The 56,120-nt window shown below is 58.2% G+C and carries 54 protein-coding genes and 1 tRNA gene (2 of these 55 cut by a window edge); 32 read left to right on the forward strand and 23 right to left on the reverse strand.

Going from position 1 to position 56,120, the window contains the following annotated elements:
• From glyS to glmM, 7 genes are all read left to right on the forward strand, one after another.
• A protein-coding gene (gene glyS / locus ACR0DY_RS13095; protein WP_480898419.1) for a glycine--tRNA ligase subunit beta crosses the window boundary here: on the forward strand, positions 1 to 1,608 show its 3' portion. 612 nt of this gene lie to the left of the window's left edge; 1,608 of the gene's 2,220 nt are visible here — the last part of the coding sequence; its start codon lies off the left edge, out of view; it ends in the stop codon at positions 1,606 to 1,608.
• Positions 1,609 to 1,697: 89 nt separating this feature from the next.
• A complete protein-coding gene (locus tag ACR0DY_RS13100) occupies positions 1,698 to 4,238 on the forward strand; it encodes a putative PEP-binding protein (RefSeq protein ID WP_480898422.1) in 2,541 nt (846 codons plus the stop codon).
• Positions 4,239 to 4,425: 187 nt separating this feature from the next.
• Positions 4,426 to 5,067, forward strand: coding sequence for a cell wall hydrolase (locus ACR0DY_RS13105; protein WP_480898424.1), 642 nt, complete (start codon positions 4,426 to 4,428; stop codon positions 5,065 to 5,067).
• Between the two features lie 73 nt (positions 5,068 to 5,140).
• Positions 5,141 to 6,514: a multicopper oxidase family protein gene (locus tag ACR0DY_RS13110; RefSeq protein ID WP_480898427.1), complete on the forward strand. Its 1,374-nt coding sequence runs from the start codon at positions 5,141 to 5,143 to the stop codon at positions 6,512 to 6,514.
• A 100-nt stretch (positions 6,515 to 6,614) separates the two neighbouring features.
• On the forward strand, positions 6,615 to 7,535 hold the full coding sequence (locus tag ACR0DY_RS13115; RefSeq protein ID WP_209504247.1) for a dihydroneopterin aldolase: 921 nt from the start codon (positions 6,615 to 6,617) through the stop codon (positions 7,533 to 7,535).
• Complete coding sequence (folP, locus tag ACR0DY_RS13120; protein ID WP_480898429.1) at positions 7,532 to 8,530, forward strand: dihydropteroate synthase; 999 nt, start codon at positions 7,532 to 7,534, stop codon at positions 8,528 to 8,530. The genes ACR0DY_RS13115 and folP overlap by 4 nt, the downstream gene beginning before the upstream one ends.
• A gap of 33 nt (positions 8,531 to 8,563) precedes the next feature.
• The gene (glmM, locus tag ACR0DY_RS13125; protein ID WP_480545667.1) at positions 8,564 to 9,907 is read left to right on the forward strand and encodes a phosphoglucosamine mutase; all 1,344 of its coding nucleotides are present in this window, start codon (positions 8,564 to 8,566) and stop codon (positions 9,905 to 9,907) included.
• Here glmM and ACR0DY_RS13130 read toward each other — a convergent pair.
• Positions 9,904 to 10,806 carry a DMT family transporter gene (locus ACR0DY_RS13130; RefSeq protein WP_480898431.1) on the reverse strand — a complete coding sequence of 301 codons (903 nt, stop codon included), beginning with the start codon at positions 10,804 to 10,806 and terminating at the stop codon, positions 9,904 to 9,906. The two genes, glmM and ACR0DY_RS13130, sit on opposite strands and share 4 nt — an antisense overlap.
• Before the next feature lie 90 nt (positions 10,807 to 10,896).
• Between ACR0DY_RS13130 and ACR0DY_RS13135 the strand changes: the two genes are divergently transcribed.
• Together ACR0DY_RS13135 and ACR0DY_RS13140 are read left to right on the forward strand one after the other, a co-directional pair.
• Positions 10,897 to 11,196 carry an ArsR/SmtB family transcription factor gene (locus tag ACR0DY_RS13135; RefSeq protein WP_480481415.1) on the forward strand — a complete coding sequence of 100 codons (300 nt, stop codon included), beginning with the start codon at positions 10,897 to 10,899 and terminating at the stop codon, positions 11,194 to 11,196.
• Positions 11,193 to 11,648 carry an SRPBCC domain-containing protein gene (locus ACR0DY_RS13140; RefSeq protein WP_480481413.1) on the forward strand — a complete coding sequence of 152 codons (456 nt, stop codon included), beginning with the start codon at positions 11,193 to 11,195 and terminating at the stop codon, positions 11,646 to 11,648. Before ACR0DY_RS13135 ends, ACR0DY_RS13140 begins: the two co-directional genes overlap by 4 nt.
• A gap of 46 nt (positions 11,649 to 11,694) precedes the next feature.
• Here the strand turns inward: ACR0DY_RS13140 and ilvC are convergent, their stop codons facing one another.
• Complete coding sequence (ilvC, locus tag ACR0DY_RS13145) at positions 11,695 to 12,717, reverse strand: ketol-acid reductoisomerase (RefSeq protein WP_209504241.1); 1,023 nt, start codon at positions 12,715 to 12,717, stop codon at positions 11,695 to 11,697.
• Between the two features lie 131 nt (positions 12,718 to 12,848).
• On the opposite strand from ilvC, the gene ACR0DY_RS13150 reads away from it, so the two are divergent.
• Together ACR0DY_RS13150 and ACR0DY_RS13155 are read left to right on the forward strand one after the other, a co-directional pair.
• On the forward strand, positions 12,849 to 13,304 hold the full coding sequence (locus ACR0DY_RS13150; protein ID WP_480476554.1) for an Lrp/AsnC family transcriptional regulator: 456 nt from the start codon (positions 12,849 to 12,851) through the stop codon (positions 13,302 to 13,304).
• The gene (locus tag ACR0DY_RS13155) at positions 13,301 to 13,759 is read left to right on the forward strand and encodes an Lrp/AsnC family transcriptional regulator (protein WP_209504239.1); all 459 of its coding nucleotides are present in this window, start codon (positions 13,301 to 13,303) and stop codon (positions 13,757 to 13,759) included. The genes ACR0DY_RS13150 and ACR0DY_RS13155 overlap by 4 nt, the downstream gene beginning before the upstream one ends.
• 6 nt (positions 13,760 to 13,765) lie before the next feature.
• Here the strand turns inward: ACR0DY_RS13155 and ACR0DY_RS13160 are convergent, their stop codons facing one another.
• Positions 13,766 to 14,467, reverse strand: a complete 702-nt coding sequence (locus ACR0DY_RS13160) for a GntR family transcriptional regulator (RefSeq protein ID WP_480898434.1) — start codon at positions 14,465 to 14,467, stop codon at positions 13,766 to 13,768.
• Between the two features lie 230 nt (positions 14,468 to 14,697).
• Here ACR0DY_RS13160 and ACR0DY_RS13165 point away from each other — a divergent pair, with 230 nt between their 5' ends.
• Complete coding sequence (locus tag ACR0DY_RS13165; RefSeq protein ID WP_480898454.1) at positions 14,698 to 15,825, forward strand: aminotransferase class V-fold PLP-dependent enzyme; 1,128 nt, start codon at positions 14,698 to 14,700, stop codon at positions 15,823 to 15,825.
• Between the two features lie 12 nt (positions 15,826 to 15,837).
• On the opposite strand, the gene ACR0DY_RS13170 is transcribed toward ACR0DY_RS13165, so the two are convergent.
• The 3 genes from ACR0DY_RS13170 to ACR0DY_RS13180 form a co-directional block, all read right to left on the reverse strand.
• Positions 15,838 to 17,034 (reverse strand): UbiH/UbiF family hydroxylase, encoded by a 1,197-nt coding sequence (locus ACR0DY_RS13170; protein WP_480898436.1) that lies wholly within the window; start codon positions 17,032 to 17,034, stop codon positions 15,838 to 15,840.
• 74 nt (positions 17,035 to 17,108) lie between these two features.
• Positions 17,109 to 17,357, reverse strand: a complete 249-nt coding sequence (locus tag ACR0DY_RS13175; RefSeq protein ID WP_209504235.1) for a hypothetical protein — start codon at positions 17,355 to 17,357, stop codon at positions 17,109 to 17,111.
• Between the two features lie 86 nt (positions 17,358 to 17,443).
• Positions 17,444 to 18,088, reverse strand: a complete 645-nt coding sequence (locus ACR0DY_RS13180) for a pyrimidine 5'-nucleotidase (RefSeq protein ID WP_480476564.1) — start codon at positions 18,086 to 18,088, stop codon at positions 17,444 to 17,446.
• A 100-nt stretch (positions 18,089 to 18,188) separates the two neighbouring features.
• On the opposite strand from ACR0DY_RS13180, the gene ACR0DY_RS13185 reads away from it, so the two are divergent.
• Positions 18,189 to 18,836 (forward strand): GntR family transcriptional regulator, encoded by a 648-nt coding sequence (locus ACR0DY_RS13185; RefSeq protein WP_480898439.1) that lies wholly within the window; start codon positions 18,189 to 18,191, stop codon positions 18,834 to 18,836.
• 3 nt (positions 18,837 to 18,839) lie between these two features.
• Here ACR0DY_RS13185 and ACR0DY_RS13190 read toward each other — a convergent pair whose 3' ends face one another.
• Together ACR0DY_RS13190 and carA are read right to left on the reverse strand one after the other, a co-directional pair.
• Positions 18,840 to 20,717, reverse strand: a complete 1,878-nt coding sequence (locus tag ACR0DY_RS13190; RefSeq protein WP_480545666.1) for a glycosyltransferase — start codon at positions 20,715 to 20,717, stop codon at positions 18,840 to 18,842.
• An 81-nt stretch (positions 20,718 to 20,798) separates the two neighbouring features.
• The gene (carA, locus tag ACR0DY_RS13195; protein WP_480537598.1) at positions 20,799 to 21,965 is read right to left on the reverse strand and encodes a glutamine-hydrolyzing carbamoyl-phosphate synthase small subunit; all 1,167 of its coding nucleotides are present in this window, start codon (positions 21,963 to 21,965) and stop codon (positions 20,799 to 20,801) included.
• Between the two features lie 183 nt (positions 21,966 to 22,148).
• Between carA and ACR0DY_RS13200 the strand changes: the two genes are divergently transcribed.
• On the forward strand, positions 22,149 to 22,634 hold the full coding sequence (locus ACR0DY_RS13200) for a GatB/YqeY domain-containing protein (RefSeq protein WP_209504231.1): 486 nt from the start codon (positions 22,149 to 22,151) through the stop codon (positions 22,632 to 22,634).
• A gap of 21 nt (positions 22,635 to 22,655) precedes the next feature.
• Here ACR0DY_RS13200 and ACR0DY_RS13205 read toward each other — a convergent pair whose 3' ends face one another.
• From ACR0DY_RS13205 to ACR0DY_RS13220, 4 genes are all read right to left on the reverse strand, one after another.
• The gene (locus ACR0DY_RS13205) at positions 22,656 to 23,147 is read right to left on the reverse strand and encodes a DUF2244 domain-containing protein (RefSeq protein WP_209504230.1); all 492 of its coding nucleotides are present in this window, start codon (positions 23,145 to 23,147) and stop codon (positions 22,656 to 22,658) included.
• A gap of 44 nt (positions 23,148 to 23,191) precedes the next feature.
• A complete protein-coding gene (locus ACR0DY_RS13210) occupies positions 23,192 to 23,791 on the reverse strand; it encodes a DsbA family protein (RefSeq protein WP_480537600.1) in 600 nt (199 codons plus the stop codon).
• A gap of 122 nt (positions 23,792 to 23,913) precedes the next feature.
• On the reverse strand, positions 23,914 to 25,572 hold the full coding sequence (gene ctaD, locus ACR0DY_RS13215) for a cytochrome c oxidase subunit I (RefSeq protein ID WP_267366169.1): 1,659 nt from the start codon (positions 25,570 to 25,572) through the stop codon (positions 23,914 to 23,916).
• A gap of 461 nt (positions 25,573 to 26,033) precedes the next feature.
• A complete protein-coding gene (locus tag ACR0DY_RS13220) occupies positions 26,034 to 27,272 on the reverse strand; it encodes a metal-dependent hydrolase family protein (protein WP_480481396.1) in 1,239 nt (412 codons plus the stop codon).
• A 553-nt stretch (positions 27,273 to 27,825) separates the two neighbouring features.
• Here ACR0DY_RS13220 and ACR0DY_RS13225 point away from each other — a divergent pair.
• Positions 27,826 to 28,248 carry an HIT family protein gene (locus tag ACR0DY_RS13225; protein ID WP_480481394.1) on the forward strand — a complete coding sequence of 141 codons (423 nt, stop codon included), beginning with the start codon at positions 27,826 to 27,828 and terminating at the stop codon, positions 28,246 to 28,248.
• A gap of 503 nt (positions 28,249 to 28,751) precedes the next feature.
• On the opposite strand, the gene lipB is transcribed toward ACR0DY_RS13225, so the two are convergent.
• The gene (gene lipB, locus ACR0DY_RS13230) at positions 28,752 to 29,408 is read right to left on the reverse strand and encodes a lipoyl(octanoyl) transferase LipB (RefSeq protein WP_480481392.1); all 657 of its coding nucleotides are present in this window, start codon (positions 29,406 to 29,408) and stop codon (positions 28,752 to 28,754) included.
• Between the two features lie 41 nt (positions 29,409 to 29,449).
• Positions 29,450 to 30,109, reverse strand: coding sequence for a DsbA family oxidoreductase (locus tag ACR0DY_RS13235; RefSeq protein WP_480545664.1), 660 nt, complete (start codon positions 30,107 to 30,109; stop codon positions 29,450 to 29,452).
• Between the two features lie 141 nt (positions 30,110 to 30,250).
• Here ACR0DY_RS13235 and ACR0DY_RS13240 point away from each other — a divergent pair.
• The 5 genes from ACR0DY_RS13240 to ACR0DY_RS13260 all read left to right on the forward strand — a co-directional run bounded on the left by ACR0DY_RS13240 (position 30,251) and on the right by ACR0DY_RS13260 (position 36,183).
• A tRNA-Leu gene (locus tag ACR0DY_RS13240) sits at positions 30,251 to 30,337 on the forward strand.
• A 190-nt stretch (positions 30,338 to 30,527) separates the two neighbouring features.
• A complete protein-coding gene (locus ACR0DY_RS13245; RefSeq protein ID WP_480898443.1) occupies positions 30,528 to 32,408 on the forward strand; it encodes a glycosyltransferase family 2 protein in 1,881 nt (626 codons plus the stop codon).
• Between the two features lie 94 nt (positions 32,409 to 32,502).
• Complete coding sequence (locus tag ACR0DY_RS13250) at positions 32,503 to 33,174, forward strand: class I SAM-dependent methyltransferase (protein WP_209595900.1); 672 nt, start codon at positions 32,503 to 32,505, stop codon at positions 33,172 to 33,174.
• Positions 33,175 to 33,193: 19 nt separating this feature from the next.
• The gene (locus ACR0DY_RS13255; protein ID WP_480485961.1) at positions 33,194 to 34,249 is read left to right on the forward strand and encodes a glycosyltransferase family 2 protein; all 1,056 of its coding nucleotides are present in this window, start codon (positions 33,194 to 33,196) and stop codon (positions 34,247 to 34,249) included.
• Between the two features lie 26 nt (positions 34,250 to 34,275).
• The gene (locus ACR0DY_RS13260; protein WP_209504221.1) at positions 34,276 to 36,183 is read left to right on the forward strand and encodes an ATP-grasp fold amidoligase family protein; all 1,908 of its coding nucleotides are present in this window, start codon (positions 34,276 to 34,278) and stop codon (positions 36,181 to 36,183) included.
• Between the two features lie 5 nt (positions 36,184 to 36,188).
• On the opposite strand, the gene ACR0DY_RS13265 is transcribed toward ACR0DY_RS13260, so the two are convergent.
• A complete protein-coding gene (locus ACR0DY_RS13265; RefSeq protein WP_209504220.1) occupies positions 36,189 to 36,491 on the reverse strand; it encodes a DUF6476 family protein in 303 nt (100 codons plus the stop codon).
• Here ACR0DY_RS13265 and ACR0DY_RS13270 point away from each other — a divergent pair.
• The 4 genes from ACR0DY_RS13270 (at position 36,490) to ACR0DY_RS13285 (ending at position 40,142) form a co-directional block, all read left to right on the forward strand.
• Entirely contained in the window at positions 36,490 to 37,524 is a 1,035-nt protein-coding gene (locus ACR0DY_RS13270) for an RluA family pseudouridine synthase (protein WP_480481383.1), read from the forward strand. The two genes, ACR0DY_RS13265 and ACR0DY_RS13270, sit on opposite strands and share 2 nt — an antisense overlap.
• 145 nt (positions 37,525 to 37,669) lie before the next feature.
• A complete protein-coding gene (rpoH, locus tag ACR0DY_RS13275; protein WP_267366971.1) occupies positions 37,670 to 38,566 on the forward strand; it encodes an RNA polymerase sigma factor RpoH in 897 nt (298 codons plus the stop codon).
• Between the two features lie 272 nt (positions 38,567 to 38,838).
• Positions 38,839 to 39,813, forward strand: a complete 975-nt coding sequence (locus tag ACR0DY_RS13280; protein ID WP_480481380.1) for a Gfo/Idh/MocA family protein — start codon at positions 38,839 to 38,841, stop codon at positions 39,811 to 39,813.
• 59 nt (positions 39,814 to 39,872) lie between these two features.
• Positions 39,873 to 40,142 (forward strand): DksA/TraR family C4-type zinc finger protein, encoded by a 270-nt coding sequence (locus tag ACR0DY_RS13285; RefSeq protein ID WP_480481378.1) that lies wholly within the window; start codon positions 39,873 to 39,875, stop codon positions 40,140 to 40,142.
• A gap of 39 nt (positions 40,143 to 40,181) precedes the next feature.
• Here the strand turns inward: ACR0DY_RS13285 and ACR0DY_RS13290 are convergent, their stop codons facing one another.
• From ACR0DY_RS13290 to ACR0DY_RS13305, 4 genes are all read right to left on the reverse strand, one after another.
• The gene (locus tag ACR0DY_RS13290) at positions 40,182 to 40,559 is read right to left on the reverse strand and encodes a hypothetical protein (RefSeq protein WP_480481376.1); all 378 of its coding nucleotides are present in this window, start codon (positions 40,557 to 40,559) and stop codon (positions 40,182 to 40,184) included.
• Positions 40,560 to 40,704: 145 nt separating this feature from the next.
• On the reverse strand, positions 40,705 to 42,525 hold the full coding sequence (locus ACR0DY_RS13295; protein WP_480545663.1) for a M3 family oligoendopeptidase: 1,821 nt from the start codon (positions 42,523 to 42,525) through the stop codon (positions 40,705 to 40,707).
• Positions 42,526 to 42,610: 85 nt separating this feature from the next.
• Positions 42,611 to 43,585, reverse strand: a complete 975-nt coding sequence (locus ACR0DY_RS13300; RefSeq protein ID WP_480537622.1) for an alpha/beta hydrolase — start codon at positions 43,583 to 43,585, stop codon at positions 42,611 to 42,613.
• The gene (locus ACR0DY_RS13305) at positions 43,585 to 43,875 is read right to left on the reverse strand and encodes an SCP2 sterol-binding domain-containing protein (RefSeq protein ID WP_209504212.1); all 291 of its coding nucleotides are present in this window, start codon (positions 43,873 to 43,875) and stop codon (positions 43,585 to 43,587) included. Before ACR0DY_RS13305 ends, ACR0DY_RS13300 begins: the two co-directional genes overlap by 1 nt.
• Before the next feature lie 69 nt (positions 43,876 to 43,944).
• Between ACR0DY_RS13305 and ACR0DY_RS13310 the strand changes: the two genes are divergently transcribed.
• From ACR0DY_RS13310 to ACR0DY_RS13335, 6 genes are all read left to right on the forward strand, one after another.
• The gene (locus tag ACR0DY_RS13310) at positions 43,945 to 44,514 is read left to right on the forward strand and encodes a tetratricopeptide repeat protein (RefSeq protein WP_480505551.1); all 570 of its coding nucleotides are present in this window, start codon (positions 43,945 to 43,947) and stop codon (positions 44,512 to 44,514) included.
• A 20-nt stretch (positions 44,515 to 44,534) separates the two neighbouring features.
• On the forward strand, positions 44,535 to 47,360 hold the full coding sequence (locus ACR0DY_RS13315; protein WP_480545662.1) for a helicase-related protein: 2,826 nt from the start codon (positions 44,535 to 44,537) through the stop codon (positions 47,358 to 47,360).
• A 6-nt stretch (positions 47,361 to 47,366) separates the two neighbouring features.
• A complete protein-coding gene (locus tag ACR0DY_RS13320; RefSeq protein ID WP_209504209.1) occupies positions 47,367 to 47,732 on the forward strand; it encodes an RNA-binding S4 domain-containing protein in 366 nt (121 codons plus the stop codon).
• A gap of 66 nt (positions 47,733 to 47,798) precedes the next feature.
• Positions 47,799 to 48,137 carry a ferredoxin FdxA gene (fdxA, locus tag ACR0DY_RS13325; RefSeq protein ID WP_170616129.1) on the forward strand — a complete coding sequence of 113 codons (339 nt, stop codon included), beginning with the start codon at positions 47,799 to 47,801 and terminating at the stop codon, positions 48,135 to 48,137.
• Positions 48,138 to 48,416: 279 nt separating this feature from the next.
• Entirely contained in the window at positions 48,417 to 48,926 is a 510-nt protein-coding gene (locus ACR0DY_RS13330) for a CarD family transcriptional regulator (protein WP_209504207.1), read from the forward strand.
• A gap of 117 nt (positions 48,927 to 49,043) precedes the next feature.
• The gene (locus ACR0DY_RS13335; protein WP_480485945.1) at positions 49,044 to 49,805 is read left to right on the forward strand and encodes a potassium channel family protein; all 762 of its coding nucleotides are present in this window, start codon (positions 49,044 to 49,046) and stop codon (positions 49,803 to 49,805) included.
• Here the strand turns inward: ACR0DY_RS13335 and cobS are convergent.
• Positions 49,802 to 50,614 (reverse strand): adenosylcobinamide-GDP ribazoletransferase, encoded by an 813-nt coding sequence (gene cobS / locus ACR0DY_RS13340; RefSeq protein WP_480485943.1) that lies wholly within the window; start codon positions 50,612 to 50,614, stop codon positions 49,802 to 49,804. The two genes, ACR0DY_RS13335 and cobS, sit on opposite strands and share 4 nt — an antisense overlap.
• Before the next feature lie 30 nt (positions 50,615 to 50,644).
• On the opposite strand from cobS, the gene cobT reads away from it, so the two are divergent.
• Positions 50,645 to 51,655 (forward strand): nicotinate-nucleotide--dimethylbenzimidazole phosphoribosyltransferase, encoded by a 1,011-nt coding sequence (cobT, locus tag ACR0DY_RS13345; RefSeq protein WP_480545661.1) that lies wholly within the window; start codon positions 50,645 to 50,647, stop codon positions 51,653 to 51,655.
• A gap of 30 nt (positions 51,656 to 51,685) precedes the next feature.
• On the opposite strand, the gene ACR0DY_RS13350 is transcribed toward cobT, so the two are convergent.
• Positions 51,686 to 53,566: a monovalent cation:proton antiporter-2 (CPA2) family protein gene (locus ACR0DY_RS13350; RefSeq protein ID WP_209595914.1), complete on the reverse strand. Its 1,881-nt coding sequence runs from the start codon at positions 53,564 to 53,566 to the stop codon at positions 51,686 to 51,688.
• A gap of 19 nt (positions 53,567 to 53,585) precedes the next feature.
• Positions 53,586 to 54,041, reverse strand: a complete 456-nt coding sequence (locus tag ACR0DY_RS13355; RefSeq protein WP_209504202.1) for an Lrp/AsnC family transcriptional regulator — start codon at positions 54,039 to 54,041, stop codon at positions 53,586 to 53,588.
• Between the two features lie 146 nt (positions 54,042 to 54,187).
• Between ACR0DY_RS13355 and hppD the strand changes: the two genes are divergently transcribed.
• Positions 54,188 to 55,285, forward strand: coding sequence for a 4-hydroxyphenylpyruvate dioxygenase (gene hppD, locus ACR0DY_RS13360; RefSeq protein ID WP_480505541.1), 1,098 nt, complete (start codon positions 54,188 to 54,190; stop codon positions 55,283 to 55,285).
• An 87-nt stretch (positions 55,286 to 55,372) separates the two neighbouring features.
• On the opposite strand, the gene ACR0DY_RS13365 is transcribed toward hppD, so the two are convergent.
• On the reverse strand, positions 55,373 to 56,120 hold the final stretch of the coding sequence (locus ACR0DY_RS13365; protein ID WP_480545660.1) for a hypothetical protein. 1,205 nt of this gene lie beyond the right edge of the window; the window shows 748 of its 1,953 coding nt (coding positions 1,206–1,953); its start codon lies beyond the right edge, outside the window — the gene reads right to left on this strand; its stop codon occupies positions 55,373 to 55,375.

Below are 56,120 nucleotides of genomic sequence, written 5' to 3' on the forward strand. Positions count from 1 at the left end.
AAGCGGGCTTTCGTGGTTCTTTCCCCCGAGGAACGCGCCCAGCACATCTGGAACGACGCCCAGAACATGGTCTTTGCCGCTGGTCTTGAGCTGGTCGAAGACAAGGGCCTGCTGGCCGAGGTCGCCGGGCTGGTCGAATGGCCGGTCGTTCTGATGGGGCGGATCGACGACGAATTCCTCGACCTGCCGCCCGAGGTGCTGCAAACCTCGATGAAAGAACACCAGAAGTTCTTCTCGGTCCGCAATCCCAAAACGGGCCGGATTGAACGGTTCGTCACTGTTGCGAACCGCGAAACCGCGGACAATGGCGCGACCATTCTAGCGGGCAATCAGAAAGTGCTCTCAGCCCGTCTTGCCGATGCCAAGTTCTTTTGGGAAAATGACCTGCGCATCGCCAAATCGGACATTGCACAATGGACCCGCGCGCTGGAAAACGTCACCTTCCACAACAAACTGGGAACGCAAGCCGACCGGATCGGTCGTATCGCCGCGCTGGCCCGCGAACTGGCGTCAGTAACCGGTGCCGATGCCGATCAGGCTGAAAAAGCCGCGCGCCTGGCCAAGGCCGACCTCAGCTCGGAAATGGTCTACGAATTCCCAGAACTTCAGGGCCTTATGGGGCGGTATTACATCGAAGCGGCAGGTGAAGATGCCGCCGTGGCCGCCGTCGCGCAAGAGCACTACTCGCCTTTGGGGCCGTCGGATGATGTCCCCACTGCTCCGCTGTCGGTGACCGTTGCATTGGCCGACAAGCTGGACACACTGACCGGGTTCTGGGCGATTGATGAAAAGCCTACTGGCTCGAAAGACCCGTTTGCCTTGCGCCGTGCGGCGCTGGGGGTTATCCGGTTGGTGCTCGACAATGACCTGCGTCTGCATCTGGATCAGTTTTTCGACAGACAGCTGCTGCGTGCTGAAAGCGCTGCAAACGAGGCGCTGGCGGCTGAAAATGTTGACGAACTGTTGGATGAAATCGCAGATCATGGCGTGTTTGGCGCAGCCTTCCAGACTGTCAAGGAAAGGCTGGGCGAAGTGTCGGGTGCCGATTTCCTGAGTCTTGAAAAGAAGATACCCGACGCATCCGACGATCTCCTCTCGTTCTTCCACGACCGCCTCAAGGTCTTCCTCCGCGACGAAGGCATCCGCCACGACGTCATCGATGCCTGTATCGCGATGGACGGCAATGATGACCTCAATCTGTTGGTGAAACGCGCCCGCGCGCTGAACGCGGTGATCGCGACCGAGGATGGCGAGAACCTCGTGCAGGGCTTCAAGCGCGCCAACAACATCCTGACCCAGGCCGAAGAAAAGGACGGGGTGGAATATTCCTACGGTGCGGATGTGAAATTCGCCGAAACCAACAGCGAAAAGGCATTGTTTGCCGCTTTGGATGCAGCACATGCGCAAATCGAACCCGCGCTGAAATCCGAAGATTTCCCCACGGCCATGGCCGCCATGGCCGGGCTGCGCGGGCCGGTGGACGCGTTCTTTGAGGATGTGCAGGTCAACACCGACAATGACATTGTTCGCCGCAACCGGCTGAACCTGCTCAGCCAGATCCGGCAGATCTGCTCCAGCGTGGCCGATCTGACCCGGATCGAAGGGTAAACGACCGGGCGCGCTGGCAGGCGCGCCCACAACGCACTTGCGTGAAGGGCGCAAGCGCCTATGCTGCAGACAAACCAAAAGGTGCTGCAGTGCAGAATAATCCGAATACAACGCTCATTACATCCGACGCGCCTGTCACCGCCCATACACATGGCGGGCGGGCCAAATGTCTGCAACGTCTGGTCCGGCTGGACCTGCCGGTGCCCCGAACCGTTGCGCTGTCATTTGATGCCGTTCACCAGATTGCAGAAGGGGCGATCCCGGATATTGCGGCGATCCTCGAACAGTTCGACCCGACCTCGTTGCTATGCGTCCGACCCAGTTCCGAAGACCCCGATTGGGGCGGCCCCGGCGCGGTTCTCAATATCGGAATGAACGACGCGCGCTATGTCGACCTGTCCGACACCATGGGAGCCGAGGCCGCCGCAGCTCTGTATCTGCGGTTCGTTCAAAGCTATGCGATCCACGTGGCACGGCTGGATGCGGATGTGTTCGATGACATCGAAGCTGATGGCCGCGAGGGGTTGCGCCACTCGCTGCGCGCCTACGAGGATGAAACCGACGAGGTCTTTCCGCAGGACAGGGGCGAACAGCTGATCGGCGTTCTGCGCTCGATGGCGCGTGCATGGGACGGGACGTCCGCGCGCTTGCTGCGGCAGGCCAAGGGGGCACCCGCTGACGCCGGGCTAGGGTTGGTCATTCAAGAGATGATCCCCGGCGTCGGCAAAGGGGAATGCGGATCGGGCGTTCTGCAACTGGTTGATTCCACAACCGGAATGCCACAGATCACCGGTCGCTACCTCAGCCAGAGCCAGGGGCGCGATGCGTTGGGCAAAGATGTGGCCGCCCTGTTTCTGGAAAAAGACCCGCGCGGCCCCTCGCTGGAAGAGGTCGCGCCCAATGCTTTCGCCGATGTCAAAACGCATGCTGCCCTGATGCGCGAGAAACTGCGCGAAGAAATGCAGGTCGAATTCGTCATTCAGGACGGCACTGTGCATATTCTGGATGGCGTCCGGGTGCAGCGATCGGCTCGCGCGGCCATGCGCATTGCCGTACGTCTTGCCGAAGACGGTATCATACCGCCGCAAGAGGCGGTGATGCGTGTCGATCCGCACGCGCTGAACGAACTTCTGCACCGTCAGGTCCACCCTGATGCGCGCCGTGACGTGCTGACCACCGCCATTGGTGCCAGCCCCGGTGCCTCGACCGGCAAGATCGTGTTCACCTCGGCCGAAGCACAGGCCAGTGCCGCCCGTGGCGAGGCGTGTGTTCTGGTGCGCCGGGAAACCTCGCCCGAGGATGTGCGCGGGATGCACGCCGCTGTTGCGGTTCTGACGGAAAAGGGCGGCATGACCAGCCACGCGGCCGTGATCGGGCGCGGATTGGGTCTGCCCTGTATCGTCGGGGCCTCGGAAATGCGGTTTCAGACGAAAGACAAGATGCTGACTGCACCGGATGGGCGCGTGTTCAAAACCGGCGATATTGTCACTATTGATGGCAGCTCGGGGCAGGTGCTGGCCGGTCAGCCCGCCATGCTCGAGGCCGCATTGGATGACTGTTTCCAGACGCTGATGGGCTGGGCCGATGCCGAGCGTGACATCGACATCCGCGCCAATGCCGACACACCGGCTGACGCGCAGACGGCCCGGAACTTTCAGGCTCAGGGGATCGGTCTGTGCCGGACCGAACATATGTTCTTTGATCCCGGCCGTCTGATCGTGATGCGCGAAATGATCTTTGCGCAAACCTCGGCGGGCAGGGCGGCAGTGCTGGAACGCCTGCTTCCGATGCAGCGCGAGGATTTTGTTCAGCTGTTCAGGATCATGGAAGGCCAGCCTGTCTGCATCCGCCTGTTCGATCCACCCTTGCATGAATTCCTGCCGACAACGCGCACCGGGCAACGGGAACTGGCCGAGGCACTGGACCTGCCCGTGTCCGACGTCGAACGCCGGGTCGAGGCGATGACCGAATACAACCCCATGCTGGGACTGCGCGGCGTTCGTCTGGGTGTCACTGTGCCCGAGATCTACGACATGCAGGCGCGCGCGATCTTCGAAGCCACGCTTGAGGCCCGAAAAAACGGTGCCCCGGTGGTGCCCGAAGTGATGATCCCGCTGGTTTCCGCCAAGCGCGAGGTTGAACTGGTCAAATCCCGCATCGACTCGGTCGCCGCCGCCGTTGAATCGGAACGGGGGCAGAAGTTCGAATACCGGCTGGGCGTCATGGTCGAAACGCCGCGCGCCTGTCTGCGCGCGGAAGAGATCGCGCCGCAGACCGCCTTCATGAGTTTTGGTACAAACGACCTGACACAGATGACTTATGGTCTGTCCCGCGACGACGCCGGTCGTTTCATGTCCGCTTACGTGCGGCAGGGGGTCTTTACCGAAGATCCGTTCCATGTCCTTGATCCGGACGGGGTGGGCGAGCTGCTGAAACTCGGGGCGGAACGCGGGCGTGCCGCGAAGCCGGATGTGACCCTTTCGGTCTGTGGCGAACACGGCGGGAACCCCGAATCAATCGCCATCTGTCGCGATCTTGGATTCGACTATGTGTCGTGCTCACCGTTCCGGGTTCCGGTCGCTCGGCTGGCTGCCGCTCAACTGGCGATTTCCTCCAGACTTGGGGGTTGACACCGCGCCGAACCCCAAGGAATAGTGGGTTATACGGTCACTCGTAGGCGAAAAATATTTTCGCTACGGGCGATTTTCCACTTGCTTTTTTCAAGATACTGGACCTTTGCGTCAGTCTGGGGTATCAGCCTCGTCGCGCCCGCCGGGGGAGGGTAAGGCGCGTGATGTGCCTGTGCGAGGTTATCTGATGCTACGTTACATATTGGCTGTTGCCGCAGTGGCGGCAACCGTGCTGCCGAGTGCATCCTTCGCTGAGAAGGAAGCGACTGATACTGCAAAACAAGAACTTGTCGCCCGCAGCGAGCTGCCAGCGCAAAGTTTTCGGGACTATTTCAAGCTGTTCCAGCCCCGCAAGGCGGCTGAACCTGTCAAAGTGTCCTTCTCCAAAGACTGGCTTGACCAGCAACCAAAGGCCTCTGGTGGTGAAAACTGGAAATGCCTGTCCGAAGCCCTGTACTTCGAGGCGCGCGGCGAAAGCGTGCGCGGCCAGTTCGCGGTTGCCGAGGTGATCCTGAATCGGGTCAAAAGCAGCCGTTTCCCGGATTCCCTGTGCGGCGTGATCCATCAGGGGACCGGCAAGAAATACCAGTGCCAGTTCACATACACCTGCGATGGCCGCAAGGAAGTCATCCACGAGAAAAAGGCGTATGAGCGTGTGGCGAAAGTCGCGCGGGCAGCCATTGATGGCGTGGCGGATGAGTTGACCGAAGGGGCAACACATTATCACACGACGTCGGTTCGCCCATCCTGGTCGCGGGTCTACAAACAGACGGCGAAAATCGGCGTGCATGTTTTTTACCGCCACAACTACCGGACAGCGAGCAACTGATTGACGCACCCGCGCTGGAAGCTTGCTGGCGTGGGGCAGGTTGCATCCTATATTGCGGGCCAGGAGGCCCGTGATGATTTTGAACCGCAGACACCTTTTGCAAACGGCTGCAGCAGCATTGCTGATGCCGCGTGTGGCCAGCGCGGGTTTTGCACCGCTTAATGCGCGTGTAGCCAAACACCCGATCGCGCCGGCAAGTTATCCTGAAACGGAAGTCTGGACATATGACGGGTCTGTCCCCGGCGTTGAACTGCGCGTCAGGCAGGGCGACCGCATCCAGCGCACCCTGATGAACCAGCTTCCGCAGGCCACGTCTGTCCATTGGCACGGTATTCGCATCGAAAACGCCATGGACGGCGTGCCCGGCCTGACGCAGGACGCGGTCGAGACGGGCGCAAGCTTTGATTACTCCTTCTCCGTTCCCGACGCAGGGACCTATTGGTATCATGCGCATAACCAGTCGATGGAACAGGTTGCGCGCGGGCTTTACGGGCCGCTGATCGTCGAAGAAACCGTGGCCCCCGATGTGGATCAGGATCTGGTGCTGATGCTGGACGACTGGCGGCTTGATCCGGAAACCGCCCAGATCACGGATGATTTCGACAATGGCCATGACCTCAGCCACGCTGGTCGGCTGGGGAATATCATCACTGTCAACGGATCCCTTGACCCGCGCGTTCAGGCGCGACGGAACGACCGTCTCCGGCTGCGCCTGATCAACGCCTCCAACGCGCGGATTTTCGACCTGGATCTCGACGGGTTGTTTGGTTGGATCGTCGCCCTTGACGGTATGCCACTGGGAACGCCGATCCCATTGTCGGGGGCTTTCCCAATCGCCCCCGCACAACGTATCGATCTGGTTGTGGATGTCGTGGCTGCGGGCGATACGGCAAGTCTGGTGAGTGTTGAACGCGACGGTGCCTTTGGCATCGTTCGGTTCGATGTCGACGAACCTCTCTCACCCGCGCCACGACAAGGCGTGGCAGCGTTGCCGCCCAACCCTTTGCCGGTCATCGAGGATGTCTCATCCGCTCCATTGCACCGGATGTCCCTGCAAGGCGGGGCGATGCGCTGGCTGGACAACGCCCGGATCGGGGACACTGAATTGTCAGGCCAGGAACTGGCGCAGTTGGGCCGGTTCTGGGCCCTGAACGGTTATGCGGAACGCCCGTCCGATCCGTTTCTGGACGCCCGGACCGGCGGCCTTCACAGGATCGAGTTCGTCAATGAAACAGTCTTTCCACATGCCATGCATTTGCACGGCCACCACTTCCGACTGATCCAGCCGGACGGATCGCTTGGCCCGTGGCGCGACACTGTTTTGGTTGATCGCGGACAAACCCGCCAGATCGCGCTGGTCGCGGATAATCCGGGGGACTGGCTGTTGCATTGCCATATGCTGGGCCATGCCGCTTCGGGTATGATGAGCTGGTTTCGCGTCACATGACGCCGCATTCGGCGGTTGGAATGGCGTTTGTTTGAATGTTATAGGCCCTTGCAACGCCTATAGTGGGCAAGCCCTGCAACAAGCCGAAAAGGCCGGACCCATGAGTTCTGAAATCCGACTGGCATTTGCGCACCCGTCCGAACGGTCCGAGGCGACCTCGCCCCGAGGGCCGCTGGACCGCATTTCCCTGCGCGACCATATTGTCGAGGTTGAAATCGGTGCGTTTCAGGCCGAGCGGGGAACAACCCAGCGGATCTGTTTCAATATCGTGGTCGAAGTCCGGCCTCTGACCGACCCGATTGACGACGATGTGGATCGCATCCTGTCTTATGACCGGGTGACGGAATCCATTGCCTATGAGCTCGCGGCCGAACGTCTGAACCTGCTTGAAACCCTTGCCGAACGTGTGGCCGAACGTATCTTGCATGAACCTCAGGCTGTAAGGGTCTTTGTTCGCATCGAAAAACTGGATCGTGGTCCGGGCGCTCTGGGGGTTGAGATCGTACGCGGGAAAGACTCGGTTCATCACGACGTGACCGAGGAAGACCGCCCGCATCCCCGTCTGGTCTACCTGTCGAATGACGCCATCGCCTCGGACAATCTGACCGGGTGGATCGACCAGTTGCAGAACCGCCAGCGCCCGCTGATCCTGTGTGTGGGGGCGTCAGACCTGGCTGCGCCGCAAACCGGCCACGCAATGACACAGCGCCGGATTGACCTGCTTGCGATCGAGCAAAACGCGTGGGTTCTGGCCGCACGCGATCACCGCTGCAAGGTGGTTTCAACTCGGACGGAACTGGACTGGGCCATGAAGAACGGCCAGATCTGTGTTTGGGCCCCGTCCAAGATCGTTCTGGACGCGGTGGATGGTCCGTCCGCCGCGCCCTCCGACGCCGTGGCTCTGGCCGCATGGTTTGCCGCGACCTTTGAAGCCAGTGAGATGATGGTCATCGGCGGCGAATTGCCGAAAGCGCCCAAAACCCCCCTGCGGGCTGTGGCCGTGGATCAGGCCCAATTGTGAGCGTCTATTTCAGACCGCTGGTTCAGCACGGCCAGACCCGACCCGCTGGCGCGTACTCTCTGGCCGGTCAACCCCTGTGGTTTACCCATGTCGAAGCGCTTGGGCGCGATACCGCTCCGCAGATCATGGCGGCATCGGATATTCCCGGTGGGGCGCTGGCGCGTTTGACCGGCCCGCGCGCACCCATTGCCGGGCTGGATATGCAGGTGCCGCATATCATGGGCATTCTCAACACCACGCCTGACAGTTTCTCGGACGGGGGCGTTCACAGCTCGGTCGAGGCCGCCCGCGATGCCGCTGCAAGGATGGTGGCGCATGGGGCCACCATTCTGGATATCGGCGGGGAATCAACGCGCCCGGGCGCGGATTTCATTCCGGCAGATCAGGAAATTGCCCGCACCCGCCCGGTGATCGAGGCGATTCGCGCGCAAACGGATGCCTTGATTTCAATCGACACCCGCAAAGCCAGCGTCGCCAAAGCGGCGTGTGCGGCGGGCGCAGGGCTGGTCAACGACGTCTCGGGGTTCACGTTCGATCCCGAACTGGCACCGTTTTGCGCCGACAAGGGCACACCGGTCTGCGTTATGCATATGCAGGGTGATCCGGCCACGATGCAGGAAAACCCCAGCTACGACAACGTGTTGCTGGATGTTTACGATTTCCTCGAAACCCAGATCACTCTGCTGGAAAGCCTGGGGCTTCGGCGCGACCTGATCATCGTCGATCCGGGCATCGGTTTCGGCAAGACCGAAGACCATAACCTGACCTTGCTGCGTAATCTCAGCCTGTTTCACGGGCTTGGCTGCCCGATCCTGCTGGGCGTGTCCCGCAAGGGCTTTATCGGAACAATTGGACGCGAACCGGACAAGACTGCCCGCGCTCCGGGTTCAATTGCCGTGGCTTTGGCCGGATTGTCCCAGGGCGTGCAGATCATTCGCGTTCACGACGTCGCCGAGACTGCTCAGGCCTTGCGCCTATGGGCTGCTGTCCGGTAATCCGGTCTCACGGAAAATCACGGAGTGACACCAATGCGCAAGCTGTTCGGAACCGACGGGGTGCGGGGCACGGCCAACACGCATCCGATGACCGCGGAAATGGCGTTGCGCATCGGGGCTGCGGTGGGGCGCTATTTCCGGCGCGATGCGACCGGTGTGCACCGGGTCGTCATCGGCAAGGACACGCGCCTGTCCGGCTATATGCTGGAAAACGCGCTGACCGCCGGTTTGACCTCAACAGGAATGAATGTGCTGTTGCTGGGGCCGGTCCCCACGCCTGCGGTGGGTCTGATGACGCGCTCGATGCGGGCCGATCTGGGTGTCATGATCTCGGCCAGCCACAACCCGGCAGAGGACAACGGTATCAAGTTCTTTGGCCCCGACGGCTATAAACTGTCCGATCAGGCCGAGATAGACATCGAAAAGCTGATCGACGAAGGTGTCCGGCCTGCTCAGGCCCAGAACATCGGACGGGCGCGCCGTGTTGATGACGCCCGGTTCAGATATGGCGAGCGTGTAAAATCCTCGCTGCCGCGCGATGTGCGTCTGGATGGACTGAAGGTGGTGATCGACTGTGCCAACGGCGCCGCCCACCGCACCGCGCCCGAGGTTCTTTGGGAACTGGGCGCAGACGTGATCCCGATCGGGATTTCGCCCAACGGGAAGAACATCAACCTCAACTGCGGATCGACCAAGCCGCAGCTGGCCGCCGAAACCGTCGTGGCGCATGGCGCTGACGTTGGTGTCTGTCTGGACGGCGACGCGGATCGGGTCGTTATCGTCGACGAAACCGGTCAGGTCGCCGATGGCGATCAGCTTATGGCGTTGCTGGCGACGGCCTGGAAAAAATCCGGGCAGTTGAAAGGCAATGCCCTTGTGGCCACCGTGATGTCCAATCTGGGGCTCGAACGGCACCTCTCGTCACACGGTATGCGGCTGGAACGCACAGCCGTCGGCGACCGCTATGTGGTCGAACGTATGCGCGAAGGTGGCTTCAACCTGGGCGGTGAACAATCCGGTCATATCGTGATGAGCGATTATGCCACCACCGGCGATGGCCTGATGGCCGGTCTGCATTTCCTGGCCGAGATGGTTCTGTCCGGTCGCAAAGCCTCGGACTTGTCCAAGCAATTCGAAACCGTGCCGCAGCTGCTGAAGAACGTCCGCTATACCAACGGTCAAACTCCGCTTGAAGTTCAAAGCGTTAAAGCCGCCATTGCCGATGCCGAGGCGCGGCTGAACGGGCAGGGACGGTTGCTGATCCGTAAATCCGGCACCGAGCCGCTGATCCGCGTTATGGCCGAATGCGAGGATGACGCGCTGCTGGTCCAGGTCGTCGACAGTATCGTGGCCGAGGTCGAAGCCGCCACAGGCTAGTGCCTGAACAGAACCTTGCGCAGGCTGAACCACTGGCTGATGGCCATGCCCGTCAGGATCAGGGCCAGGGCGACGTAGAACCGCAGGGGCAGGGCCTCCGACAGGATCCAGGCCCCGAACACCATCGACCAGATCGGCACCTGATAATTCACCAGTGTCAAAAACACCGATCCGGCGCTGCGGGTGATCGAAACCCGCAGCAAGTTGGCGAATGCTGTGGGGATCAGGCCAAGCACGATCAGGGCCAGCGATGGGCGGTTGCCCTGCCACGTGGGAACACCTTCGATCAGCAGCATGATGGGCACCAGCAGAACAGCGCCGACCAGCAGGGTCAGCGCGGCCAGCGCCAGCGGCTCGACCGGCGGGCAACGCCGCGTCAGGATCGATGTCGAGGCATAGCAGAAGGCGGCCGAGATACAGGCCAGCTGCGCCAGTGGCTCGGTCCCCTGACCCAGCTTTGCCAGACCGGGTCCGATCAGGACCAATGCGCCGGAAAACCCAAGGCACACGCCCAGAAACCGACGCAGGTTCAGCGGCTCATCGGAAAAGAAATGCGCCAGCGGCAGCACCATCAGCGGAATTGCAGCCATGGACAACCCTGCAAAGGCCGAGGGTACATATTGCTGCCCCCAGCTGAGCAGCATGAAAGGCACCGCAGTCGACAACACGCCTATCAGCAGGATTGATGTTGTCAGCGCGGGTGTCAAAACCGGCATGCGGCGCCCGGTGATCCGCATCAGGACAAGCAACGTCACCGCCCCCAATGTGGTGCGCGATGTCGCCACGGTAATCGGGCCATAACCTTCCAAAGCCATCGCGACGACCATGAATGTGCCGCCCCAAATAAGCCCCAGCGTAAAAACGCCGCTCCAGTCCTGCTTCGTGGGTTGTTCAACCATTCCATCCCCTTATCCCGCGTGCGCGCCGGTGTCACGGGCTGATCTTGACTTAACGTTAGTTTGCACTTACCGTAAGCAATGACTTACGATATGACATTTACAGCTTTGGGCGATGCAACCCGCAGGCAGGTGTTCGAAGCCGTCGCCAGCCAGCCTCAGGCAGTGGGTGAGCTTGCGTCAAAGCTGCCGGTAAGCCGACCGGCCGTCTCTCAACATCTCAAGGTGCTGTCGGATGCCGGACTGGTGACATGCCACGCGAAAGGGACGCGCCGGATCTATGCGGTGCGCCCCGAGGGGCTGGCAGAGCTGCGCTCATGGCTCGACCGGTACTGGACCGACGTGATGAACAGCTTTGCAGATGAGGTGACCAGAGCAGGAGAGAGGCCATGACAGACCCGATTGTCAAAACAATTGTCGTAAGTGCCTCTGCTGCGCGCGCTTTCGATATCTTCGTCAACCGCATCGGGACATGGTGGCCGCTGGACAGCCACGCGGTTTCCGCATCGCAGGGACAACCGGCAAGGGACGTGGTTATTGAACCCCGGATCGGTGGCGCGGTCTATGAGGTCATGTTCGACGGAACCCGTGCCGACTGGGGTCAGGTGCTGGCAATTGATCCCGGCCAATCCGTGGCATTCACCTGGCATCCGGGCACCAGCAGGGAGTCTCCTACGCGCGTCGATGTGCGTTTTGAGGATTGTGGTTCGGGGCAGGCCAAAGTCACCCTGACGCATTCCGGCTGGGACGTCTGGGCAGGGGAAGCGCCCGAAAAGCGCGGCGGCTACGATACGGGATGGGATATCGTTCTGGGTGAATGCTTTGCCAAAGCGGTCTTAAAATGAAAAAGGGCGACCGCCTGGGCCGCCCTTTGCCTGACATCGGTCAGACTTAGTTCTTTTCTTTGTCGACCATCTTGCCGGCCGAGATCCACGGCATCATGCCGCGCAGCTTGGCGCCGGTCTCTTCGATCATATGCTCGTCATTGGCGCGGCGCGACGCTTTGATGGTCGGCTGGCCAACGGCGTTTTCCAGCATGAAGTCGCGGACGAATTTGCCCTGTTGGATGTCGTCCAGAACCGCTTTCATACGGGCTTTGGTCTCGTCGTATTTCAGGATGCGCGGACCGGTGACATACTGGCCATACTCAGCCGTGTTCGAGATCGAGTAATCCATGTTGGCAATGCCGCCTTCATAGATCAGGTCAACGATCAGCTTCACTTCGTGCAGACACTCGAAATAGGCCATCTCGGGTGCGTAACCGGCCTCGACCAGAGTTTCAAAGCCGCAGCGGATCAGTTCGACCAGACCACCGCACAGAACGGCCTGTTCGCCGAACAGGTCGGTTTCGCATTCTTCGCGGAAGTTGGTCTCGATGATGCCCGAGCGGCCGCCACCGATGGCCGAGCAGTAGGACAGGCCGATTTCCAGCGCCTTGCCGGTTGCATCATTGTGAACCGCGACCAGGCAGGGCACGCCGCCGCCTTTGGTGTATTCGCCGCGTACGGTGTGACCAGGGCCTTTGGGGGCCATCATGATGACGTCAACGCCGTCTTTCGGCTCGATCAGCCCGAAATGGACGTTCAGACCGTGGGCAAACGCGATGGCGGCACCGGGTTTGATGTTGTCATGAACGTATTTCTTGTAGGTCTCGGCCTGCAATTCGTCGGGCATGGTGAACATGATGACGTCGCACCAAGCGGCCGCTTCGGCGATGCCCATCACTTGCAGACCTTCCGCTTCGGCTTTCTTGGCCGAGGGCGAGCCTTCGCGCAGGGCGATGACCAGGTTCTTGGCACCCGAGTCGCGCAGGTTCAGCGCGTGGGCGTGGCCCTGGCTGCCATAGCCCAGGATAGCCACTTTCTTGTCTTTGATCAGGTTGATGTCGCAATCGCGATCGTAATAGACGCGCATTTTGCCGGTCCTTTCTGGTTTGGTTGGGGCGGTTCTACCTGCCGCGCGTCGGATTGGCGATAGGGTTGGGCTTGAGTATTTGTAAAAAAGATGAAGAATAATTCTTGAAGACGGAAAATACTGAAAAAATCATGCTTGACGATATCGACCGGCGCATTTTGCGTCACTTTCAGGCGAACCCCAGCCTGACCACTGCGGAACTTGCCGATCTGTGCCGGATCAGCGCAGGTGTCTGTTGGCGCAGGCTGGAAAAGATGCAGGCGGCCGGGATCATCGAAGGGCAGGAGGCGGTGATCGACTGGGCCGCGATGGGCTATGCGGTCGAAGTCTCGCTTCGGATCACCTTGGACAAGACACAGGCCCGCGCCTTTGACGAGTTTATGGAAGAGGCCCGCAACGTGGCCGAAGTGATCGAAATCCAGACCTTTCTGGGCCGGGTGGATGTCCGCCTGTCGGTGATAGCGCGCGATATGAAGCACTATCAGCAGCTTTATCGGGACCGGATCCTGACCCTGCCGCATATCGCCGATATCGAAGCGCTGATGCATATCGCGCGGGTCAAACGGGACGAGGTGTTGCCGGTATGATCGAGCTGGACGAGATTGACCGCCGTTTGCTGCGCGCGTTGCAACAGGACGCCACCCAAAGCGCAGGTGCGCTGGGTCGGAGGTTCAACCTGTCTCAGCCCGCGACCTGGCGGCGTATCCGCAGGTTGGAGGACGCCGGGATCATCAAGGGCCGAAGGCTGCGCCTGAATGCCGAGGCGCTGGGGTTCGGCGTGACCGTGTTTCTGGGGGTCAAGCTGGCGCGCAAGGGACAGATCAGCCTTGAGGATTTCGAACGCGCGGTCAGCGCCATCCCCGAAGTGCAGACCGTCGAGCATGTTCTGGGATTGTACGATTACCGCTTGCGCGTTGTGGCGCGGGACCTGTCCGATTTCGAACGCGTGTTGCGGCGCCGGATCATGACGCTGCCCGGCGCAGGCGATGTCGAGGCGAACGTCCTGCTGAGCGAGGAACGGCTGCCCGGACCGATTGGATGACCTGCCTTAGTATCTGGTGCGGATGTAATATCCGGGATGATGGGTCAGGCGGGCAAACGTGATCGGTTTGTCTTCTTTCCAGGTGGTACGCTCCATCTGGATCATCGACGCGCCCGCCGTGGTGCCCATGAATTCCGCCAGCCTTGCGTCAGCGGAAATAGCGCAGAACGCGACCTCGGCATCGTTGAACGGAGCGGCATTCAGCAGCCACTCATGCGGTCCTTGCTGGGTCAGGTCGGCGGTTTCCACATCAGGGACGGTTCCGATATTGATCCAGCGCTCTTCAAGCTGGAACGGGCGGTTGTCCGCGTAATGCATACAGATGACATGCAGAACCCGCGTCTCGGCGGGGACATCAAGCTGAGAGGACAGCCAGCGGGGGCAGGCCTCGACAGTCCGTTCCACCAGCGCATAGCGATAGGCGGCATTCTGGCTTTCGACCATCTGCCGCGCCAGTGAAAATTCCAGCTTGGCGTGTTTGCTGGGCTCTTTCTTGACCCGCGTCCCGCTTTTGCGCTTGCGTTCGATGAAACCCTGATCGGCCAGTTCCCTGAGGGCACGGTTCACCGTCGCGCGGGCGCAATTGAATTCTTCGGCCAGTTGCGTTTCGGTCGGCAGCAATGATCCCTGAGGCCACACGCGGCTTTCAATACGTCGTTTTACTTCATCTCGAACGGACTGGAAGTTAATACGCTTTTGTATCGTCACAGGAAAAATATCCCTTCAAGTAAAAAGTGTGCGCATCTGTTCAGAAGCAAGCAGAAGTGTAAAGGGGAAGTGACACTGGTTGGCGTCATTTTCTTGTGTTCCCAGTGTTATACAGCACCGAATGGGTCGATTTTACCCGCATTCCGTCGCGTCACTTTTTGTCGCGAAATGGCTTTACTGGCCAAGGTAAAGAGACCAAGACTGCACTGACGATATTGAAAGGACGCCATATGCCTGCCTTGCTGAAGAACGTTGACCCGAACGGGCTCGAAGAATTCTCGGTCGTATTCACCGATCGCTCGCTGAACCACATGTCCCAAAAGTTTCAGGGGGTAATGCGCGACATCTCGGCCATGCTGAAAGAGGTGTACAAGGCAGACGGGGTGGCCATCATTCCGGGCGGCGGTACCTATGCGATGGAGGCGGTTGCCCGGCAATTCGCGCGCGGGGCGGATGTTCTTGTGGTCCGGAACGGGTGGTTTTCGTACCGCTGGAGCCAGATCATCGAAAGCGGCGCCCTGACCAGCTCGACCACCGTGATGAAGGCGCGCGAGACCGGCAATACCAGCCCGTCCCCCTTTGCGCCCGCACCGATTGACGAGGTCGTCGCAACGATTCGCGAACAGAAACCCGGTGTTGTGTTCGCACCGCATGTTGAAACGGCGGCAGGTGTCATCCTGCCGGATGACTATGTGACCGCCCTGGCCAGCGCGGCGCATGAAGTGGGTGCATTGATGGTGCTGGATTGCATCGCATCCGGGTGTGCCTGGGTGGATATGAAAGCCACCGGTGTCGACGTCCTGATCTCGGCCCCGCAAAAGGGCTGGAGCGCATCGCCTTGCGCCGGTCTGGTCATGCTGTCCGAACGGGGCGAAGCGCATCTGGAACAGACAAGCTCGGACAGTTTCGCCATCGACCTGAAAAAGTGGCGCCAGATCATGCAGGCCTATGAAAATGGCGGTCACGCCTATCACGCCACGATGCCGACCGATGCGCTGCTGGCTTTCCGCGACACCATGGCAGAAACTAGGGGATACGGGTTCGAAAAGCTGCGCAAGGCGCAATGGGCATTGGGCGACGGCGTGCGGGCGATGTTGAAGGAGTATGGCATAGTCTCGGTGGCGGCTGACGGTTTCGGCGCACCCGGCGTTGTGGTCAGCTACACCTCGGACCCCGAAATCCAGAACGGCAAGAAATTTGCCGCTCTGGGGATGCAGATTGCCGCCGGGGTGCCGCTGCAATGTGACGAACCCGAAGGCTTCAGCACCTTCCGTCTGGGCCTGTTCGGATTGGACAAGCTTTATGATGTAGACGCCACCATCGCGCGCCTGAAACGCGTGCTGGATCAGGTTCTGTAAACAGGCCGGGCCTTAGCGAACGCCAAGGCCCATCTGCATCAGCGTCTTGCGCACAGGCGGCAGGGAATACAGCGCGCTCAGCCCCATTGCGCGCGCATCCCGCAGCGGGCGCGCCTCGATCATCGAGGCGCGGTTCAGCAGGTCGATCCCCTTGACCCGCATCTCGATCTCGGTGTGGCGCGCCTTGTGATAGGCGTCCAGCATCTGCGCGTCGCCCAGGCCTTCGGGCCGGGACTGCGCCAGATCCAGAAGACAGCGCAGATCGCCCAATGACATGTTCAGCCCCTGCGCGCCGATCGGTGGCACCACATGCGCGGCCTCGGCCATCAGGGCAATGCGCTCACCCGCCAGCCGTTCCGCGGACTGGCTGATGATCGGCCAGATCGTCCGGCGCGATGCCAGCCTCAAGGGGCCAAACAGGCCACAGGACCGTTCCGTCATCGCAGCCTCAAACGCTTCGGCATCAAGGGTCAACAGGTCAACGGCATTCGGCCCGCGTTCCATCCAGACAATGGCGGACGAAGGCTGCCCCTGCCAATCGGGCAGCGGAACCAGCGTGAACGGCCCGCCAGACCTGTGTATCTCGGTCGAGACATTCTCGTGAGGAACAGGATGCGTCACCGCAAACGCCAGCGCTTTCTGCCCATACCGTGTTGTATGCACTTTGATACCGGCGGCCTCGCGCATGGGAGAGTTGCGCCCATCTGCCGCCAGCACCAGCTTGCAGCGGATGCGGCTGCCGTCGCTCAGGCCAACGCGGGCTTCGGCAGTGCGGGTGAACAGGCTGACGGTGCCGGTGCCGGGGCGGAAATCGACATTCGGCAGCTCTGCCAGCCGCGCGACCATCTCCCGGCGCAACAGCCAGTTGGGCAGGTTCCAGCCAAACGGTTGCTCGGAAATGTCAGCGGCGTTGAAATCGCGTATGACGCGGGGTTCGGGCACGTCCCCGCCGGCATCGACAATACGCATGATCTGCAAGGGGGCCGCATGTGCATCCAGCCGTGCCCACAGGCCGCATTGCTCCAGCAGGCCGCGCGCAGGTTGCAGAAAGGCGGTGGTGCGCAGGTCAGACCCGTCCACATCCCGTTCGGTGATCGGTGGCGCGGGATCTACACACACCACGTCAAACCCGGCGGTTCCAAACGCCGCCGCTGCGGTCAGACCGGCGATTCCACCGCCGGAAATCAGGATGTCACAACTGTCAGTCATGGCGCCTCTCATCAGTTCGGGCAGACCCTAGTTCGGTTCCGCCCCCTGCGCCAAGTGACATCCTGTCCCGTATCTCAGCCGCGTGAGATCAGGATCAGGACAAGGAACATCACCGGCACCATCATCAGGGCAGGGATGTAAAGGCCGGGAAGGCCGAACACCATGGCGGAACAGCCCCACATGCTGAGGACCGCGCCGACGGTATAATACAGGTCCTCCGCCTTGGCGTTGGCGGCGTCGCGGGCCAGCCACCCGAAAACCGGAATTGCAAAGAATAGGCGCTGCCAAACCGGCAGGCGTCCGGGCATCTCGATCGCACTCATGGGGCTCTCCGTTCTGTTCGTCGCTCCAGCGCATATAGGGCTGCGCATGCGGGTGCAGAACGTACGGATCGTCGCAGTGTGACAGGCTACCGCAGGCGGGCCAGAAATGCGGTCAGATCATCCGTGTGATGGTGGATGTGATCGGCCTCATGCGGGTCCGGGGCGACATGAACCGTGCGCATTCCCATCTCATGCGGGGCGGCCAGATTACGCGGGTCATCCTCGAACATGGCGGCCTTGTCAGCCTGAATGCCATCCTGTGCAAAGATGGCTTCAAAGGCGGCTTTCTCGGGCTTTGGCCGATACCCGGCATGTTCGACGCCATAGATTGCATCAAACAGCCCCGAAAGCCCGCGCGCCTGCAAAACCCGCTCGGCGTAGGGTGCGCTGCCATTGGTGTAGACGATGCGCCGTCCGGGCAGGGCGCGAATGTGATCGGCCAGCTCTGCATCCGGGTCCATATGGCTCATGTCCACCTGATGCACCGCGTGCAGATAGGGCTCGGGGTCCAGATCATGTTCGGCCATCAACCCGGCCAGCGTAGTGCCGTATTGGCGCCAGTACTGCCCGCGCAGCCTGTCGGCCTCGGCCCGGTCCACGCCGATGGCCTGCACCACGTAATCCGTCATCAGAACTTCGATCTGATCGAACAGCTGCATATGCGGCGGATAGAGGGTGTTATCCAGATCGAACACCCATTGCGTGACATGACTGAAGGACGGTTTGACCATGGCTTGGGTTTAGGGCGCGGGCGGGGTGTTTTCAATGCCGTACTTGATTGACGCCCCCAGAGACGGATAGACATGTCCGAACGAGGAGACAGAATACCCCATGAGCCAGACCCGATCCCCCACCAAGGATGCCTATAGCCTGATACTCGAAGCCATTGATGTCGGCGTCTACAAGCCCGGCGATCGTCTGGTGGAAAGCGAGCTGGCAGAACGGTTCGGGGTGTCGCGCACCCCGATCCGCGAAGCGTTGCAACGCCTGGAAACCCAGTCTCTGCTGGAACGGGACGGTCGGTCACTGATCGTGGCGTCGCTGGACCACAACCAGATGGCCGAGCTTTATATCGTGCGGCGCGAACTGGAAGGGCTCGCCGCGCGGCTGGCTGCCAAACACGCCACCGAAGAAGAGATCAGGGTTCTTCAGGACATGGTTCTCGAAGATGACAAGCTGGTGGGCGATCCGATGGCGCTGTCACGTGCCAACCGGTGCTTTCACGAACAGATCCATCTGGCCTCGCACAACCGCTACCTTGTCCAGCAGCTTGATCTGGTGCACCGGACAATGGCCTTGATGGCGACTACGTCCTTGGCCGTGCAGGGGCGCGGAGAGATTGCCCAGAGCGAACATAAAGGCATTGTCGAAGCCATTGCCGCGCGCGATGAAGAGGCGGCGGGGCGGGCGCTCAAGGACCATATCTCGATCGCGTTCATGACGCGCCTGAAACAGGACGCAAGCCGCCGCGACAAGTGATTATCAGGTCAGCGGCTCGTCTTCGCTGGCCTGCCCGTGCTGGGTTTTGTCCCAGAAAAACGGGTTGGTCGCCAATTCCCACAGCGCCTTGTAACCGGCAATCACGCCCAGCGGGAAATAAAGAAACATCGTCGGAACCCAAAGCAAAAGAAACCGCCGCTCACGCGCGGATACGGCGATCAGGCCAACGCCGATACTCAGCCCCTCTGCCACCAGAAACAGCCCGATCAGCGCGTTTGAGATGGATTGCGGCAGAATAGGTCCCATCGGATTGGCCAGCCCCAGACTCGACAGCCAGAATACCCAGAGAACGGGTGCCAGCAGAAATTGCCCCAGCGTACCCAGAAAGAACGCCTGAAGGCCCAGAAATCTGGCACCTCCAAGGTCACGCCACAGCTTTTGCGGGCTGCGCATATGCACCAGATACGTGACCATGAACCCCTTGAGCCAGCGCGAGCGCTGTTTGACCCAGGGCCAGGCCCGGAAATTCGCCTCTTCATATGTTGTGGTATCCACCATTTCGGTCCGGTACCCGGCCCGGTACAGCCTTACGCCCAGATCAGCATCCTCGGTGACGTTATGGGCATCCCAGCCGCCCAGTTCCAACAGCTTGTCGCGACGGAAAAAGAACGTGGTGCCCCCAAGTGGCACCACCAGCCCCATGCGGGCGATCCCCGGCAGGATCACGCGGAACCAGCTGTTATATTCGATGGTAAAGCAGCGTGACCGCCAGTTGGTGCGCGGGTTGTAGTAATCCAGAACCCCTTGCAGGCACACCACATCCGGCGCGGCCTGGGTGAAATGCGCCACCACGCGCTCGATCTGATCCGGTTGTGGGGCGTCCTCGGCATCCCAGACGCCGACGAAGTCGCCCCGGCAGAAATCCAGCGCGTAATTCATGGCGCGCGGCTTGGTGGTCAACCCGTTCAGCTCGGGCACCTCGACGATGCGAAACCAGCTGGGCAGGCTCACCTGCGCAAGGGCATTGCGCGTCACGTCATCCTTTTCCTCAAGCACAAGGATGAGATCCAGCAACGCCTTGGGATAGGTCAGCCGCTGTAGTCTCTGTACCAGAGCGTTCGCGATCTCGCGCTCCTTGTACAATGGCACCATGATCGATACGCAGGGTTGCCGCAATGTGATGGCAGCTTCGGTGTGGTCCGGCTGCGTTCTCAGGCGATGCCAAAGGTAAGCCAGCGTGCCAGCCATCCGAAAGGCTGCAAAAAGCACCAAAGTTCCCACAGCTATGCCCAGCACCGCCAGCAGGCCAAACGCCGGGAACATGGCAAACAGCCCCAGCACACACAACAGGGCCACCGAAGGCCCCACGCGCGACCTAAGGGTCCAGTTGCGGCAGCTTTGCGCGGGATCAACCCGCGTTTCCGCCGATCTGGCCAAAGACCCCGAGAATTGCCGCGCAATCGTCCGATCGATCTGATCGGATGCCGCCAGCACCGGGATCACGGCATAATCGCATTCCCGCATCCCGGCGGTCACGGTTGCGAACCGGTCGGGCCGGGCGGTGGCCACCAGAACAAGGGGGCCAATCCGCATCCAGGGGATGACATTGTGTTTCAGCCAGAAGTCGACCGGCATTAACCCGCTCAGTTCCGGCATCGGCGGGATCTGTTCAAGATCGGCAATCTGCCAGCCGGATTGCGCAGACAGCGCGCTCAACACGTCCTGCCGGGTGGCATAGCCTTCTCCGACCAGTATCTCTCCCAGCTGTGCGTTCTGTCTGGTTTGCTGGCTCAGCGCATGGTCCAGCTGGGATCGGGTGATAGCCCCGGTTTCCAGCAGGCAGGTGCCCAACGGTTTCCGATACCCGGGCGCGGGGATCGGTGCGGCGGACGTGAAATCCAGAAGATCAAGCTCAGCCATAACAAAACCCTGGCGCAGTTACCTGCGCTCAGGGTTGTTCGATCAGGGTTAACACCCGGTTAACACTGCACAGACAAGCAGTTATGCCTGAATTTTCTTCTTTTCCATGGCCTCGGCGAAACGCTCGAACAGATAGAAACTGTCCTGCGGTCCGGGCGATGCCTCGGGGTGGTATTGCACCGAATAAACCGGCCTATCCGCCATGCGGATACCGCAGTTCGAACCGTCAAACAGCGACCGGTGGGTTTCCACGACGCCATCCGGCAGGGATTGCGCATCGACAGCAAAACCGTGGTTCATCGACGTGATCTCGACTTTGCCGGTGTCCAGATCCTTGACCGGGTGGTTCGCGCCATGGTGGCCATGGTTCATCTTGACCGTCTGACCTCCCAGCGCCAGCGCCAGCATCTGGTGTCCAAGGCAGATGCCGAACACAGGCAGGTCTGTCGTCTCCAGAATCTCTTTGATCATCGGCACGGCGTATTCGCCTGTTGCTGCCGGATCGCCGGGACCGTTCGACAGGAACACACCGTCGGGCTGATGTGCCAGCACGTCGGCTGCGGTCGCGGTTGCGGGCAGAACGGTAACATCACATCCGGCGGATGCGAGGCAGCGCAGGATGTTGCGCTTGGCGCCATAGTCTACGGCAACAACCTTGTGGGCAGGGGCCTTCTGACGCTGGTACCCATCCGGCCAGGCCCACCGCATCTCATCCCAGCGATAGCTTTGGGCGCAGGTGACTTCCTTGGCCAGGTCCATGCCCTCCAGCCCGGCAAAACCGCGCGCGGCGGCGACCAGCGCCTCGATGTCGAAATTTCCCTCGGGGTCATGGGCCAGCGCCACATGCGGCGCACCTTGCTGGCGGATTGCCCGGGTCAGGCGGCGGGTATCGACACCCCCGATGGCGATGCGCCCCCGGCGGGCCAGCCAATCCTTGAGCTCCTCGGCCGAGCGCCAGTTCGATGGCTCGGTCGGATCCCATTTCACAACCATGCCAGCGGCGACCGGATCACCGGTTTCGTCATCCTCGGGGTTCACGCCGACATTGCCGATATGAGGGAAGGTGAAGGTCACGATCTGCCCGGCATAAGACGGGTCGGTCATGATCTCCTGATATCCGGTCATCGCCGTGTTAAAGCACAGCTCGGCCACGGTTTGCCCGGTCGCGCCGAAGCCTGCGCCGTAAAACAGGGTTCCATCGGCCAAAGCCAGACATGCGGTGGGCTTGGACGGGGCATTTGGGGCCATGGCGCGACTCTCCTGTAGGGTAAATCGGCGCATACCTAAGGGGGTTGGGCGTCTGGGTCAAGTCTGTTCAATTTTTGGGCTGTTGTTGTTTTTCAATGGGTTAGATGGATCGACCCCCGGTTGTATCAGGCTTTTTGTTTCTATATGGTCGGGGTTCCGTTGTCATGGGGATGGACAAACCAAATGGACATGCGATCACGGGTGAATGCCGCCCTGAAGCAAGCAATGAAAGACAAAGCAGCCGAGCGTCTGTCGACGCTGCGGTTGATCAACGCCGCCATCAAAGACCGCGATATCGCGGCACGTGCGTCCAGCAATGAAGAAGCAAAGGGATGCAGCGACGCAGAGGTTCTTGAAATCCTTGGCAAAATGACCAAGCAGCGCAAGGAAAGCGCCCGCGCCTACGAAGAGGGCGGTCGCCTGGATCTGGCCGAACGCGAGATTCGCGAAGTCGAGGTGATCGAGGAATTTCTGCCAAAACAGCTGGATGACGATGAGGTCAGCAAGGCCATTCAAACCGCCATCACGGCAACCGGCGCGGGTTCGATCCGCGATATGGGCAAGGTGATGGGCGAGTTGAAAACGCGCTATACCGGCCAGATGGATTTCGGCAAGGTCGGTCCTATGGTCAAGGATCACCTGTGCGCAGCCTCAAACGGAGATTGCTGAGGCACTGGGCCTCGGAAAACATTACTGCGCGACCGGCTCGCGCAGTCTTAGGACCAGCTCGTCATAAAGCGTGATCCGCTCATCTTCGGACAGAAACGCCCCGATTTCGACCTCGCGCCCGTCTCCGACAAGGGTGACATAATGCGGAACCGGGCCGCCTTTCTCGTGCATCGCGGGCCGCGCCCAATAGCGGTTGCAAGACCATTCGTGCTGCTCTTTGCCGGGGGTGTGGTGCACCAGCCGCGCATGTGTGCCCGACAGGGTCAGTACCTCGAACACACTGCGGGCGCGGTAGTTGGTCTTGATGGCCAGCCACAGCCCCAGCACAGTGATCAGCAGAAACGGCAGCAACCCCCACAGGATCACGGAACCAAGCGTGGCCAGCAGCGGGATCAGGCCAAACAGGAACACCGACAGGATCGTGATCATCGCCCCCCGCGGCGGCAGCGAGTTATGCGGCCAAAGCCGCAGTTCCTGTTCGGTTTCCGAGGTCTGATTCCACGTGTAGGGCATACCGCGAACATAGCGCAGCGCCGCCTCATGTCGACGGGTTTTGATCAGACGACGTGGCCGACCCGAGACCAGGACAGGGCGTCATCCAGACGATCGTCACCCCAGAACACCTCCTGCCGGACAACAAAGCTGGGGGCGCCGAAAACACCCAGTTTGACGGCGGTTTCGGTTTCCGCCTCAAGGGCCGCGACGATGTCGTCGCCTTGCGCGCGCGCCAGGGTCAGTCGGGGGTCTTGCTGACACCGCAACAGCGCCTCGGACAGCGCACTTTCGCGACCGGCTTCCATCCCTTCCTCGAACCAGATGCGATAGAGCGTTTGAGTGAACGTCACGCCCCAGCCATCCTTCATCCCAAGCACCGCAACCTGATTGGCCAATGCCAGATTGGAAATCGGATAGGGTGCGGGCAGGTTGGCGTGGATGTGGTACTTGGCACAGCGGCGTTCGATGTCGCGCCACATGTAAGCCGATTTCACAGGCTTTCCGGCAAAAGGGATGTTCTGCTGGGCCGACATCACCGTGCGCACATTGAACGGGCGCCAGTTCACCGTGGCGTCGTGCTGGGCACACCATTCGTCCAGACGCATCACGGTCAGGAAGCTGTACGTGCTGCCAATGGAATACCAAAAGTCGATCTCGGGCATTGCCGACCCTCCGACTGTTCCGTCCGCACATCATAGCCGATTTCGGGGCAGTTGGCGAACGCGGGGTGAGGGCAAAGAAAAACCCCGCCACCTGGGCGGGGTTTTCTTGGTTCAGATCGGGATCAGTGCGCGTGGCCCTTGTCCCAGTCTTCCTGCTTGGGCAGCTGCTCGAACGTGTGCTCGGGCGGTGGGGTGGGCAGGGTCCATTCCAGCGTATCGGCATACTCGTTCCAGTAGTTGGGCCGTGTCTCGCGTGCGCCACGCAGCAGGGCGTAGATCACGATGCCGAAGAACAGCAGGAACGAGGCGAACGAGATAAACGCACCGATCGACGAAACATAGTTCCACTGCGCGAACGCTTCGGGATAGTCGATGTAGCGGCGCGGCATGCCCTGACGACCCAGGAAGTGCTGCGGGAAGAAGGTCAGGTTGGCGCCGATGAAGAACATCCAGAAGTGAACCTTGCCCCAGAACTCGGAATACTGGCGACCGGTCATTTTTGCGAAGTAGAAATACATCCCCGCAAAGATCGCAAAGACAGCACCCAAGCTCATCACATAGTGGAAATGCGCAACCACATAGTAGGTGTCGTGATAGGCGCGGTCCACGCCAGCCTGCGACAGCACCACACCGGTCACACCGCCAACGGTGAACAGGAACAGGAAGCCGAAGGCAAACAGCATCGGTGTCTTGAACTCGATGGAACCGCCCCACATGGTCGCGATCCAAGAGAAGACCTTAACGCCCGTCGGAACCGCGATGACCATCGTGGCCAGCATGAAATAGGCCTGCTGACGCAGCGACATGCCAACGGTGTACATGTGGTGCGCCCACACGACAAAGCCCAGCACACCGATTGCGATAATCGCCCAGACCATCGGCAGATAGCCAAAGATCGGCTTGCGCGAGAAGGTCGCGATGACATGGCTGATGATGCCGAAACCGGGCAGGATCACGATATACACTTCCGGGTGGCCAAAGAACCACAGGATGTGCTGATACAGGATCGGATCGCCGCCACCGGCCGGATCAAAGAAGGTAAAGCCAAAGTTGCGGTCCATCAGCAACATGGTGATTGCGCCCGCCAGAACCGGCAGCGACAGCAGAATCAGCCACGAGGTGACGAAGATCGACCAGCTGAACAGCGGCACCTTGAACAGGGTCATGCCGGGGGCACGCATGTTCAGGAAGGTGGTGATCATGTTGATCGCGCCGAGGATCGAGGAGGCGCCCGATACGTGTACGGCAAAGATCGCAAGGTCCATGGACATGCCGCCCTCGGTCGTGGACAGCGGCGGGTACAGAACCCAGCCCACGCCCGAACCCATCTGATCGTTCCCACCGGGGCTCAGCAGCGAGGCCACACCCAGCGAGGTACCGGCGACATAAAGCCAGAAGGACAGGTTGTTCATCCGCGGGAACGCCATATCCGGCGCGCCGATCTGCAACGGCATGAAATAGTTGCCAAATCCGCCGAACAGGGCAGGGATGACAACAAAGAACATCATCAGAACACCGTGATAGGTGATCATCACGTTCCACAGATGCCCGTTGGGCGTACACGGGTCGGCCATGAAGCCTTCAAGGCACATGTACTGAACACCGGGGTGCATCAGCTCGAGCCGCATGTAAACGGTCATCAGAACCGAGATCAGACCGGCCAGAGCCGAAACGATCAGGTACAGAATCCCGATGTCCTTGTGGTTGGTCGACATGAACCAGCGCTGGAAAAAGCTGCGCTGGTCTTCATGGTCGTGACCATGAATGGCTGCGTCTGCCATTATAGGTGCCTCCTGTTGCAACTACACCGCGCAGCCGGACCTCTCCAACGCGCGGGATTCCTGCTGGTTTTAGAATGCGTAGGGGCGACCTTCAATGGCCGAGTTTGATCTGGATCAAGATAAATGGCCGCACCCCCCTTGAAAACGGGTGTTCGAGAAGCCGGGATCTGAGCGTTCGGGGGGGGGCTGGTGATACAGCGGGCCTAGCGCCTGTGTTCAGGTCGCCCGCAATGGGTCCGTCTCTCAAAGCTGACCGGAAAGGCGTGAACCTTTGCCTCTGGCCAATCACCCGAACCGAGGACAGGGAAGGGGGGAGCCCCGAGACCTTCTAAGACATTCGTGCTTGCGCAGCGAACTACCTGTGGCCCACCCCGCCCTTGTCGCGCACCTTGAGGCGCATCGAGTTAGCCTGCCATCTAATAGGCTCACACAGCGTTCGGAACACCTTGAAGAAATGCTGATCACTCGATCTCGTTTTTGAATATCCTGCCGTCCTTCATGATCAGGTCGAAGTTTGCATCGGGGTCCGCGACCAGATCGATATCGTCCATAGGATTGCCATCGACGAGGATCAGATCAGCATAAGCGCCTTCCCGGATCACACCAAGCGGGCCTTCCTGGTACGGGTGGCGCGGTCCGGCGAGTTCTATCAATTCAGCATTTGTCGAGGTCGCCATTTTCAGAACCTCGTATGGCGTGTACCAAGTCTTCATCTTCGCCAGGAATTTGCCTTGTTTTTTCGCAAGCTCCGCATCGAAAAGCATATCTGTGCCGAATGCGACCTTCACGCCGATCTCTTTGGCCATATCGATTGAGGTCGTGGTGCCATCAGTAACCTCCACCCATTTCGCTGTGCTAACTGGGTCGCTGAATGAGAAAGCGTCCTCGTCGTCAAGCAATGGCTGGACAGACAACCAGACGCCGTTGTCCTTCATCATCTGTAGGGTTTCCCTGCTGAGCAAATTGCCGTGCTCAATGGTTTTGACCCCGGCTTCAATCGCCATTTGGGCAGCTGCATCGGTAAAGATATGCGAGGCGACGTAGGTATTGTAACTTTCTGCAACCGCGACGAATGCCTTCAACTCTTCGAGCGTGTATTGGCTCATGTCGAGCGGGTCATAGACCGACGAAACACCGCCACCGCCAGAAATCTTGATTTGCGAAGCGCCCATGCGCATGACTTCGCGGGCGCGCAGTGTGACGTCGTCAACCCCGTCCGCGATCAGCATCAGCCCCACACGGTTCCAATACCAAAGCGAGTCACCCGGGTTTGAAGGCGCGTCCTGGTAGGCACCGTAGTCAAAATGACCGCCCGTCTGGCTAATCGGAGGGCCAGAAGGCACGATTCGTGGGCCGGGAATTTCGCCCGCATCGATCATCTTCTTTGTCGCGAAGGGATTGCCGCCGACGTCTCGCACCGTCGTGAATCCGCGCATCAGCGTGTCTTCCGATCCCATGGCACCCCGGATTGCGATCTCGAGTATATCTCCGGAAATCACGGTGGTTTGAGCCGCGCAACAATATGAAGTGTGCCAGTGGACGTCGATGAGCCCCGGTATCATCGTGCGCCCGCCACCATCGATGACTGTCCCGCCCGCTACAGCGAGAGGTTCCGTGGTAACCGCAGTAATCAAGTTGTTGGTTACGACGACATTCGCACCTTCCAGTAGTTGTTCGCTTTCGCCGTCAAACACGTTCACGTTGGTGAACAGGATGGATGATCCATCCTGAGACATTGCCGGTGACCAGGCCAAGGCTAACGACAGCACGGTTATTGGAATACGGAAGAGAGCCGGCATTTACGAAATCCTTCTGAAGTCTGAACGGTCTGAAGATGCTCTTTCACGCTATACCTGTATATAACTCTGATCAACTTCACGTTCCGACCGTCGGAAATCCCAAGAGCCGCTCTGACAACGTTAAAAGGCGTCGGCGCGGCCTAGTTGACGAACGTCAGCTTCGTCCATCTGGCGGACCTTTGACTCGACCTGGATGAATTTCTCAAAAACTTAACCAGTTTACGTCCGATTAAGAGTTGCGAAATCTGTACTCTGCTGCCTAGGCAGGCATCACCTGTCGGGAACGCGCCGCATCTGTCTCTGAGGATGTGATCTCATGCCAAATCCAAGTGTACAAAACGTACAACGCCCTCTGAAAACCCGGTACATTTTGTACATTTCACGGCTCAATCCCCCGGCTTGACCCGGCGGGGCGGGTGGACCACAACTCGGGCAAAAGCCCCTCAAGGAACGGATGGCAACCATGGATTATGATCCCGACAACATCTTCGCCAAAATTCTGCGCGGCGAGATACCTTCGTCAAAAGTTTACGAAGACGCCGACACACTGGCCTTTATGGACATCATGCCTCGTGCCGATGGGCATTTGCTGGTGATCCCCAAAACGCCCTGCCGCAATGTGCTGGATGCCACGCCCGACCAACTGGCGGCGGTTATGAACACCGTTCAAAAGATGGCTCGTGCAGTGATGAAAGCCTTCGAGGCGGACGGTGTAACCATTCAGCAATTCAACGAAACCGCAGGCGGGCAGGAGGTTTTCCACCTCCATTTTCACATCCTGCCGCGTCATGACGGCGTGTCGATGCGCCCGTCTGGTAAAATGGGTGATTTCGACCTGATTGCCGAACATGCGGAGAAGATAAAACTCGCTTTGTAGTCAATATTTTACGGTCTGTCTGTGAGGTGATAATCCGGACGATTACCCACACCCGCCCGCGCATATCGCCGCGACCGGAGACAAGATATCCCGAAACCCTTCCTTGGGACCGACCAAGTGACTCAATAGCCGGATAACGCAGAAATCGCCTGCTCCCTTGCAACGCGAATTGGCCATAAGATTAAGCGGGAAGGGGGAAATGAATTGCCGTTCCGATTTGGGGTCGGAACGGCAGACTCGTAACCAAACACTTCTCGGATTTCGAGGGCGAGCCCTTGATCACCGGTTTAACATACCACTCACTCTTGATTGGCAGTTTCATATTACTCGTTAACAACTCCGGTGTATCCCAGAGAATTAAAATTTGCCTAAAGAATACCGTAAAACTGGATCGTTCTTGGTAAATTGCGACGTGTTTCGGAAACAGAGCCTTCCGCCCATCCATATTGTTGTATCGGGGAGCGACAGAATCTGATTCGACGACTGCTGAACCCCAGACAGAATCAGGTTTCCGAAGCGCCAAAAACCTCCTCAAAGGTTGTCTTCAAGGCCGCATCAAGATCATCCATGGTGACCGGAAGACCCAAATCCACCAACGAGGTCACGCCGTATTCGCTGATCCCGCAGGGAACAATGCCCGAAAAATGCTCCAGGTCCGGTTCGACATTGACCGAAATGCCATGAAAACTAACCCATTTTCGCAAACGTAAGCCAATTGCCGCGATCTTGTCCTCTGCCGGTTTGCCGGTCACCGTCAGCGGTTTGTCGTCGCGCCGCACCCAGACACCAACGCGTCCGTCGCGTATTTCGCCGTGTACGTTGAATTCAGCCAGTGCCGATATCACCCAGTTTTCCAGCTGCTTCACAAATTGGCGCACGTCGCGCCCGCGCTTGTTCAGGTCCAACATGACATAGGCCACACGCTGACCGGGCCCGTGATAGGTGTACTCGCCGCCGCGTTTGCTTGCATAAACCGGAAAGCGGTCAGGATCGGTCAGGTCTTCGATCTTTGCCGACGTGCCTGCTGTATAAAGCGGCGGGTGTTCCAGCAACCAGATGCACTCCTCCGCGTCGCCGCGCGCAATCCCGGCGACGCGCGCCTCCATAAAGGCGGTGGCGTCGTCATAACTGGTCAGACCATCGGTGATTTTCCATTCCATGGCGGCCTCATATCCGCCCAAAGCGGGCAGGGGAAGAGGGGTCAGGCCGCTTCGGCCAAACACTGTTGCAGCACCCGAGAATAGGTGTCGGCCCCTTGCGCGCCGGTCAGCAGGTATTTTCCGCCAAATACCATGGACGGCACACCAGAGATCCCCCGGCTGGTCCAGAACTGCTGTTTCTCTCGTACCAAAGCGATATGCTCGCCGGTCTCAAGCACCTGCCGTGCGGTATCAGGGTTCAGCCCTGCAGAAGTGACTGCCTGCAACAGAACCTCAGTGTCGGAAACATCCTGTTGCCGGGTGAAATACGCGTCGAATAGCGCAAGCTTCAATTGATGTTGCAGGCCCTGACCTTCGGCCCAATCCAGCAACTGATGCGCCTTGAATGTGTTCACGATCCGGCTGTCTTCATCAAAGTTGAAGGTGAACCCCAATTCCGCCCCGATCGCCGTTAGCCTTTCGCGGGCCTGCTGGCTCTGTTCAGGGGTCGAGCCATATTTCTCCGTGATGTGTTCCCGAAGGTTCTGCCCTTCAGGCGGCATGTTCGGGTTCAATTCGAACGGGTGCCAGCGAAGTTGGGCTTGGATGCCCTGCTGTTTCATTGCCACATCAAGCTGACGAAACCCGACTATACACCATGGGCACACAACGTCCGACACGATATCGATCTGTATGATGGGGCGGGTGTCGGTCGAGGTCATCTGAGGCTCCTGCTAGATCGAAACTGCGCTGTGCATCGGCTTAGATAAGACTGCTGCGAAGGATTTTAAACCAGCGTGTTTTTGCCTCTTCACATCGCGCGCGCCAACGTCTATACGCCGCTCTACCAAGTCACTGGCAGTGCGGTCGTGGCGGAATTGGTAGACGCGCAGCGTTGAGGTCGCTGTGGGGTAACTCCCGTGGAAGTTCGAGTCTTCTCGACCGCACCAAATCTTCTCGTATCTTGTGATATTCTAATTGGCTTACGCGAAGCAGGCTTTGCCGTTCTGGTCTGTTCTCTTGCATTGCAAATCCGAGGCCCGTAACTAAGCCAGGTGTCGGGAAGCGCGCCATACCTCTGCAATGATGCGATTTTTCCCTTCGTCCTGAGTTTGCGAGCCAAGGTTGCGGGTAGGTGCGATGAGACTTGTCATATCAACGATGAAAGACGAGGGGCCGTTCATCCTTGAATGGATCGCCTATTACCTTTCGATCGGGTTCACGCATTTCATAGTCAATTCGAATGACTGTTCTGATGGCACCGATGCGATCCTGAAAAGATGCGAGGAACTGGGTTTTCTGGTGCATATCGATAACCCCGGTCCCTGGAAGCATGGGCCGCAGGCGTCGGCCTATGCGAACGCTATGGAACATCCCTGGTACGCTGAGGCCGAGTGGATTCTGGTTTGTGATGTCGACGAATTTCTCGATATCCGTGTTGGGGACGGCACGCTGGACGATATGTTTCGCACCTTTCCACATGCAGACGGATTTGCCGCGATATGGCAGATGTTCGGACACAATGGGATTGTCGAGTTTGAAGACAAGTTTGTGATCGAACAATTCACATCTGCAGCAGAGTTGGGGGTGGTCACACCGCAGAATGTGCGTGCCTTCAAATCGCTTGTCAGAAACAACGGGTCTTATCGGGCGATCAACACACACCGTCCGCGTGGCCCAATCGCCGGCAAGGCTGAAAGCTTTGCATGGATCGATGGTGACGGAGATCCCTTGCCACCTGCAATGCGGCGAAACGGTTGGTCTCATTCCACGACTGGCGCGGCCTTTGGGCAGCAGTTTTTCAGGATGAACCACTATGCCGTCCGGTCCATTGAGAGTTATCTGATGAAGCGGCTGCGGGGGGATGTAAACACAACCGCGTTTCATCCCAAGATGGAGGCAACGGGACAAGCCTATTGGCACATGCATTGCTTCAACAAGGTTGAAGAATTATCGGTCCTTTCCAAATTGGACCGCCTTGGAAAATCGTATGATGAACTACGTGCGGATCGTGTTCTGGGAGACTTGCACGAAAAAGCTGTTGCTTATCACAAGCGCCGTATCTCGGAGATACGTGAAACAGAGGCCGCGCAGGGATTCATAACTCGGTACAAGAATTTTGCCGGGGGGCGATATATCAAGGCGCTGGATCTGGGCGTGATGGAAGAAGGCGATCTTTCCTTTGATGCCGAGACCTACAAAGACCCCGAAGTTTCTTTCGCGCAAGTTGCGAAATGGACGCGCTTGGGCAAGATGTCCAAACCTGAAAACTCAAAACCCAATAACTACCCTTGGTTTACCCGGCTGGATTCTCTGGTAACGACCATGGTGTACGAAGAAGCGGCGGCGCAGCATGCATTAATCACTAATGCAAAACAGGTGGACTTGCCGTTCGATCCGAAGGACCCATCTTTCCTGCCGCCAGTGTCTCCGGAGGTTGAAAGAACGAAAGAGCAGCGACAGCGGTTCTTGCGGTCAATCAGCGGCAAGAAGAACTGGGTTTTGATCGGGCATGTCGAAACCGAAATTGTAGAAGAAATACTCGCATTGGATGCAGTTGCTCAATTGACGATCATCGGGCCATGGGGGCTGTCGTGGGATACATTCGCCTGCAAGGATACGACGCAAGACAGTAATCTACAGGCCCTGGATCGCACGTTCTATGCATTGCTGGAGTACTTCCGCGAACCGATCATTGCGGGGCGTCTGAGGGTCTACCGGGCGCTGCCGCCTTTGATGCTGAAGCTGTTTCAGGATCAAAGTGTGGGCGTCGTGATCATACGCGGCGTTCGCGCCGAGCGTGTCATGTTGCAATTGCTGAACCGGATCGACAGGGTTCTGGCTCCGGGCGGAAGTATCGCTTTTACATCCTACAGGCGGGGCAAAGGGTCTTATTCCGGAATGTCTTCGGCTATTAACCGTTTTCTTGCGAGTAAAGCGAGTGACTATCGGATTACAAGCCTCGAGCCTCCGTGGCTTGGTATCGACAAGTTGCCACCACTTTCCAAAAACGACACATAGCTTCTGGTTCTTGAAGCAACGACATGTTAGCCATTGCCCAATAAACAAAACGGGTTTCGTGTGAATTCAATACCCGTCTGCAAGTGAGGTCGAGATGTCAAACGAACCCAGAGTGATCGGTGCTGTTCCCGGCAGCCAGAATAAACCGAACGCAGACAAGGCAACCAAGCGCAAGAATACAAAAGACGCGATACGTCGTACGTTCCTGACGCGCCTTCCCAAGGGCGGGGTGGCTGTTGAGATCGGTGTCTGGCAGGGCGAGTTTTCTCCGACAATCCTCAAATTGCTTGAACCCAGTCAGTTGTTTCTGATCGATCCCTGGAAACATATTGGCGAGGAATCGCATACAACGGCGTTTGTCGGTCGGACCGAAGACGAAAAGATGGAAGCCATCTTCCAGAAGGTCGTCGCGTCCTTCGAAAAAGAGATCGAGGAAGGCAAGGTTGGCATCATTCGCGATTTCTCGGTGCCGGCATTAAAGCTCTTTGACGATGAGAGCATTTCATTTGCCTATGTCGATGGGGATCATTCTTACGAAGGAGTAACTGCGGACCTGGAGGCGTTGTTTCCCAAGATCAAAGCGGGTGGGATCATGGCGTTTGATGATTACCACCGTCGCGGTTGGTGGGGCGACGGGGTGATCCGGGCCGTCAACGAGTTTCTGGGCAAACACCCCCGTGAATTGCGTATCCGGGCAATTGCTGGTGCGCAGATCGCTATAGAAAAAATCACTCCGCAAGACGACAGCAAGAAACAGGGCGACTAAGCGTCTGGGGTGAATGGCAGTGACGAACAAGCCTGAAAAAATCCTCATCTCTGCAATGAAAAATGAGGGCCCATATATTCTGGAATGGGTGGCTCATCATAAAGTTTTGGGTTTCGACCGGATCATTGTTTACACCAACGATTGCACGGACGGTACGAACAGAATTCTGCGCCGTCTTGAGGCCCTGGGTCATGTTGAGTTTCACAGGAACCGCGTGGGAACAGGCGGGATTCACAGATCAGCTCTGAGGCAGGCCCGCCGTTTGCCCGTCGTGAAAGAAGCCAAGTGGGTCTATGTCTGCGATGCGGATGAGTTTCTGAATATTCATGTCGGAAACCATAAGGTGGACGACCTGATCGAGGCCACACCGGGTGTGGATGTCATTTCCATTCCATGGAAGATATTCTCGAACAGCGGTCGCCATGTGTTGCGCGACGCGCCAGTGACGCAGCAGTTTTTCGATGGTGAGTTGGAGTATGAGCAGGGCGGGGCGGGGCGCCGGTTCGTCAAATCGCTTTTCCGGCAGGGTGAAGTCTATCTCCGCTATGGTATGCACAACCCGCATCCCAAATCCGAGTTTGAGGCAGGTGTGTTCCGGTCTGTTCCCGGGGGGCACGCGAAAGAACCCGCACCTTTTGGGAATCATGTTGCACCGCCTTTTGGATTTGAGATTGCACAGATCAATCACTATGCGGTCCGCTCCACACAAGCCTATCTGGCAAAGCGCAGCCGTGGGCGAGCTAATCACTCGTCCCAGACGTTGGGAACGGAATACTGGGACCGTTGGAACAGGGGTGGGGCGGCGGATGAGACGATCCTCAGGTACAAGGACGAAGTTGACGCATTGATGGCGGAGTTTCAGTCCGACGAACGGCTTGCGCGGCTGCACCGAAAAGCATTCCTGTGGCACAAGGCGTTGATCGAAGACCTTCTCAAACAGCCAGAATACAACGCGCTTTACCAGACGCTTGTTAATAAGCCGGCTGTAGAATTTGTTGCTAAAGACCGCGGATTGCACGCGCGTCTTTCGGCAGACAAGCAACCGTCTTCCAGCGAAAAACAGCCTGAATCCTGAAAAACCCGCCTTCGGAGAAACTGCATATGGCCGCGGAAAATACTCTTCCCACAATCGGAATGCTCTGGTTGGAAGGTCCTCTCAGTTTTCTGGAACAGATGTGCCTTTTGTCTTTTGTCGCGAACGGACACAGGGTCGTGCTGTTCCACTATGACGAAGTCGAGAATGTACCCGAAGGTATCGAACTGGTTTCGGCGAACGAAATTCACGAACCGCAGCGGTTCATTATGAACAACCAGTTTAAAACACCGGTTCCGCAATCTGATATTTTCAGGCTGCAGCTGATGCAAAAAACCGATTTTCTCTGGTGCGATACGGATGTGATTTCTTTGAAACCGATCCCGAAAGCGGATCATATTTTCGGCTTCTTCAATCGCAATACGATCTGCAATGCGATCATGCGGTTGCCGTCCGACAGCCCCGCGCTGAAAGCGTATACGGAATACAGTCTTGATCCATTCCCGATCCGTCCTTGGGTAGAAGGTGAGGAACGCGAGAATCTGGAGCGCCAGAAAAAGGCCGGTGAGTTGCCTCATGCCTCGGATCAGGCACACAGTGTTTACGGACCCGGTGTCATGACGTGGTTTCTGCGACATCATGGCGAGATAGAACACGCCAGCCCACCCCCGGTGTTTTACCCGTTGCCGTTTCGGCAAACGGGGCAGGCGAACGACATTCCAGCGCGGGAGTTTCGAAAAAAGTACCTTACGGATCAGACGCAGGCCGTCCATCTTTGGGGCCGTCGGATGCGTTGGTGGATTGCCAAGGGTGTAAAACGTCATTCATTTCTGGATCGAAGGCTGCGCGGTTTGGGGATCAGTCCTGCCAATGCACCTTTGCCACGCAGAGGGCGGGGCGCGCCGCAGAAAATTGAGTTTCCCGACTCGCTTCCGGATTTGCGGATCAGCAAAGAGGAAATCAGTGAGGCCACCAACGGCGTGATGTCCGTAGCTCAGGTCGCAAATTCTGAGCAGTTCTTCAAATTGGCCCAGGTTGAATTGGATAAGATAAAAGACAAAGGGCTTTATGGGGTGAATGACAAACCCCAATCGGGTCATCAGCGAGGTTGGGATCACTATGCCAATGACGCATTGCGGTTGAATGCCATGTCTATGTCATTGTCGAGGTTTGCCAACAATCAGCGCTATTTGCCTGACTTGAGCAACCCCAAGACCGTGACTGAGAAGATGCTGGTCATGAAGCTGTTTGCCGAGATGCCCGAAGTGTCGGCGGCGGATAAGTTGACGGCGGAAAGTTATATCCCAGAACCAGCCAGGAACCTCGTTACACCGGTGAAGCGCTATTGGGTTTCATCGTCGCCTGAGTTGCCGGAAGACCTCGACCTCGAGCCCGGCAGCTATTGGCTCAAATGCAATAACGGGCAGGGGCAAAACCACAGGATCACCTGGCCCATGAACACAGAAGACCGCAACCTGGCCCAGGAAAAGCTTACCAATTGGAGCAATAAACCCATTCCCCACGGCTTCTGGGCGGCAGAATGGTGGTATTCCACGATCGAAACGCGCTATTTCCTTGAAGAGGATCTGGCGGCAGAAGGTCAGGACATCATCGACTGGAAATTCTGGGTTGTCGCCGGAAAGGTCCAGATTGTTCAGGTCGACCGGGACCGCTCTCGAGGGCATGTGCAGATGATCCACGACCGGGATTTCAACTTCATCCCGAAAGAGCTGTATTTCCAGACAAGCGATGACACCGAGCCCAAGCCAGAGGTGTTTGACGATATGGTCGCAATTGCCGAAGCCGTCGGGCAACGTGTCGAGTTTGCGCGGGTGGACCTTTATGTAATTGGCGACAAGATTTATCTGGGAGAAATCACGCTCTGCCCGTTTGGCGGAAAACGCAAGATGCGTACGCCCGAACTGGATGTGCAGATGGGTGAGGCCTGGGTCGGCACCCGTCTGTTCCCGAACTGATCCGGTTACTCGACGGCGATTTCCTGACGCAGCTTTCCTGTTGTCTTGTCATAGATCAGGACGCGGTTGTCGTCGGTCACGACCGCATACCAGTTGGATCCAATGGTCAGGGCCTGCGCTCGGGCACCATCGGGTAAGTCGATCTGATCCGGCAGGGTGGGGGTGCGGTCTGATAGGCGGATGACAATCAGGGCGAATGTCACTAGAACCCCGCCAATCATCACCGCGGTCAGCAGCATGACCATCCGCCGCAGCAATCGTAGCTGCGGGGTTTCCTGCGGTTCTTGGGGTTCGGAAGGGACAGTCATGGGCACCCGCCAGATTGAGTTTCAGATCGCGGCCGATCCGCCGCCTCGCCTTGATAAGGCGCTTTCGCGGGATGTGCCAGACGGTGAAAACCTGTCGCGCACGCGGTTGGCGCGCCTGATCGAGGATGGCGCGGTTCGGATCGACGGGACCCGGATTCAGGACCCAAAGGCCAAAGTGTCCGAAGGGGCGCAGGTCGCCATAACTGTAGCCGAGGCGGAAGACAGCCATATCGGTGCTGAAGACATCCCGCTTGAGGTTGTTTTCGAAGACGCAGACGTGATCGTCGTCAACAAGCCAGCAGGCATGGTCGTGCACCCCGCGCCGGGCTCGCCCGGGGGTACGATGGTCAACGCCTTGCTACACCATTGCGGTGACGCTTTGTCAGGTGTTGGGGGGGTGAAACGCCCTGGTATCGTTCACCGGATCGATAAGGAAACCAGCGGTCTTCTGGTGGTCGCTAAAACGGACGCCGCGCATCACGGGCTGGCCGAGCAATTCGCAGCACATAGCGTCGAGCGCTATTACCGTGCTGTGTGTTACGGGGTTCCGAATGCAAGTGATCCTCGTTTGCGCGGCGTCAAAGGTGTCAGCTTTGAGCCGGGCAACATCATGCGTGTGACGACCCAGCTTGCGCGGCACAAGACCGACCGTCAAAGGCAGGCGGTGTTGTTTCATGGCGGGCGCCACGCTGTGACACGCGCGCGGGTTGTTGAAACATTTGGTGCGCCTGCTGGTCTGGCTTTGATCGAATGCTGGCTCGAGACCGGGCGAACGCACCAGATCCGCGTTCATATGGCCCATGCCGGGCATGGGCTTGTCGGGGATCCGGTCTATGGTGGAAAGCGGAAACTGGCGACCAAGGCGTTTGTGCCTGCCGCCGCCGAATGCGTGTCCGGCTTTCCCCGGCAGGCGCTTCACGCCGCCGTATTGGGGTTCGAGCACCCGGTGACCGGCGAAAACCTGCGGTTTGAAGCCGAACTGCCGCAAGACATGGAGAACCTGATTGCCGCGCTTCGTGCACCGCTGACATAATAAGCAAAGTCCTGTGAGTAAGAGTTTCTTATCTTTCCTTCATGAAAGATTAATTTCAGACTGTTAGCAGCACCTCTTGAACAGGATGGGTTCTTTACCCATATCCTATGTTAAAGACTTAAACATTTGTCGGAGGGACATCATAATGGCAAATTACGCAAATCTCCCCGCGCCGACGCCCGAGGGCGGCCTGAACCGCTATATGCAGGAGATTCGCAAGTTTCCCCTGCTTGAGCCAGAAGAAGAATACATGCTGGCCAAGCGCTGGGTTGAAGAGCAGGACACAGAAGCCGCGCATAAGATGGTGACATCGCACCTGCGGCTGGCGGCCAAGATTGCCATGGGATATCGCGGCTACGGTCTGCCGCAAGCCGAAGTGATTTCCGAAGCCAATGTGGGCCTGATGCAGGCGGTCAAACGTTTTGACCCTGAAAAGGGTTTCCGTCTGGCCACCTATGCCATGTGGTGGATTCGCGCCTCGATTCAGGAGTATATTCTGCGGTCATGGTCGCTGGTGAAACTGGGCACAACTTCGGCGCAGAAAAAACTGTTCTTCAACCTGCGCAAAGCCAAGGCGCGCATCGGTGCACTGGAAGAGGGCGACTTGCGCCCCGAAAACGTCGCGCAAATTGCCAATGATCTAGGCGTGACCGAAGAGGAAGTCATCAGCATGAACCGCCGTATGTCCGGCGGGGACGCGTCTCTGAACGCCACGGTCGGGTCCGAAGGCGAAGGCACGATGCAATGGCAGGACTGGCTTGAGGATGAAGACGCCGACCAGGCCGGAGATTATGAGGCGCGCGATGAGCTGGAAGCGCGTCGCGAGTTGCTTGCTGCGGCGCTGGACGTGTTGAACGACCGTGAAAAGGACATCCTGACCCAGCGCCGGTTGCTGGATCAACCGGTTACGCTGGAGGACCTCAGCGCCCAATACAATGTCAGCCGCGAGCGGATCCGTCAGATCGAAGTTCGCGCGTTCGAGAAGCTGCAAAAGAAAATGCGGGATCTGGCACGTGAAAAAGGGATGCTGGGTGTCAGCTGACCACAATGCCAGCCTGCAATAGCTGCGGGCTGGTATTTCATCTGTGCGAAGAAACCGCCTCTTCGCGCACATGCCCGGCGCGTCCTGACAGATCATTTCCTGCTGAACGCGTATGACCGCTATCCGGACTGTGAAGCCAAAAGAATGGCCGCAGGGCCAAAGCTATGGTACTGCAAGGACGCGTTTCATTTCGATGAAGGTGTGACAGGTCGATCCTGCGGATCTCGCAGGGTCACGAACCCTTTGGGGTTCAAACATCTATGGAGAGCGTTATGCAAAAACCGGTTCAGTTTGGCGTGTTAGGTGCCGCGAAATTCGCGCGTGAATACATGGCACCGGCGATACATGCCGCCAACGGGGCGCGACTGGCTGCACTGGCGACGTCAGATGCGGCAAAGGCTGAACCTTTTTCGTCTTTCTGTCCCGATCTGAACGTGTTCAAAAGCTATGATGCGCTGTTGGCGGACCCTGGTATTGATGCGGTCTACATACCACTGCCCAACCATCTTCATGTGGAATGGAGCCTGAAAGCGTTGGATGCCGGCAAGCATGTGCTGTGCGAAAAGCCGATGACTATGAAGGCGGACGAGTTTGACGCATTGATCCAAAAGCGCGACGAAAGCGGCTTGCTTGCCGCCGAGGCGTATATGATCGTGCATCACCCCCAGTGGCAACTGGCACGTAAACTGATTGCGGATGGTGCAATCGGCAATCTGGTGCACGTAACCGGAGCGTTCAGTTTCGACAATCGGGCAGATACCCAGAATATTCGAAACCGCGCTGAAACGGGCGGCGGCGGATTGCGAGACATCGGTGTTTACGTAATTGGCGGAGCCCGGTTTGCAACGGGGCAGGAACCGGTGGCGATACAGTCAGCCATCCGTTGGCAGGATGATATCGACATCTTCACCAAAATTCGCGCGCAGTTCCCCGGTTTTACCTACTCAAGCTACGTGTCCATTCGGATGCATCCCCATCAGGAAATGGTGTTTCACGGGGAAAATGGCCTGATCCGCCTGACTACACCGTTTAATGCGCGTGTGTTTGGTGAAGCCCGGGTCGAGTTGCATCGTCCGGGGCTTGAGGTGCTGGTCACCCGGTTCCCCGGCGCAGACCATTACAAGCTTCAGGTCGAGGCCTTCTGCCGCTCGGTCAGGGAAGGGGCAGAATATCCCTGTCCGCTGGAATTCTCTCGGGGGACGCAAGAGGTGATTGACCGCGTGTTCGAGGGCGCAGTTTCGCTGTAACTTGCCCTTTGCGCGCAGGCTCGGCTATCCTTTTGCTTACGTTTAGCAGGAGATGACCCATGGCCGGAGGCTGGGCGCGCGACGGCGCAGTGAGCGAACAGATCGAAGCGTCGATTTCGGATGAACTGGCGCGGATGCAGGCGCAAAAGCGGCCTGTTGGTGAAAGCCTGACCCATTGCGCCGAATGCGAAGAGCCGATCCCTGAAAAACGCCGCGTTGCTTTGCCGGGCGTGAAGCTGTGCCTTGATTGCCAGCAGGAACGGGATGGTGCGTTCAAGGCACGTGGCGGCGTCAATCGGCGGGGGTCGAAGGACAGCCAGTTGAAGTGATCTCAGGTGCGGCTGCTTTGAGCCCTGATTGACCGGTTGCTAGTTTGAAAAGACTTCTTCAGTTTCCTCAGAAAATCGACCGCGTTCAGAGAAGACAGCTAACGCTTTTTCGGCAAATTCGGACACGCGTACCCATTCCTCGGAATTCTTAAACCAATCAATGTTCCATGTGTTTTCTTCAGTTACGTCAGCTGCAGCGGTGGCAAGCGCCATGAATTTCTCAATGACCACTTTTTCTTTTTCGCTGAATACCTTGGGAGCCTCTGCGTAGTCGAGCGGCAACCAGTCACTGACCATTTCAATCGTCTCGTAGGTGCCGAGAGTAGCGATGCCATCCAAGGAGGAATACGTATCGAGCAGTTCGATCACTCGATTTCGAAGCCTCTGGTAAAGCAACTGTTGACTAATTTTTTCCATGAGATGTTTTGGCATCCTAGCGCCACTCGCTCAAGGTCGGCATTGTCCGCTTAGCGGGCATTCAGGAGCCCCTTGGGTGTGACATTGCCAAGCATGGCAGGTTATTTCAGCTAGGCAGATGTCGCCACCCTCTGTCGAGGGTGTCTCAGCCCTCCATCGCCTCCAGCTCGTCAATGAAGCCTGAGATCATCGACAGGCCTTTGTCCCAGAACTTGGGATCGCTGGCGTCCAGGCCGAACGGGGCCAGCAATTCCTTGTGGTGCATTGAACCACCAGCGCGCAGCATGTCGAAATACTTGTCCTCAAACCCATCCGCGCCGCTTTCGTAAACGGAATAGAGCGCGTTCACGAGGCCGTCGCCGAAGGCGTAGGCATAGACGTAGAAGGGCGAGTGGACGAAGTGCGGGATGTAAGCCCAGAAGGTCTCGTACCCGTCCATGAATTCAAATGCGGGGCCAAGGCTTTCGGCCTGAACGCTCATCCACAGGGCGTTGATGTCATCCGGGGTCAGCTCGCCCTCACGTCGGGCGGCGTGCAGCTTGCATTCAAAGTCGTAGAAGGCGATCTGGCGGACCACCGTATTGATCATATCTTCGACCTTGCCGGCCAGCAGTACCTTGCGCTGTTCCGGGGTTTCGGCCTGGTCCAGCATCTTGCGGAATGTCAGCATCTCACCAAAGACCGAGGCGGTTTCCGCCAGTGTCAGCGGGGTGGATGACAGCATCTCGCCCTGACCGGCGGCCAGCACCTGATGGACGCCGTGACCCAGTTCATGGGCAAGCGTCATCACATCGCGCGGTTTGCCCAGATAGTTGAGCATCACATAGGGGTGGACATCTGTAACTGTCGGATGTGCGAAGGCCCCCGGCGCTTTGCCCGGTTTCACCGCCGCGTCGATCCATCCTTTTGAGAAGAAAGGCGCCGCGATTTCACCCATCCGGGGGTCAAAGGCATTATACGCGTTCATCACCGTCTTTTGGGCCTCTTCCCAATTCACGATACGCGTGTCTTCCATGGGCAGGGGCGCGTTGCGGTCCCAGACCTGCATGACGTCCAGTCCAAGCCACTTGCGCTTCAGCTCATAATAGCGATGGCTCAGTTTGGGGTAGGCGGCCACGACTGCCTCACGCAGGGCCTCGACCACCTCGGGCTCGACATCGTTCGACAGGTGACGCCCGGTCTGAGCGGTCGGCATCTTGCGCCAGCGATCGACGATTTCTTTCTCTTTGGCCTGCGTGTTGTGAACGCGGGCAAAGGTTTTGATATTGTCCTGAAAGACCGAAGCCAGTTCACGTGCCGCGGCCTCACGTTTCGCGCGGTCCTGTTCCGTCAGCAGATTCAGGGTGCCTTCGATGTTCAGTTCTTCACCGTCGACATGAAATGCCAGTCCGGCAATCGTTTCGTCGAACAGACGTTCCCACGCGTCGCCGACAACCCCCAGATCATGAAGGAACTTTTCCAGTTCATCAGACAGCTGATAGGGCTTCATTGCGCGGATGCGACGGAACACAGGTTCGTAGCGGGCGAGATCCGTGTTCGCCGCAAAATGCGCCTTCAGAACATCGTCTTCGATCCGGTTGATCTCGAGCGTGAAGAACACCAGCGGAGTGGTGAAGATCGTGATCTTCTCCTGCATGTCCGACAGGAATTTGGCGCGCTCTGCATCTGTGGTCAGTTGATAATAGCGCAGACCGGCAAAGGACATGATACGCCCGGCGATGGCGTTGATCTTTTCGTTGCGATGCACACAGGTCAGCAGGTCTGCGGCCTCCAGATCAGCCAGCTTGCCTTCGTAATCAGCAGCAAACGCGGCACATTCACCTTCCAGCCAATCCAGATCGCGCGCTAATTCGGGTGCGTCTTCCGAGGTATAGAGATCGCTCAGATCCCATTCCGGAAGATTGCCCAGATTGCCGGAACCACCGATTGCGTTCGCGTCACGGACAGGGAAGGGAAGGTCGCGCATGGATCACCTTTAGTAGACTGCTTTTGCAAACATCTAGGGCTGGCGCGCCCGGATCACAAGCGGCCAATTCCAAAGGTGAAAGGGTTTACGAGGAAACCAGCTCGGATGCGCCATTGGCCTGATTGGCCAGAAAATGCGCCGCAATCTTGTCCAGAACCGGCCCTCGAACCTCGGGTGCTTCCATCAGCACCTCGTGTTCACCATCCGGGATTTCGATCAGCGTTCCGTTGGGCCAATTGGCCATGCGCGCACGAATTGCCTTGCGGTCAACGATTTGCTCATGGCTGCCCAGAAATGTCAGGCAGGGTGTTTTTGGGGCGGGCTGTTCCATCAACCAAGCACATTCATCCAGCGACTCGCGCAGCCACAGATTTGATGGGGCACCCAGCGCAAGTTCAGGATGCTCATTCAACTGATCCTGCATCATCCGGTACATGTCTGGATCACGGGTCAGCATATTGCCTTCGAAAGGTTGCGACAGGACATAACTTTTGAGCGTCGTGGTGGGGGGCGTCCGCTCGCCCAGGCCAAGTGCTGTGCCCCAATAGGCTGTCACGCGGCTTAGGGGTTTCATGACCGGGGTGAAGAAAATTCCCCACATCGGGCCCGTGAAGGCACACGCGGCAAAGCAGCCATTCTCGATGACGGCACGCAACCCGATTGCACCGCCCATCGAATGCCCGACCACGTACCATGGTTTTGGCAGGTCCAGCGCGCTTGCAAGTTTCAGGGTGACCTGAACGTCCTGCTGGTAATCGGTGAACTGATCGACATGTCCGACCCGAGCATCGTCCAGCAACCGATCCGCAAGACCCTGACCGCGCCAGTCGACGGCCAGCGTGGCGAACCCACGCTCTACGAATTCGCTGGCAGTATTGCCGTATTTTTCTATGTATTCCGTGCGTCCCGGAAACATCATGACAGTGCCATGTGCCTTTCCGCCCGGAAGCCAGTGAGCAACGCGGATGCGTTTTTGATCCGACGTCGTCAACCAGTGGGCCTTTCCACCGGCGGGGCCGCCGGCCACGTCTTCAAACAGGGGGGCCGGCGAGAACTCCATCAGGCCAGTACCGATGCAAGTTTCATGGCAACACCCATGTCGCCATCAATGCTCAGCTTGCCGGACATGAACGCACCTGTAGGGTTCAATTCACCGCTGAGGATCTGTTCGAACGTGTCGGCATCCGCGCTGAGGGTGACATCAGCATCGTCGTCGCTGACCCGCGCACCGTTAGAATCCAGGACAATGGCACCCAGATCGGCGATATCAAACTTGGCCGAGGCATCAAACGCGCCGCCTTCCAGTTTTTCATTCAAAGCGGCGGCTGCCTTTTCAAGAGTCTCGCTCATGTTTTTCCTCATATTGTTAGTGCGCCGTGAATGGACATCCCCGGTCGCAACGCTACACTGACTATTGTTATGAGCATTGCAATCTACAATCTCAAAGGTATCGTCGCGGCACTTTTTGTCCTAGTCACGATTTCCTCCACTTGCCTCGCGCAACAGGCGGATTTGCGCGATGAGGGCGAATTGCTGCAAAAACTTGCCCAATCGACGCCCGAGCAGGCCATTGCTCTGGATCGGCAGTTGCAAGCTCTGTGGGCCCAGTCCGGTTCAGCATCGGCCGATCTGCTGCTGGAACGTGGCCGTGAAGCGCTGGATGACGGTGACGTAGGTGCGGCGCTGGAACATCTGACCGCCCTGACGGACCATGCGCCCGATTTTGCTGAAGGCTGGCACCTGCGCGCTTCGGCCTTTTTCGGGATCGAACGGTTTGGCATGGCCGCTGCCGATCTGGAACATGCCCTGACCCTGAACCCCAACAATTACGAGGCAATCTACGGTTTGGGACTGATCTTTGAGGTTATCGGACAACCTGACAAAGCCTACGAGGCCTATTCACGGGCATTGGCTATACATCCCCACCACGAAGAAGTAACCAATGCGGTGAATCGACTGAAGCCGCAGATTGACGGCGCAGCGCTGTAAGGTCCGGGCAGGGGGCAAAGGTGAGCGGGTCATCCCGAATAGTGGCCGTTTTGGGCCCTACGAATACAGGTAAAACCCATTACGCAATCGAACGGATGCTGGGATACCGCACAGGTGTCATCGGTCTGCCGCTGCGTCTGCTTGCGCGCGAGGTCTATGACAAGATCGTCGCCATCCGCGGGCCATCGGTTGTTGCTTTGGTTACCGGCGAAGAGAGGATCGTGCCGCCTCGGACCCAGTATTGGGTCTGCACGGTCGAGGCGATGCCCGAAGGTATGGGCGCGGATTTCGTGGCAATTGATGAAATCCAGCTGTGTGCCGATCCCGAGCGCGGCCATGTCTTTACGGATCGCCTGCTTCGGTCGCGCGGAACAAACGAGACACTTTTCCTTGGCTCTGACACCATGCGCGGCCCGATTGCCGCGCTGGTGCCCGAGGCGCAGTTTGTCCGACGCGAGCGGATGTCGCAGCTGGTCTATTCCGGTTCGAAGAAACTCAGCCGGATGCCGGCCCGCAGCGCTATTGTCGGGTTTTCGGTCGAGAATGTGTATGCCATCGCGGAACTTTTGCGCCGCCTTAAAGGTGGCGCGGCGGTGGTCATGGGGGCCCTGAGCCCACGGACGCGGAATGCTCAGGTGGAACTTTATCAAAATGGCGAGGTTGATTATCTGGTTGCCACAGATGCCATAGGCATGGGCTTGAACCTGGATGTAAACCACGTTGCATTTTCATCCCTGACCAAATTCGACGGGCGGCGGATGCGCCCGCTGGCCCCGAATGAACTGGCCCAGATCGCAGGCCGTGCCGGGCGTGGCATGTCGGACGGCACCTTTGGCGTGACCGGCGAGGCACCGCCGCTGGACGAAGGTGTCGCGCAGGCAATCATGGACAGCCGGTTTACGCCGATGAAAAAGCTGAACTGGCGGAATGCCGCCCTCCGGTTTGGTTCGATTGATGCGCTGATCAGCTCGCTTGAGGTCAGCCCGAGTGACGAACACCTGATCAAAGCCCGCCCTGCTGATGACCTGAATGTGTTGAAATCGCTGTCACAACAGGCCGAGATTGCCGCCCGTGCAAGTGACGGTCCATCCATCCGATTGCTGTGGGATGTGTGCAGAATCCCTGATTTTCGCGGCATCAGCCATGCAGAGCACGCCAGTCTGCTGGAAGTGATCTATGGCCACCTGCACGAACGCGGCAGTATTCCTGATGATTTCATGGCCCGGCAGATACGGCGGATTGACCAAACCCATGGGGATATCGATGCGTTATCCAAAAGGTTGGCATATATTCGCACCTGGACATATGTTGCGCAACGAAACGGTTGGGTGCGTGACGAATCACATTGGCGTGACGAAACGCGCACTGTAGAAGACAGACTGTCTGACGCACTACATGAGCGACTGACTCAAAGATTTGTGGACCGGCGTACATCGGTTTTGTTGCGGCGGCTCAAACAGAAGGAGGCCCTTTTGGCCGAAGTAAATGACAAGGGTGAAGTGACCGTCGAAGGCGAATTCGTCGGTCGTTTGGAAGGGTTCCGGTTCAGCCCGGACAAAAGCGCGCAAGGAACCGAAGCGAAAGCGCTCAAATCGGCATCTTTGCAAGCACTCGCGCCGCAATTCCATCTGCGTGCCGATCGCTTCTACAATGCGCCCGATACCGAAATTGATTTCACCGATCAGGGCGGCCTGATGTGGGGCGAATATGCCGTTGGCAAACTGGTTGCCGGGGCCGAACCTCTCAAGCCTGTGGTCGAGGTTTTTGTGGATGAGGCCGCCGGTCCGGATGTCGAACAGAAGGTGCGGCGCCGGTTGCAACATTTCATCGACCGCAAGATCGCTGCGCTATTCGAGCCGTTGCTGAATCTGTCGCGCGACGAGGAACTCAACGGTCTGGCGAAAGGGTTTGCTTTCCGCATGGTCGAGGCGCTGGGCGTTCTGCCGCGCGCCGGTGTCGCGCAAGAGGTCAAGGATCTGGATCAGGACGCCCGCGGCGCCTTGCGCAAGCACGGTATCCGGTTTGGCCAGTTCACCATCTTCATGCCGCTCTTGCTGAAGCCCGCACCGACGCGTCTGCGCCTGGTGCTGTGGGCGCTGTATGGCGGTTTGCAGGAATTCCCCGAAGCACCGCCTCCGGGGTTGGTAACAGTACCGGTCGCCAAAGATGCACCGCAAGGTTACGATACCATGTGCGGCTACCGCGATGCGGGCGACCGATCGATCCGTATCGATATGCTGGAACGCCTGGCGGACATGCTTCGTTCGGAAGACAGCCGTAGCGGGTTCGAAGCCAAGCCGGATATGCTGTCGATCACTGGCATGACGCTTGAGCAGTTTGCAGACCTGATGCAGGGGCTCGGCTACAAAGCCGAGCGCGGCGAGCGTGGCAAGGTCAAACCGGCACCGGCAGAGCAGCCTGTGACAGAGGCGGCTGAACAAGCCGTTATCGATGAGACGCCAGCACCTGACGCGGCCTCAGAAGAGGTCGCCGCGCCCGCCGAGGCGACAGCCGAGGCCACCGAAAGCACCGAGGCGGCAGCCGAGGCTGTCGCAGAGGGTCAGGTTGCGGAACCTGCGTCGGATGAACCCGAGGTTGAAGTGTTTTACACCTTCACCTGGGGTCGTCAGCGCCAGCCGAACCGTGGCCCGCGCCGCGAGCCGGGGCAGGGCAAGGGGAAACCACGGGGCAAACCGCAGGACGGCCGTGGCAAACCGCACGGCAAGAAGGGCGGCAAGCCGCAGGGGGCCAAGACCTTCTCGTCACGGCCACCGAAAAAGGAAAAGGCCATTGATCCCGACAACCCGTTCGCCGCAGCGCTTATGGGTCTGAAGGACGGCAATTGACGCAAGATGGCCGAGGCCAAACTGCGAATTGACAAATGGTTGTGGCAGGCGCGGTTCTTCAAGACCCGCAGCCTTGCCGCCAAACAGGTCAGTGGCGGCCATGTCCGGCTGAATGGAAACCGGGTGCTGAAACCGGCCCAAGCCGTGGCCCCCGGTGATGTTTTGACCTTCTCGCAGGGCCGCATTGTCCGCGTCATACGTGTGGAAAAACTGGGGGAACGCCGCGGTCCGGCGCCCGAGGCGCAAACGCTGTACTTTGATATGACCGAAAAGCAGGAAGCGCCTCTTGTAAATCCGGGTTTCGAGGGAAAAGGTCGGCCAACCAAGAAAGATCGACGTGCTATTGATCTTTCTCGCCCGGAAGATCACTGATCCTGTCTTGAAGAGCGGGCCAGACTGAATTAGCTAGTCGCTCAAACCGCAAACAGGAATCCGACCATGACCTATGTAGTCACCGAAAACTGTATCGCCTGCAAATACACCGACTGTGTCGAAGTGTGCCCGGTGGACTGTTTCTACGAAGGTGAAAATACGCTGGTCATCCATCCTGACGAATGCATTGACTGCGGCGTGTGCGAGCCCGAGTGCCCCGCCGACGCGATCCGCCCCGATACCGAGCCGGGCATGGAGGAGTGGGTCGAGTTCAATCGCAAGTATTCCGAACAATGGCCGGTGATCGTCACCAAGAAAGACCCACTGCCAGATGCGGAGGAGCGTGACGGTGAAGAGGGCAAGATGGAGAAGTATTTCTCGGAAGCGCCCGGCGAAGGCGGCTGAGTGATTCGTTCCAAGCGGCCTGTTTTGGCATAAAGACCGCGGCACAACCTGTTGAATGCAGGTTGAATATGATAAATTCCCGTAAGGTAAACTTTCGGGCGTCGTAAATTTGTGATATACTATATCTACATGATGACCGAGATTGGGATGCGCTCCGTAAGTATGCTCACTTTGGAGTTCTGAATTTGTGACAATATCGCCGCCTGACGGGGCTGAGACAGTCCCCGCATGTGGTGCTTTTGTTGTCCGTGTCCCGTCCGCTAGCAAGGAAAAAACTGAATGACAAAGTCGAAAAAGCTCGAGTTCCGCCCGAACGACTATGTTGTCTACCCCGCCCATGGCGTGGGCCAGATTATCTCGATCGAGGAACAGGATGTCGCGGGATTCTCGCTTGAGCTGTTCGTCATCTCATTTGAGAAAGACAAGATGACGTTGCGCGTTCCGACCAACAAGGTAACCGAGTCCGGTCTGCGGTCGCTCAGCTCGCCCGATGTGATCAGCCAGGCGATGAAAACGCTGAAAGGCAAGGCCAAGGTGAAACGCGCCATGTGGTCCCGTCGCGCACAAGAATATGAACAGAAGATCAACTCGGGTGATCTGATCTCGATCGCCGAAGTGGTCCGTGACCTGCACCGCACCGATGATCAGCGCGAGCAGAGCTATTCCGAGCGCCAGCTGTATGAAGCTGCCTTGGAGCGTCTGACCCGTGAGGTCGCGGCTGTTTCAGGCGCTGGCGAGGTGTCAGCCGCCAAACAGGTTGACGAGGTTCTGACCTCACGCGCTGCCTGATCGAAGGTACATTGACAATACGGGCCGCTCCAAATTTGGGGCGGCCTTTTTCGTGGCTTGGTGAATTGTTCAAGTGGCGCTAATTTCACTGTGTATGCAGCAGATTACCGGACGCACATGAAGCAGACTGTGAAATACCTGTACATCGGACACGACCCTGTTTCGGTCTGGTTTAGGTATGCACTGATCCTGTTCGATGTTGCGACAATCATTTTCTTTGTCGGGACGGCGCACATCCCGCATGGGCCGGGCTTAACCGTTGCAAGCCAACTGGTCGGTGTGCTGATTTTTCTGGATTTCGCTGCGCGTCTCTGGATTTCAAAAGACCGCTGGAGATTTTTGCGCCAGATCTACACAGTGGCGGATATCGTGGTCGTCCTCTCGCTGGTGCTTGATCCGTTTTTGACAGGAAACCTGGCTTTCCTGCGGATATTACGCGCCCTGCGTCTGATCCATTCATATCATCTGCTCTGGGATCTGCGGCGCGACAGCCGTTTTTTCCGCACGCATGAGGACGCTGTTATCGCGGCGATCAACCTGCTGGTCTTTGTCTTTGCCACCTCGACGGCCGTTTTGGTGTTTTTTATCCCCGAAGACGCGCAAACGCCCTACATAGACGCGCTGTATTTTACCATGGCGACGCTCACTACGACCGGGTTTGGCGACATCACTTTGGTCACACCGGGCGGCAAAATGTTTTCCGTCTTCATTATGGTCGTTGGCGTGGCCTTGTTCGTCCGGCTGGCGCAGGCAATTTTCGCGCCACAGAAGGTCCGTCACAAATGCCCCAGCTGTGGGTTGTACCGGCACGACCCGGACGCCGTGCATTGCAAACATTGCGGCGATACGTTGCGAATTGAAACTGGGGGCGCGTCTTAGATCTGGGCGCTGAGGGCAAGCAGAAACGTGATCTCCGCCAATTGCTGTGACGCGCCCAGAATATCTCCGGTTTGACCGCCGATCTTGGCTTTCGCGACGAGCCCCAATACCGCGACGACCAAAGCCGCGCAGACTATCGCGTTAAGCGCCAGACTTCCGCACAAGCTGAAAGCGACCAGAATCGCGATGCCCACGGCGATACAGGCTGAACCTGCGCCGGGGGTGCCAACTGAATGGCTCAGGCCCGACTTTCTGGCGTTTGGAAGAAGAACCATTAGTGCTGGCATCAGGGCGCGGGAAAATACGCAAGCTGCAACAACCATCCAGATCGGACCAACAGCCAGCATGGTGGAAATCGCGGATATTCGTAAAATCTGCGAGATCATCAAGGCAAGCACGCCGTACGTTCCAATCTGGCTGTCCTTCATGATCTCCAGCCGACGTTCAGGGGTGAAACCGCCCCAAAGCCCGTCGAACGTGTCGGCCAAACCATCCTCGTGCATAGCGCCCGTCAACAGGATCAGTACCGCGACCAGCAACGAGGCTGCCACAAACGGGGGCAGTTGAAGCCTCATCGACAGCCAACCGGTCAGGCATGCCAGTCCGCCAACGACCAGCCCAACCAGTGGAAATGCCCATACCGATTGTGCCTGCCGGGCAAACACGGCTTTGGGCAAACGGGGCAGGGGCAGGCGGGTCAACAGCACCAGGGCCAGCGGAACATCCCACAGGGAAAACGGTTTGGTGTCGTTTTTATGCACGCCCGTGCCTTTCGGGGTCTTGTTGGTTTCGATCCTTCGGTTAAACACGCAGGACCACTCTGATGCAATGAGGCTTTCATGCTGCCTGAACTGAATGATTTGAACACGTTCCGTGCTGTCCTGGCGGGGGCGCCGGGCCCGGATGCTGCTGCGGTGCAGGGCGCGGCCGAGCGAAACGGACAATTGACCAAACCCCCCGGCGCGCTTGGTCGGCTTGAGGATCTTGCGGTCTGGTATGCAGGATGGCGAGGGGACGCCCGTCCACAGATCAGCGCGCCTCAGGTCATTGTGTTTGCCGGAAATCACGGTGTTACCGCGCAGGGTGTTTCGGCCTTTCCACCGGAAGTGACCGTGCAGATGGTGATGAATTTCGAACATGGCGGGGCGGCGATAAATCAGTTGGCCAGGGCCGCAGGCGCGAAGATGGATGTACACGCGCTGGATCTGGACAAGCCGACCGCGGATTTCACCCAAGCCCCAGCCATGACAGAGGATGAATTGCTAGCCGCGTTGTGCACTGGCTGGCAGGCCGTTGATCCGCAATCTGATCTTTTGGTGGTCGGCGAAATGGGTATTGGCAACACCACCCCGGCTGCGGCTATTGCCTGTGCTCTGTTTGGTGGCGACGCGTCCGATTGGACAGGTCGCGGAACTGGTGTGGATGACGCAGGTCTGGTCAACAAAACCCGTGTCGTGGCCGAGGGTGTCGCCAAACACGCGTCAGATGATGGTCTGGACATCCTGCGCTGTCTGGGTGGACGCGAGATAGTCGCAATGGCGGGTGCAATTGCTGCTGCGCGGGTGTTGCGCATCCCGGTGATCCTGGACGGGTTCATCTGTTCGGCCGCCGCAGCCTGCTTGTGGAAGTTGTCCGATGGCGCGCTGGATCATGCCGTGGCAGGCCACCAAAGTGCCGAAGCGGCCCATGGTGCCGTGCTGGCGAAATTGGGCAAAGAGCCGTTGCTGAGCCTTGGCCTGCGGTTGGGCGAAGGGTCCGGCGGGGCGCTGGCGATCAACATTCTGAAAAGTGCCGTCGCCTGTCATTCCGGCATGGCAACCTTTGCCGAAGCTGGGGTTTCGGACGGCTGAACTCGCATCTGACCCGGGCAAAGGCTTGGGTCAGGCCGATTTCTTGGCGTGCTCTTCAGCCAGTTCCAGCAGCGCGGTTTCCAGATCCTTTTCCAGCGCCTGCGAACGCTCGATGTATTTCTTGTTTTCGGCGATTGGCATTCCGGGGACCCAAAGCTCGGCCAGATCGCGCACCGCCTTCCTGTCATGGTGGTAAAACGTCTGTTCAGCCTGGGCTGCTTCGTATTCACTCAGTCCGATATTCTCCAGAACATAGCGACCTGCGCGCAGCGAACTGTCGAACATTTCCCGCACGATGTCATTGGCACCCGCCTGATACAACTCGTATACATGGGTCCGGTCGCGGGCGCGGGCGATGATGTGAAGGTCAGGACGCTGCCGTCGGGCATAGCTGACAAGCCGTGTGACTTGCTTGTGATCATCCATAACGGCGACAAGAACGGATGCTTTGTCCAATCCCGCCGCGCGCAACAGTTCCGGCCGAGTGGGATCGCCCAGAAAGCCTTTGACGCCAAATCGGCGCATCAGCTGAATCGTTTCAATATTGTGGTCCAGAACGACTGTCTTGAAACCGCTGGCCCGCACCAGCCGGTTGACGATCTGACCAAAGCGACCAATGCCGGCGATGATGACCGGGCCCTTTTCGTCAATCACGTCAGGTTCGGGGCTGGCCGCGGAATCGCCAATCTTCCGCGACAACGCATCGTAGACGATGAAAAGAAGCGGCGTGATCAACATCGTCAGAGCAACGATCATCAGCAGTTTCTGCGACAGGTCGGGCGGAATGACATTCTGTTTCGTCGAAAATGCCAGCAGGACAAAACCGAACTCACCAGCCTGCGCCAACCCAAGGGTGAACAACCAGTGATCACGTCCCCGCAGTTTGAAGGCCTTGCCCACCAGAAATAGGATGATCCCCTTGGCAAGTATCACAAGCAGCGCCAGTCCAATCAGGTCCAGCGGGTCGTTGAAAAAATAACCGAAGTCTATTCCGGCACCGACCGTGATGAAAAACAGCCCCAGAAACAATCCTTTGAACGGCTCAAGGTCGCTTTCCATTTCATGTCTGAATTCAGAACTGGCCAGAACAACGCCTGCCAGGAACGCGCCCAGGGCAGGTGACAGGCCGACCAGTGTCATCAGAAACGAAATGCCCACGACAATCATCAGTGCCAGTGCGGTGTACATCTCGCGCAGACGGGTTGCGTGGATGAAGCGAAACAACGGTCTTGTCAGGTAGACACCGGCCAGAATGACAAACACCACAACGCCGATTGTGACAAGGGTGACGGCCCAGCCCGGCAGCCCTTCGACCAGCGACAAACTGTGATCGCCTGCGCCATGTGATCCTCCTGCCCCCCGGTCAATCGATCCATCTGCTTGGAAACGTGGCATGGCGGGCAGCGCCAGCAGTGGCAACAAAGCCAGAATTGGGATCACCGCGATGTCCTGCGTCAACAGAACCGAAAATGTCGCGCGGCCGCCGTTTGTCTGCATCAGGCCTTTTTCTGACAGGGTTTGAAGAACGATCGCGGTCGATGAAAGCGAAAGGGTCAACCCTACCGCCAGGGCAACCGACCAGGGATGGTTGGCGTACATGGCCACGGCAGCAATCGCGACTGTTGACAGCAACACCTGCAATCCGCCCAGACCCAATAACTTGTCGCGCATGTCCCACAGGGCGCGTGGCTCCAGTTCCAGACCGATGAGAAACAGCATCATCACCACGCCAAATTCGGCCACATGCTGAAGATTTTCGGTTTCCGCTCCGACAAGGCCCAGTGCGGGTCCGATAATGATCCCGGCGGCAAGATAACCCAGCACGGATCCCAACCCCAGTCTGGCAGACAGGGGAACGGCAATGACTGCCGCTGCCAGATAGATTGAAGCCTGATATAGAAAGTCGTCCATGTGTGTCCTCAGAACCTTTTCAGGTGGGAAGGGGGGCGTCGCGTTTAAGTTGATCCATTACGATCTGGCTTTGTACTCTTGCAACGGCAGGATGCGGCAGGATCACATGATGTAGCAAGCTGTTGAGGGCGGACAGGTCGTCACAGTAGATGTGCAGCAGATAGTCTGCCTCGCCCGTCATCGTCCATGCACTGGTAATCTCGGGTCGGGTGTCGACCATGCGGGCAAAGCTTGCGGATTGCTCGGGGCCATGGGTGCCCAGATGCACCTGAACGAACCCCTGCACCTGTAAGCCCAGTTTCAGCGGGTCCAGCCGGGCAGCATATCCGGTGATGTACCCTTCGACTTCAAGCCGCTGTCGGCGGCGACCCGCTTGACTGGGCGACAGGTTCAGCATTTCACCCAGTTGTTGCGCTGTCAGATGTGCATCTTTTTGCAGAGCGGAAAGCAGTCGCTTGTCGGTTGCATCCAACATGTGCGGAAAAATCCTGATTTTATTAACTGATATGCGCATTTTGCGCGTCATCTTGCAGTTTATACAAAAACAATGCGCAGAAACAGCGTCAGAAAAGTCGTATTTTTGAATCAGCAAAGAAATTCCTGTTTTCGTAGGAGACGCCCATGGGTCCTTTCCCGCACAATGCCCCGAAATCCGTGATCAGCGAAGAAAACCCTGCCGGAACAGATGGGTTTGAATTCGTCGAATTCGCCCATCCAGAACCGCAGGAGCTGCGTGATCTGTTCGCAAAGATGGGGTTTGATCTGGTGGCCCGCCACAAGGAAAAACCTGCTGTCGAGCTTTGGCAACAAGGGGATGTCACATACATCCTGAATGCTGACCCGGACAGTTTCGCGGCTAAGTTCGTGGCCGAACATGGGCCCTGCGCGCCATCGATGGGCTGGCGGGTGGTGGACGCGCAAAAAGCGTATGAGCATGCCGTGTCAAAAGGTGCGGAACCTTACGACCACGCTGACAAAACCATGAATGTGCCTGCGATCAAGGGTATTGGCGGGTCGCTGATCTATTTCATTGATCAGTACTACGACACATCGCCCTATAATCAGGAATTCAACTGGATCAAGGAATCCAAACCTCGGGGCGAGGGGTTCTTCTATCTCGATCACCTGACGCACAATGTCTACAAGGGCAACATGGACAAGTGGTTCAAGTTCTATGGCGACCTGTTCAACTTCCGTGAAATTCGTTTCTTTGACATTCAGGGAAAATTCACCGGCCTTTATAGCCGCGCGCTGACATCACCCTGCGGTCGTATTCGTATTCCGATCAACGAGGACCGCGGTGAGACCGGGCAGATCGTGTCTTACCTGAAGAAATACAAAGGTGAAGGCATTCAGCATATCGCGGTTGGTAGCGATGACATCTATGCCTCGACCGATGCCATTGCTGAAAACGGCCTGAAGTTCATGCCGGGTCCGAATGAAGCTTATTACGAGATGTCCAGGACCCGCGTGGTCGGTCATGAAGAGCCGCTGGACCTGATGATGAAACACGGCATCCTGATCGACGGTGAAGGTGTCGTTGACGGGGGCGAGACGCGCATTCTGTTGCAGATCTTCTCGAAAACGGTGATTGGCCCGATCTTCTTCGAGTTTATTCAGCGCAAGGGTGATGATGGTTTCGGCGAAGGGAACTTCCAGGCGCTGTTTGAATCCATCGAGCGCGAACAGATCGAAAACGGCGAGATTTCCGCGGCTTGATCCAAATGAACCAATAAGTCGGGGGCGGTTCTGCTGCCTCTGACGTGCCTGTCTACAGGTGATCGGTCACGGTTTTGAGCGCCTATGTCAGCTGCGTGGCATCGCCAGGGTCACGTTGCGACCTTTCTTTTGATAACGCAGTTCACTGTCACTGATAGCAATGACCTTGCCGCCGTCAATACTGTCCCCAACTTTCAGTTTTTTGTAGCGCCCACTGGGAAGCCGGACCAAGGCGCGACGGTTTGCGGGTGTGCCGTAAACGCCGATCAGATTTAAGCGACGCAGATTGATCGCGTTATCGAGTGTAGCCTGGCGGGCTACAGATGCGGTTGTGGGAATCTTGGGTGCAACCGATTTCGCCTGAAACGATCCGGCGTCGTCTGAACTCTGGTCCAGCGCGGCCGTTGATCCAAGATTGGAGTTACCAGAAGCAGGTGCCTTTGCCGTGTCCAGACCCGCCGGTCGCAACCTGGGGCGCGGGACGCGGACAACGGCCAATGCGGTTGGCGTCTCGTCGATTTCTGTGCGCGCTTGCAGACTGTCCGGGCGTGCTTTTGGTCGCTTGGCCGAAAGCTCTGCCAGAGACCGCCCCCCCAACTGCCCGCGCTCGAAGCTCTCGACCAGATCTGCGGGGCGAGGTTTGGGGCGAAGACCGGCCAGTCTTTCGTCGACCTCGTCAAGTACGGGTTCATCTTCGAAACGCACTGGCGTTGCTGGCGGAACCTTCGACGGTCGACCCTGAAAAACGACAACCCCATCCGGGTTCAGCGTCCCTTCCGGCGTGGGCGTTACCAGCCCGCGATCATCCAGATTGAACCGCGCTCCTGCTATGCCA

Source organism: Ruegeria sp. O6, from assembly GCF_056535045.1.

What these genes read in the sequence shown, in the direction of transcription:
- ACR0DY_RS13105 (WP_480898424.1), top strand. Translation starts at nt 4,426, where the DNA reads ATGCTACGTTACATATTGGCTGTTGCCGCAGTGGCGGCAACCGTGCTG.
- ACR0DY_RS13110 (WP_480898427.1), top strand. Translation starts at nt 5,141, where the DNA reads ATGATTTTGAACCGCAGACACCTTTTGCAAACGGCTGCAGCAGCATTG.
- ACR0DY_RS13115 (WP_209504247.1), top strand. Translation starts at nt 6,615, where the DNA reads ATGAGTTCTGAAATCCGACTGGCATTTGCGCACCCGTCCGAACGGTCC.
- glmM (WP_480545667.1), top strand. Translation starts at nt 8,564, where the DNA reads ATGCGCAAGCTGTTCGGAACCGACGGGGTGCGGGGCACGGCCAACACG.
- ACR0DY_RS13130 (WP_480898431.1), bottom strand. Translation starts at nt 10,806, where the DNA reads ATGGTTGAACAACCCACGAAGCAGGACTGGAGCGGCGTTTTTACGCTG.
- ACR0DY_RS13135 (WP_480481415.1), top strand. Translation starts at nt 10,897, where the DNA reads ATGACATTTACAGCTTTGGGCGATGCAACCCGCAGGCAGGTGTTCGAA.
- ACR0DY_RS13140 (WP_480481413.1), top strand. Translation starts at nt 11,193, where the DNA reads ATGACAGACCCGATTGTCAAAACAATTGTCGTAAGTGCCTCTGCTGCG.
- ilvC (WP_209504241.1), bottom strand. Translation starts at nt 12,717, where the DNA reads ATGCGCGTCTATTACGATCGCGATTGCGACATCAACCTGATCAAAGAC.
- ACR0DY_RS13150 (WP_480476554.1), top strand. Translation starts at nt 12,849, where the DNA reads ATGCTTGACGATATCGACCGGCGCATTTTGCGTCACTTTCAGGCGAAC.
- ACR0DY_RS13155 (WP_209504239.1), top strand. Translation starts at nt 13,301, where the DNA reads ATGATCGAGCTGGACGAGATTGACCGCCGTTTGCTGCGCGCGTTGCAA.
- ACR0DY_RS13165 (WP_480898454.1), top strand. Translation starts at nt 14,698, where the DNA reads ATGCCTGCCTTGCTGAAGAACGTTGACCCGAACGGGCTCGAAGAATTC.
- ACR0DY_RS13170 (WP_480898436.1), bottom strand. Translation starts at nt 17,034, where the DNA reads ATGACTGACAGTTGTGACATCCTGATTTCCGGCGGTGGAATCGCCGGT.
- ACR0DY_RS13175 (WP_209504235.1), bottom strand. Translation starts at nt 17,357, where the DNA reads ATGAGTGCGATCGAGATGCCCGGACGCCTGCCGGTTTGGCAGCGCCTA.
- ACR0DY_RS13180 (WP_480476564.1), bottom strand. Translation starts at nt 18,088, where the DNA reads ATGGTCAAACCGTCCTTCAGTCATGTCACGCAATGGGTGTTCGATCTG.
- ACR0DY_RS13185 (WP_480898439.1), top strand. Translation starts at nt 18,189, where the DNA reads ATGAGCCAGACCCGATCCCCCACCAAGGATGCCTATAGCCTGATACTC.
- ACR0DY_RS13190 (WP_480545666.1), bottom strand. Translation starts at nt 20,717, where the DNA reads ATGGCTGAGCTTGATCTTCTGGATTTCACGTCCGCCGCACCGATCCCC.
- carA (WP_480537598.1), bottom strand. Translation starts at nt 21,965, where the DNA reads ATGGCCCCAAATGCCCCGTCCAAGCCCACCGCATGTCTGGCTTTGGCC.
- ACR0DY_RS13200 (WP_209504231.1), top strand. Translation starts at nt 22,149, where the DNA reads ATGGACATGCGATCACGGGTGAATGCCGCCCTGAAGCAAGCAATGAAA.
- ACR0DY_RS13205 (WP_209504230.1), bottom strand. Translation starts at nt 23,147, where the DNA reads ATGCCCTACACGTGGAATCAGACCTCGGAAACCGAACAGGAACTGCGG.
- ACR0DY_RS13210 (WP_480537600.1), bottom strand. Translation starts at nt 23,791, where the DNA reads ATGCCCGAGATCGACTTTTGGTATTCCATTGGCAGCACGTACAGCTTC.
- ctaD (WP_267366169.1), bottom strand. Translation starts at nt 25,572, where the DNA reads ATGGCAGACGCAGCCATTCATGGTCACGACCATGAAGACCAGCGCAGC.
- ACR0DY_RS13225 (WP_480481394.1), top strand. Translation starts at nt 27,826, where the DNA reads ATGGCAACCATGGATTATGATCCCGACAACATCTTCGCCAAAATTCTG.
- lipB (WP_480481392.1), bottom strand. Translation starts at nt 29,408, where the DNA reads ATGGAATGGAAAATCACCGATGGTCTGACCAGTTATGACGACGCCACC.
- ACR0DY_RS13235 (WP_480545664.1), bottom strand. Translation starts at nt 30,109, where the DNA reads ATGACCTCGACCGACACCCGCCCCATCATACAGATCGATATCGTGTCG.
- ACR0DY_RS13245 (WP_480898443.1), top strand. Translation starts at nt 30,528, where the DNA reads ATGAGACTTGTCATATCAACGATGAAAGACGAGGGGCCGTTCATCCTT.
- ACR0DY_RS13250 (WP_209595900.1), top strand. Translation starts at nt 32,503, where the DNA reads ATGTCAAACGAACCCAGAGTGATCGGTGCTGTTCCCGGCAGCCAGAAT.
- ACR0DY_RS13260 (WP_209504221.1), top strand. Translation starts at nt 34,276, where the DNA reads ATGGCCGCGGAAAATACTCTTCCCACAATCGGAATGCTCTGGTTGGAA.
- ACR0DY_RS13270 (WP_480481383.1), top strand. Translation starts at nt 36,490, where the DNA reads ATGGGCACCCGCCAGATTGAGTTTCAGATCGCGGCCGATCCGCCGCCT.
- ACR0DY_RS13265 (WP_209504220.1), bottom strand. Translation starts at nt 36,491, where the DNA reads ATGACTGTCCCTTCCGAACCCCAAGAACCGCAGGAAACCCCGCAGCTA.
- rpoH (WP_267366971.1), top strand. Translation starts at nt 37,670, where the DNA reads ATGGCAAATTACGCAAATCTCCCCGCGCCGACGCCCGAGGGCGGCCTG.
- ACR0DY_RS13280 (WP_480481380.1), top strand. Translation starts at nt 38,839, where the DNA reads ATGCAAAAACCGGTTCAGTTTGGCGTGTTAGGTGCCGCGAAATTCGCG.
- ACR0DY_RS13285 (WP_480481378.1), top strand. Translation starts at nt 39,873, where the DNA reads ATGGCCGGAGGCTGGGCGCGCGACGGCGCAGTGAGCGAACAGATCGAA.
- ACR0DY_RS13290 (WP_480481376.1), bottom strand. Translation starts at nt 40,559, where the DNA reads ATGGAAAAAATTAGTCAACAGTTGCTTTACCAGAGGCTTCGAAATCGA.
- ACR0DY_RS13295 (WP_480545663.1), bottom strand. Translation starts at nt 42,525, where the DNA reads ATGCGCGACCTTCCCTTCCCTGTCCGTGACGCGAACGCAATCGGTGGT.
- ACR0DY_RS13300 (WP_480537622.1), bottom strand. Translation starts at nt 43,585, where the DNA reads ATGGAGTTCTCGCCGGCCCCCCTGTTTGAAGACGTGGCCGGCGGCCCC.
- ACR0DY_RS13305 (WP_209504212.1), bottom strand. Translation starts at nt 43,875, where the DNA reads ATGAGCGAGACTCTTGAAAAGGCAGCCGCCGCTTTGAATGAAAAACTG.
- ACR0DY_RS13310 (WP_480505551.1), top strand. Translation starts at nt 43,945, where the DNA reads ATGAGCATTGCAATCTACAATCTCAAAGGTATCGTCGCGGCACTTTTT.
- ACR0DY_RS13320 (WP_209504209.1), top strand. Translation starts at nt 47,367, where the DNA reads ATGGCCGAGGCCAAACTGCGAATTGACAAATGGTTGTGGCAGGCGCGG.
- fdxA (WP_170616129.1), top strand. Translation starts at nt 47,799, where the DNA reads ATGACCTATGTAGTCACCGAAAACTGTATCGCCTGCAAATACACCGAC.
- ACR0DY_RS13330 (WP_209504207.1), top strand. Translation starts at nt 48,417, where the DNA reads ATGACAAAGTCGAAAAAGCTCGAGTTCCGCCCGAACGACTATGTTGTC.
- ACR0DY_RS13335 (WP_480485945.1), top strand. Translation starts at nt 49,044, where the DNA reads ATGAAGCAGACTGTGAAATACCTGTACATCGGACACGACCCTGTTTCG.
- cobT (WP_480545661.1), top strand. Translation starts at nt 50,645, where the DNA reads ATGCTGCCTGAACTGAATGATTTGAACACGTTCCGTGCTGTCCTGGCG.
- ACR0DY_RS13350 (WP_209595914.1), bottom strand. Translation starts at nt 53,566, where the DNA reads ATGGACGACTTTCTATATCAGGCTTCAATCTATCTGGCAGCGGCAGTC.
- ACR0DY_RS13355 (WP_209504202.1), bottom strand. Translation starts at nt 54,041, where the DNA reads ATGTTGGATGCAACCGACAAGCGACTGCTTTCCGCTCTGCAAAAAGAT.
- hppD (WP_480505541.1), top strand. Translation starts at nt 54,188, where the DNA reads ATGGGTCCTTTCCCGCACAATGCCCCGAAATCCGTGATCAGCGAAGAA.